At 65.2% G+C, this 56,766-nt stretch carries 54 protein-coding genes and 1 pseudogene (2 of these 55 cut by a window edge); 40 read left to right on the forward strand and 15 right to left on the reverse strand.

Translation table 11 applies throughout. The features are described from left to right. The 16 genes from U0S50_RS01995 to U0S50_RS02075 all read left to right on the forward strand — a co-directional run. Positions 1-210 carry the 3' portion of a glutathione S-transferase family protein gene (locus tag U0S50_RS01995; RefSeq protein WP_322307069.1) on the forward strand. The gene continues 459 nt to the left of window position 1, outside the view, so the window shows 210 of its 669 coding nt (coding positions 460-669); the start codon falls outside the window, past its left edge; it ends in the stop codon at positions 208-210. 48 nt (positions 211-258) lie between these two features. Next, the gene (locus tag U0S50_RS18515) at positions 259-978 is read left to right on the forward strand and encodes a DUF1428 domain-containing protein (RefSeq protein ID WP_416194940.1); all 720 of its coding nucleotides are present in this window, start codon (positions 259-261) and stop codon (positions 976-978) included. Positions 979-1,001: 23 nt separating this feature from the next. Then, entirely contained in the window at positions 1,002-1,301 is a 300-nt protein-coding gene (locus tag U0S50_RS02010; protein ID WP_322307070.1) for a DUF6958 family protein, read from the forward strand. A 40-nt stretch (positions 1,302-1,341) separates the two neighbouring features. Then, on the forward strand, positions 1,342-2,145 hold the full coding sequence (locus U0S50_RS02015) for a VOC family protein (RefSeq protein ID WP_322307071.1): 804 nt from the start codon (positions 1,342-1,344) through the stop codon (positions 2,143-2,145). A gap of 27 nt (positions 2,146-2,172) precedes the next feature. After that, on the forward strand, positions 2,173-2,661 hold the full coding sequence (locus U0S50_RS02020; protein WP_322307072.1) for a VOC family protein: 489 nt from the start codon (positions 2,173-2,175) through the stop codon (positions 2,659-2,661). A gap of 133 nt (positions 2,662-2,794) precedes the next feature. Beyond that, positions 2,795-3,256, forward strand: a complete 462-nt coding sequence (locus U0S50_RS02025) for an SRPBCC domain-containing protein (RefSeq protein ID WP_322307073.1) — start codon at positions 2,795-2,797, stop codon at positions 3,254-3,256. A 79-nt stretch (positions 3,257-3,335) separates the two neighbouring features. Beyond that, complete coding sequence (locus tag U0S50_RS02030; protein WP_322307074.1) at positions 3,336-4,130, forward strand: alpha/beta hydrolase; 795 nt, start codon at positions 3,336-3,338, stop codon at positions 4,128-4,130. A 201-nt stretch (positions 4,131-4,331) separates the two neighbouring features. Further along, positions 4,332-5,525, forward strand: coding sequence for a PQQ-binding-like beta-propeller repeat protein (locus tag U0S50_RS02035; protein ID WP_322307075.1), 1,194 nt, complete (start codon positions 4,332-4,334; stop codon positions 5,523-5,525). Between the two features lie 79 nt (positions 5,526-5,604). After that, on the forward strand, positions 5,605-5,916 hold the full coding sequence (locus U0S50_RS02040) for a PGPGW domain-containing protein (RefSeq protein WP_322307076.1): 312 nt from the start codon (positions 5,605-5,607) through the stop codon (positions 5,914-5,916). 101 nt (positions 5,917-6,017) lie between these two features. Continuing rightward, positions 6,018-6,152: a 50S ribosomal protein L34 gene (gene rpmH / locus U0S50_RS02045; RefSeq protein WP_003046693.1), complete on the forward strand. Its 135-nt coding sequence runs from the start codon at positions 6,018-6,020 to the stop codon at positions 6,150-6,152. 98 nt (positions 6,153-6,250) lie between these two features. Then, complete coding sequence (gene rnpA / locus U0S50_RS02050) at positions 6,251-6,529, forward strand: ribonuclease P protein component (protein WP_416194941.1); 279 nt, start codon at positions 6,251-6,253, stop codon at positions 6,527-6,529. 273 nt (positions 6,530-6,802) lie between these two features. Beyond that, positions 6,803-7,015, forward strand: coding sequence for a membrane protein insertion efficiency factor YidD (gene yidD / locus U0S50_RS02055; RefSeq protein ID WP_322307078.1), 213 nt, complete (start codon positions 6,803-6,805; stop codon positions 7,013-7,015). 44 nt (positions 7,016-7,059) lie between these two features. Continuing rightward, on the forward strand, positions 7,060-8,808 hold the full coding sequence (gene yidC / locus U0S50_RS02060; RefSeq protein ID WP_322307079.1) for a membrane protein insertase YidC: 1,749 nt from the start codon (positions 7,060-7,062) through the stop codon (positions 8,806-8,808). A 105-nt stretch (positions 8,809-8,913) separates the two neighbouring features. Further along, positions 8,914-9,561, forward strand: coding sequence for a ribosome biogenesis GTP-binding protein YihA/YsxC (gene yihA / locus U0S50_RS02065; protein ID WP_322307080.1), 648 nt, complete (start codon positions 8,914-8,916; stop codon positions 9,559-9,561). Positions 9,562-9,610: 49 nt separating this feature from the next. Beyond that, positions 9,611-10,282, forward strand: coding sequence for a glutathione S-transferase family protein (locus tag U0S50_RS02070; protein WP_322307081.1), 672 nt, complete (start codon positions 9,611-9,613; stop codon positions 10,280-10,282). Between the two features lie 48 nt (positions 10,283-10,330). Continuing rightward, a complete protein-coding gene (locus U0S50_RS02075; RefSeq protein ID WP_322307082.1) occupies positions 10,331-10,987 on the forward strand; it encodes a hypothetical protein in 657 nt (218 codons plus the stop codon). Between the two features lie 30 nt (positions 10,988-11,017). Here the strand turns inward: U0S50_RS02075 and U0S50_RS02080 are convergent, their stop codons facing one another. Both U0S50_RS02080 and U0S50_RS02085 read right to left on the reverse strand, forming a co-directional pair. Continuing rightward, on the reverse strand, positions 11,018-11,638 hold the full coding sequence (locus tag U0S50_RS02080) for a LysE family translocator (protein WP_322307083.1): 621 nt from the start codon (positions 11,636-11,638) through the stop codon (positions 11,018-11,020). Further along, positions 11,635-12,102 carry a cupin domain-containing protein gene (locus U0S50_RS02085; protein ID WP_322307084.1) on the reverse strand — a complete coding sequence of 156 codons (468 nt, stop codon included), beginning with the start codon at positions 12,100-12,102 and terminating at the stop codon, positions 11,635-11,637. Before U0S50_RS02085 ends, U0S50_RS02080 begins: the two co-directional genes overlap by 4 nt. 105 nt (positions 12,103-12,207) lie before the next feature. On the opposite strand from U0S50_RS02085, the gene dapE reads away from it, so the two are divergent. After that, entirely contained in the window at positions 12,208-13,341 is a 1,134-nt protein-coding gene (gene dapE, locus U0S50_RS02090) for a succinyl-diaminopimelate desuccinylase (protein ID WP_322307085.1), read from the forward strand. A 10-nt stretch (positions 13,342-13,351) separates the two neighbouring features. On the opposite strand, the gene U0S50_RS02095 is transcribed toward dapE, so the two are convergent. The 3 genes from U0S50_RS02095 to U0S50_RS02105 all read right to left on the reverse strand — a co-directional run bounded on the left by U0S50_RS02095 (position 13,352) and on the right by U0S50_RS02105 (position 15,957). Further along, a complete protein-coding gene (locus U0S50_RS02095) occupies positions 13,352-13,933 on the reverse strand; it encodes a Smr/MutS family protein (protein ID WP_322307086.1) in 582 nt (193 codons plus the stop codon). Positions 13,934-13,940: 7 nt separating this feature from the next. Then, a complete protein-coding gene (locus tag U0S50_RS02100) occupies positions 13,941-15,215 on the reverse strand; it encodes an MltA domain-containing protein (RefSeq protein ID WP_322307283.1) in 1,275 nt (424 codons plus the stop codon). Positions 15,216-15,291: 76 nt separating this feature from the next. After that, the gene (locus tag U0S50_RS02105; protein WP_322307087.1) at positions 15,292-15,957 is read right to left on the reverse strand and encodes a Tim44/TimA family putative adaptor protein; all 666 of its coding nucleotides are present in this window, start codon (positions 15,955-15,957) and stop codon (positions 15,292-15,294) included. 245 nt (positions 15,958-16,202) lie between these two features. On the opposite strand from U0S50_RS02105, the gene secB reads away from it, so the two are divergent. From secB to U0S50_RS02130, 5 genes are all read left to right on the forward strand, one after another. Then, positions 16,203-16,718 (forward strand): protein-export chaperone SecB, encoded by a 516-nt coding sequence (secB, locus tag U0S50_RS02110; RefSeq protein ID WP_322307284.1) that lies wholly within the window; start codon positions 16,203-16,205, stop codon positions 16,716-16,718. 27 nt (positions 16,719-16,745) lie between these two features. Further along, positions 16,746-18,323, forward strand: coding sequence for a murein biosynthesis integral membrane protein MurJ (gene murJ / locus U0S50_RS02115; RefSeq protein ID WP_322307088.1), 1,578 nt, complete (start codon positions 16,746-16,748; stop codon positions 18,321-18,323). A 30-nt stretch (positions 18,324-18,353) separates the two neighbouring features. Continuing rightward, positions 18,354-19,370 carry a tryptophan--tRNA ligase gene (gene trpS, locus U0S50_RS02120; RefSeq protein ID WP_322307089.1) on the forward strand — a complete coding sequence of 339 codons (1,017 nt, stop codon included), beginning with the start codon at positions 18,354-18,356 and terminating at the stop codon, positions 19,368-19,370. 123 nt (positions 19,371-19,493) lie between these two features. Further along, positions 19,494-20,192, forward strand: a complete 699-nt coding sequence (locus U0S50_RS02125) for a DUF4136 domain-containing protein (protein ID WP_322307090.1) — start codon at positions 19,494-19,496, stop codon at positions 20,190-20,192. A gap of 626 nt (positions 20,193-20,818) precedes the next feature. Then, positions 20,819-21,337 carry a hypothetical protein gene (locus tag U0S50_RS02130; protein ID WP_322307091.1) on the forward strand — a complete coding sequence of 173 codons (519 nt, stop codon included), beginning with the start codon at positions 20,819-20,821 and terminating at the stop codon, positions 21,335-21,337. Between the two features lie 135 nt (positions 21,338-21,472). On the opposite strand, the gene ubiB is transcribed toward U0S50_RS02130, so the two are convergent. Next, entirely contained in the window at positions 21,473-23,026 is a 1,554-nt protein-coding gene (ubiB, locus tag U0S50_RS02135; RefSeq protein WP_322307092.1) for a 2-polyprenylphenol 6-hydroxylase, read from the reverse strand. After that, entirely contained in the window at positions 23,023-23,760 is a 738-nt protein-coding gene (locus U0S50_RS02140) for a class I SAM-dependent methyltransferase (protein ID WP_322307093.1), read from the reverse strand. The genes ubiB and U0S50_RS02140 overlap by 4 nt, the downstream gene beginning before the upstream one ends. A gap of 95 nt (positions 23,761-23,855) precedes the next feature. Between U0S50_RS02140 and mutM the strand changes: the two genes are divergently transcribed. From mutM to U0S50_RS02200, 12 genes and pseudogenes are all read left to right on the forward strand, one after another. Further along, entirely contained in the window at positions 23,856-24,668 is an 813-nt protein-coding gene (mutM, locus tag U0S50_RS02145; RefSeq protein WP_322307285.1) for a bifunctional DNA-formamidopyrimidine glycosylase/DNA-(apurinic or apyrimidinic site) lyase, read from the forward strand. 188 nt (positions 24,669-24,856) lie between these two features. Next, positions 24,857-25,120, forward strand: a complete 264-nt coding sequence (gene rpsT / locus U0S50_RS02150) for a 30S ribosomal protein S20 (RefSeq protein ID WP_322307094.1) — start codon at positions 24,857-24,859, stop codon at positions 25,118-25,120. Positions 25,121-25,622: 502 nt separating this feature from the next. Next, positions 25,623-27,026 (forward strand): chromosomal replication initiator protein DnaA, encoded by a 1,404-nt coding sequence (gene dnaA / locus U0S50_RS02155; RefSeq protein ID WP_322307095.1) that lies wholly within the window; start codon positions 25,623-25,625, stop codon positions 27,024-27,026. Between the two features lie 306 nt (positions 27,027-27,332). Further along, the gene (locus U0S50_RS02160; protein WP_322307286.1) at positions 27,333-27,635 is read left to right on the forward strand and encodes a GIY-YIG nuclease family protein; all 303 of its coding nucleotides are present in this window, start codon (positions 27,333-27,335) and stop codon (positions 27,633-27,635) included. A gap of 189 nt (positions 27,636-27,824) precedes the next feature. Further along, positions 27,825-28,445: a hypothetical protein gene (locus tag U0S50_RS02165; RefSeq protein ID WP_322307096.1), complete on the forward strand. Its 621-nt coding sequence runs from the start codon at positions 27,825-27,827 to the stop codon at positions 28,443-28,445. Positions 28,446-29,088: 643 nt separating this feature from the next. Further along, a complete protein-coding gene (locus U0S50_RS02170; protein WP_322307097.1) occupies positions 29,089-30,576 on the forward strand; it encodes a SulP family inorganic anion transporter in 1,488 nt (495 codons plus the stop codon). Between the two features lie 44 nt (positions 30,577-30,620). Next, positions 30,621-30,866, forward strand: coding sequence for a type II toxin-antitoxin system CcdA family antitoxin (locus U0S50_RS02175; protein WP_322307098.1), 246 nt, complete (start codon positions 30,621-30,623; stop codon positions 30,864-30,866). After that, a complete protein-coding gene (locus tag U0S50_RS02180; RefSeq protein WP_322307099.1) occupies positions 30,866-31,162 on the forward strand; it encodes a CcdB family protein in 297 nt (98 codons plus the stop codon). Before U0S50_RS02175 ends, U0S50_RS02180 begins: the two co-directional genes overlap by 1 nt. A 2-nt stretch (positions 31,163-31,164) precedes the next feature. Continuing rightward, entirely contained in the window at positions 31,165-32,469 is a 1,305-nt protein-coding gene (locus U0S50_RS02185; RefSeq protein ID WP_322307100.1) for a bifunctional phosphopantothenoylcysteine decarboxylase/phosphopantothenate synthase, read from the forward strand. Then, a pseudogene (gene dut / locus U0S50_RS02190) lies at positions 32,456-32,893 on the forward strand (dUTP diphosphatase); the annotation flags it as partial. The gene U0S50_RS02185 and the pseudogene dut, both read left to right, overlap by 14 nt. A gap of 98 nt (positions 32,894-32,991) precedes the next feature. Continuing rightward, positions 32,992-33,741, forward strand: a complete 750-nt coding sequence (locus U0S50_RS02195) for a HesA/MoeB/ThiF family protein (protein ID WP_322307101.1) — start codon at positions 32,992-32,994, stop codon at positions 33,739-33,741. Then, positions 33,729-34,094 carry a DsrE family protein gene (locus U0S50_RS02200; protein WP_322307287.1) on the forward strand — a complete coding sequence of 122 codons (366 nt, stop codon included), beginning with the start codon at positions 33,729-33,731 and terminating at the stop codon, positions 34,092-34,094. Before U0S50_RS02195 ends, U0S50_RS02200 begins: the two co-directional genes overlap by 13 nt. An 89-nt stretch (positions 34,095-34,183) precedes the next feature. Here U0S50_RS02200 and U0S50_RS02205 read toward each other — a convergent pair whose 3' ends face one another. The 7 genes from U0S50_RS02205 to U0S50_RS02235 form a co-directional block, all read right to left on the reverse strand. Continuing rightward, positions 34,184-34,915, reverse strand: a complete 732-nt coding sequence (locus U0S50_RS02205) for a class I SAM-dependent methyltransferase (protein ID WP_322307102.1) — start codon at positions 34,913-34,915, stop codon at positions 34,184-34,186. After that, on the reverse strand, positions 34,915-36,042 hold the full coding sequence (prfB, locus tag U0S50_RS02210; protein ID WP_322307103.1) for a peptide chain release factor 2: 1,128 nt from the start codon (positions 36,040-36,042) through the stop codon (positions 34,915-34,917). The genes U0S50_RS02205 and prfB overlap by 1 nt, the downstream gene beginning before the upstream one ends. Positions 36,043-36,114: 72 nt before the next feature. After that, entirely contained in the window at positions 36,115-38,631 is a 2,517-nt protein-coding gene (locus tag U0S50_RS02215) for a penicillin-binding protein 1A (protein WP_322307104.1), read from the reverse strand. A gap of 58 nt (positions 38,632-38,689) precedes the next feature. Continuing rightward, positions 38,690-39,286 (reverse strand): TetR/AcrR family transcriptional regulator, encoded by a 597-nt coding sequence (locus U0S50_RS02220; protein ID WP_322307105.1) that lies wholly within the window; start codon positions 39,284-39,286, stop codon positions 38,690-38,692. Further along, positions 39,283-40,428: a DSD1 family PLP-dependent enzyme gene (locus tag U0S50_RS02225; RefSeq protein WP_322307106.1), complete on the reverse strand. Its 1,146-nt coding sequence runs from the start codon at positions 40,426-40,428 to the stop codon at positions 39,283-39,285. Before U0S50_RS02225 ends, U0S50_RS02220 begins: the two co-directional genes overlap by 4 nt. Continuing rightward, a complete protein-coding gene (locus U0S50_RS02230) occupies positions 40,425-41,678 on the reverse strand; it encodes a D-arabinono-1,4-lactone oxidase (RefSeq protein WP_322307107.1) in 1,254 nt (417 codons plus the stop codon). Before U0S50_RS02230 ends, U0S50_RS02225 begins: the two co-directional genes overlap by 4 nt. A gap of 193 nt (positions 41,679-41,871) precedes the next feature. Beyond that, positions 41,872-43,140 carry an N-acetylmuramoyl-L-alanine amidase gene (locus tag U0S50_RS02235; protein WP_322307108.1) on the reverse strand — a complete coding sequence of 423 codons (1,269 nt, stop codon included), beginning with the start codon at positions 43,138-43,140 and terminating at the stop codon, positions 41,872-41,874. Between the two features lie 611 nt (positions 43,141-43,751). Here U0S50_RS02235 and U0S50_RS02240 point away from each other — a divergent pair. The 6 genes from U0S50_RS02240 to U0S50_RS02265 all read left to right on the forward strand — a co-directional run bounded on the left by U0S50_RS02240 (position 43,752) and on the right by U0S50_RS02265 (position 55,405). Further along, positions 43,752-46,433 (forward strand): ribonuclease E/G, encoded by a 2,682-nt coding sequence (locus tag U0S50_RS02240; protein WP_322307109.1) that lies wholly within the window; start codon positions 43,752-43,754, stop codon positions 46,431-46,433. Between the two features lie 195 nt (positions 46,434-46,628). Then, positions 46,629-47,972: a M48 family metalloprotease gene (locus U0S50_RS02245; RefSeq protein WP_322307288.1), complete on the forward strand. Its 1,344-nt coding sequence runs from the start codon at positions 46,629-46,631 to the stop codon at positions 47,970-47,972. A 55-nt stretch (positions 47,973-48,027) separates the two neighbouring features. Further along, positions 48,028-49,686 carry a thioredoxin domain-containing protein gene (locus U0S50_RS02250; RefSeq protein ID WP_322307110.1) on the forward strand — a complete coding sequence of 553 codons (1,659 nt, stop codon included), beginning with the start codon at positions 48,028-48,030 and terminating at the stop codon, positions 49,684-49,686. A 14-nt stretch (positions 49,687-49,700) separates the two neighbouring features. Then, positions 49,701-51,515, forward strand: a complete 1,815-nt coding sequence (locus U0S50_RS02255) for a tetratricopeptide repeat-containing sulfotransferase family protein (protein ID WP_322307111.1) — start codon at positions 49,701-49,703, stop codon at positions 51,513-51,515. Positions 51,516-51,657: 142 nt separating this feature from the next. After that, positions 51,658-54,093, forward strand: coding sequence for a TonB-dependent receptor (locus U0S50_RS02260; protein ID WP_416194942.1), 2,436 nt, complete (start codon positions 51,658-51,660; stop codon positions 54,091-54,093). A 16-nt stretch (positions 54,094-54,109) separates the two neighbouring features. Further along, positions 54,110-55,405 carry an amino acid permease gene (locus U0S50_RS02265; protein WP_322307113.1) on the forward strand — a complete coding sequence of 432 codons (1,296 nt, stop codon included), beginning with the start codon at positions 54,110-54,112 and terminating at the stop codon, positions 55,403-55,405. Here U0S50_RS02265 and U0S50_RS02270 read toward each other — a convergent pair. Beyond that, a protein-coding gene (locus tag U0S50_RS02270; protein ID WP_322307114.1) for an NAD(P)/FAD-dependent oxidoreductase crosses the window boundary here: on the reverse strand, positions 55,382-56,766 show its 3' portion. The gene runs 220 nt beyond the window's last position; 1,385 of the gene's 1,605 nt are visible here — the last part of the coding sequence; the start codon falls outside the window, past its right edge; it ends in the stop codon at positions 55,382-55,384. The genes U0S50_RS02265 and U0S50_RS02270 overlap by 24 nt on opposite strands.

Raw genomic sequence — 56,766 nt, forward strand, 5'->3', positions numbered from 1 at the left:
GCTCTGGGCGACAAGCCATTCCTGCTCGGCGAGTTCAGCGTCGCCGATATTGCGATGGCCACCGTGCTGCGTGAAGCAGTCAAGGCGGGTATCGTCGCGGAGTTTCCAAATCTCGCCGCCTATCTCGACCGCTGCGTCGGGCGCCCGGCCTTTGACCGCGCGCTCGCCGCGCAGCTCGCGGCTTTCACCGAAGAACCGGTCGCAGCGTAGAAACACCTCCACCCGCCCTGCGGGATGGCGACAATCAGGAGAGAAACGATGACTTATATCGAAGGATTTGTGTGCGCGGTGCCGACCGCGAACAAGGAAGCCTACATCAAACAGGCCGCCGACGCTGCGCCGCTGTTCAAGGAGTTCGGGGTCTTGCGCCATGTGGAATGCTGGGGCGACGACGTGCCCGACGGCAAGCTCAACGACTTCAAGGGGGCGGTACAGGCAAAGGAAGACGAAACCGTCGTGTTCAGCTGGTTCGAATATCCGGACCGGTCGACGCGCGATGCCGCGAGCGAAAAGATCATGGCCGACCCGCGAATGAAGGCGCTCGGCACCGACATGCCCTTCGATGGCCAGCGGATGATCTACGCGGGTTTCGCCCCGATGCTCGACCAGCGCGGCGAAGGCGCGACCGGCTATGTCGACGGCTATATTCTTCCTGTCGCCCACGGCAACAAGGATGCCTATTCGGCGCTCGCTCAAACGGCTTCGACCGTTTTTCTGGATCATGGCGCCGTGCGCGTCGTCGAATGCTGGGGCGACGACGTACCCGACGGCAAAGTCACCGACTATCGGCGCGCCGCCCATGCCGTTGACGGAGAGAATGTCGTCTTCAGCTGGGTCGAATGGCCCAGCAAGGACGCCCGCACCGCCGGATGGGAAAAGGCGATGGCCGACGAACGCCTACACCCGAACGAGCGCGAAATGCCCTTTGACGGCAAGCGCATGATCTATGGCGGCTTTGCGCCGGTCTTTGATGCCTGACGCCCGACGAACGGAGAAAACGGATGTCCCGAACCGATGATCGCGTCGCGATGCGCAACATCAACAGCCCCGACCATATCGTGCGCGTGGAACGCGCCAAATATGAAGCGATGCGCGACGCGATGCTGGCGGTCGTCCCGGCAGACAAGCCCGGACTGACCGCGGCGGAGATCAAGGCGGGCTTGCTGCCGCTTTTGCCCGACGACCTCTTCCCCGGCGGCGCCAAGGCCGGCTGGTGGCAAAAGGGGGTGCAGCTCGACCTCGAAGCGCGGGGCGTTTTGGGACGCGCCGACACCAAGCCACTGCGCTTTCACCGTCTCTAGCCGATCGCACCGCACGGCGAATGATCATGCAAGGAGCAGGATGATGGATGACACCAAGGGCCAGTTCATTTGGTACGAACTGATGACCGGCGACCCCGATGGCGCCGCTGCCTTTTACGGCGCGGTGGTCGGCTGGACGATCGCCGCGCACGGCGACCCCGGCGCGCCGGGCGGCGCGGATTATCGCATGATCGTGCGCAGCGACGGCGGCCATGCAGGCGGCGTGCTGGCACTGAACGCCGACATGCTCGCCGGCGGCGCCCGGCCGGCATGGCTGGCGTATGTCCGGACGCCCGACGTCGATGCGGCGGTTGCCGCCATCACCGCCGATGGCGGCAGCGTCCATATGCCGGCCACCGACCTGCCCGTCGGGCGCATGGCGATGGTCGGCGATCCGCAAGGCGCGGTCTTCTACATCATGAATCCCATCCCGCCCGCGGGTATGGAGGATAGGCAAAGCGACGTCTTTTCGGTCGAGCGCGAACAGCATTTCCGCTGGAACGAACTGTCGACGAGCGACCCGGAGGCCGCGATTGCCTTTTACCGCAAGCATTTCGGCTGGGGACAGGAAGGCGCGATGGATATGGGGGCACTTGGCGCCTATCGCTTCCTCCAACAGGGGACCGTCGGGATCGGCGCGGTCATGCCGATGATGCCCGGCACCCCGACGCCTGGCTGGACCTTCTATATCGGTGTCGATGACATCGACCGCGCTGTCGCGGCCGTGATGGCGGGGGGCGGACAGATAATTCAGGGCCCGCATGAAATCCCCGGCGGTGAATTTTCGGTCAACGGCATCGACCCCCAGGGGGCTGGCTTTGGCCTCGTCGGCCCGCGCCCCTGATCCACCCCTATCGAAACAAGGAATATAATGATGACCAAGCCCCCCGTGACATTATGCCTTTGGTACGACAAGGATGCCGAGGCGGCCGCCAATTTCTATGCTCAGACCTTTGCCGACAGCCGTGTCGGCGCGCTCAACCGGGCGCCCAGCGACTTCCCGAACGGCAAGGAAGGCGACGTCCTGACGGTCGAATTCACCGTCCTTGGCCTGCCCTGCATCGGGTTGAACGGCGGCCCGACCTTCCCCCAAAGCGAGGCCTTTTCCTTTCAGGTCCATACCGACAGCCAGGAAGAAACCGACCGCTTGTGGAATGCTGTCGTCGAAAATGGCGGTCAGGAAAGTGCCTGTGGCTGGTGCAAGGACAAATGGGGACTGTCGTGGCAGATCACGCCCCGCGCCTTGACCGACGGGATGGCCGACCCCGATCCTGCGACCCGCAAGCGCGTGTTCGACGCCATGATGACGATGCAAAAGATCGACATCGCGGCGATCGAGGCGGCACGGCAGGGAAGCTGATCTGGCCGCCCCGCCTTACGGCGCGGCATAGAATCTGCGTGTCACCATCACCTAGACGGCGGTCGTCCGCTATCCCCTTATTTTCCCGGCGGCATCCCTGATCGCGGCCGTTTTTCCCAACCGGAGCAGAACCATGTCCGACCCTCACCAACTTTCAATCTCCATCCTGATCGACGCCACCCCCGAAAAAGTGTGGGAGGTCATGACCGGCCGCATGGCCGAATGGTGGTGCCCCGCCCCCTGGACCATGTCGCTGGACGACATCGACCTGCGCTCGGGCGGTCGCTGCGCGATGACGATGCACGGACCGCAAGGCGAAAAGGTCGTCAGCGACGGCCTGTTCCTCGAGGTCGTCCCGGGACGCCGTTTCGTGACGACCGACGCGGTACGCCGCGACCCCGACGGCCGCCTGGCACCCGCCGCCCCCTTCATGATCGGCGGCTGGGAAATCGAACCCGAAGGCGGCGGCACCCGCTATACCGGCTGGGCCCGCCACTGGAACGACGCCGCACGCCAGCAGCATCAGGAGATGGGTTTCACCCCCGGCTGGACCGCGGTCGGCGAACAGTTGAAGGCATTGTGCGAAGCGGACTGACTGTCCCGCAACGCGGTTAACGCCGCGATGACGCTGACGCTTTGCCATTTGGTAGCTGCGCGCGCGCGAAAGCAGCGGCATGGTTTCGCCTGCCGCCCTTTTCCGGATGCTGACCGTCGCGCTGCTCGCGGCGGTGCTGGCGTTCGCCCCGGCACGGGCCCAGCAATTCGTGACGATCACCACGACGACCACCGTGACCACGACCGTCTGGACCATCGAGGATGATGGGGCCGGCGCGGGGATCACCCCCCGGATCGACGATGACGGACAGGCGATCGAAATCGCGGATCCGGACGATGCCGACCGAACCGCGACCCGGCGCTATGCAGGAATGTCGGCACTGCCGGCTCCGGTTGCGGCGCTGGCGCGCTTCGGCCCCTTTTCGGTCGTCGACGCGCGCACCGCTCGCATGGAGGGCGATGTCGACAGCGCGACGCCGCGCCAGTTCGCCGCCATGCTGGCCGCCTTTCCCGCATTGAAGCGGCTCGAGATGATCGATTGCCCAGGCAGCCTCGACGAAGCCGCCAATCTGATCCTGGCCCGCGCGATCCGCCGCGCAGGCCTCGAAACCAGCGTTCCAAGCGGCGGGTCGGTGCGATCGGGCGCGGTGGAACTGTGGCTCGCGGGGACGCGCCGCAGTGCCGCGGCCGATGCCGAATTCGGCGTCCATAGCTGGGCCGACGAATATGGACGCGAGGCACAGGATTATCCGGCGAACGACCCGGTCCATGCCGAATATCTCAGCTATTATCGCGAAATGGGGATGGATGAGCCGACCGCCCGCGCCTTTTACGCGATGACCAACAGCACCCCCTTCGACCAGGTACGCTATCTGACCCGCGACGACATGGCGCGCTTCGTTGCGCTGAACTGACCGGACCGCACAGACGGCCGCGCCCGACACATACCCTGCGATTCCGGACGATCCGCCTGGACTGGCTTGGCCGGTCACGGATAAAATTGACACGCCCTATCAATCTTTTAGACACATTCCCTTGACGGCAGCGGCCGACGGGACGCCCCGCCTCTTTCCACGGTGACGGCCCGCGCTGCGCCTGCAAGGGAGAGAAAGACAATGCACCCGAAACGCCCCCGCCTCCCCATCGCAAGGCGGATCCGCACCCTGCGCGGCAAGGTGATCATGGCCTTGCTGCTGTTCTTCGGCCTTGGTGTCCCGGCGGCGGCGCATGCGGCGCCCGGCGAGCTGCTGTGGGATTTTCGCACCGACGGACAGATATGGAGCCCGCCCACCCATGATCGCGGGACGCTCTACTTCGGCAGTGACGACGGCCATATCTATGCGCTCGACACCCGGAGCCGCGCCCTGAAATGGAAGTTCGCGACCGGAGGCAAGGTACGGTCCAAGCCAGCGGTCGACGGCGACCTCGTCGTTGCGGCCAGCGACGACGGCTATCTCTATGCGCTTGACCGGTCGAGCGGAGCGCAGCGCTGGCGGTTCAGCCTCGAATCGCATGATCTGCACCGGCGCCTCCCGGCGCTGTCCAATCCCTATTACGACTTCCTCCATTCCTCTCCGCTGATCCATCAAGGCCAGATCTTCATCGGATCGCTGAGCGGCACCCTGTTCGTCATCGACGCGGCGCTGGGAAAGCTCGCCTGGCAATATGGAACCGGCGACGCCATCCGCAGCACGCCCGTCGTGGCCGATGGCCGTCTCTATTTCGGAAGCTGGGACGACCATGTCTATGCGATCGACCTGGCGACAAAGACGCTCGCCTGGCGCACCGACAGCGGCGGCATCGTCCAGTCCACCCCCGCAATCGGCGATGGCAAGCTCGTGGTCGGAAGCCGCAGCGCAAAGCTGATCGCGCTCGACACCCAAAGCGGCACCGAAGCATGGCATCGCAAGATCGCCGATGATTCATGGATCGAATCCTCCGCCACCTTTGCCGACGACCGCTTCTACGTCGGAAGCTCCGACTCGCTTGTCGTGTCCGCCCACGCCGCTTCGGACGGGCGCGAACTCTGGGCGTTCAAAACCGGCGGCTGGACCTGGGCGACCCCGCGGATCGCAAAAGGCACGCTCTATATCGGCGGCATGAGCGCTTTCCCTTATTATTTCGACGGCGTGACGCTGACGTCGGGTTTCTTCGCGGTGGATGCCGAAACCGGACGCGAGAAATGGCGCTTCGTGCCCGAAACGGTCGCCGGCTATGTCACCGGCGGCGTCGCCGTCGCACCCGAAATAGCCGATGGCGTGGTCTATGTCGCCGCCCTCGACGGCCGCCTCTATGCCCTACGCGAATGAACAGGCCGCAGCGCCCGACGAACGCCCCGTCGCTGCCTTAGCCTTGCAACACGCACCGCCGCGCCCCACATGGCCCGTCATGCGACGACCCAGCCTTTATCAGCGACTCCGGTCGAACGCGCAGGTTCGCTTTGCCCTGTTCGTCGCCGGGCTGCTGCTGATGGTTATCGCGGTGCTGATCGGCCCCCTGCCCGGTCCCGGTTTTCTGGTGCTGTTTCCGGTCGGGTTGATGCTAACGCTGCAGAACAGCCTGTGGGCAAAGCGGCGCTATGTCGGGTTCAAGCGGCGACATCCGCGCTATGGCGAATGGGCGGACCGGGTGATGCGCCGGGTCAGCGCTGCACGCCGCCGAGCGCGCCGACGGCTGGAACGCGCACTCGATGACGATTGACTTTCCTCCGACTCTCGCTTATCCGCGCCTCCACTGGCGGCCGCCCGCGTTTGGCGGCCATTTTTCGTTGCAACGATTGAAGAGATTTTGGGGATTACGCGATGAAGCGCACCTATCAACCCAGCCGCCTCGTGCGCAAGCGCCGTCACGGCTTCCGCGCCCGCAAGGCCACCGTTGGCGGCCGCAAGGTTCTTGCCGCCCGTCGTGCGCGCGGTCGCAAGAAGCTGTCGGCCTAAGCGTCGGCGCTGCACCGGCCCAACAAAGGTCCGGGCAGGTGCGAACCTTAAGCAAGCGTAGCGAATTTCTGGCCGCAAATCGCGGCCTTCGCTTTCCTATGCCCGGCTTCGTTTTGCTCGTCCGCCCGCGCGGCGACGGCGACGACGTGCGGGGCATCGGCTATACGGTCAGCAAAAAGGTCGGCAATGCCGTTGTCCGGAACCGGATGAAAAGGCGGCTTCGCGAGCTTGCCCGCGCCGCGATACCCGTCGCGGGAATCGCAGGCGCCGACCATGTGTTGATCGGACGCCCCGGCGGCAATGACATCGCCTTTGCCGAACTCGGCGATCATTTTGAAAGCGCGTTGAAACGCGCCGCAAAGAAGCTGGCGCAATGAAGTTCTGTCCTACATTGCGCAAAAGGCGCAACGTTCCGGCATGAGCTTCGACAACGCCCCATCGCTGCGAATCGCGCGTGAAGTTCGGCTGTTTTCTGCCGCTTCGCGCGTAGCGACGCCTTCGCCTTTTCGCTGTTCCGGTTTTGGTCAGCGGCTCCGCTTCTCGACTATGCGGCGCGTACGTCCGGATCATGGCCGCAGCAACGATGGAACGGCACGCCGCCTGAAGATGCGAATCGCGAGTAAAGTTGCGCAGTTTTCCGGGCTTTTCCGATGATAGCGAAATTGCTGATCCTGGTCGCCCGCGGATGGCAACTCGGCCCGTCGCGGATCCTGCCACCGACCTGCCGCTACGCGCCATCGTGCAGCGAATATGCCATCACCGCCCTGTCGCGCCACGGTGCGATCAAGGGTGGCTGGATGGCGACAAAGCGGCTATTGCGCTGCCATCCATGGGGTGGGCACGGATATGACCCGGTTCCGTAAACCCACATTCACCCGACAGTTTTGACGAAGAGAGACCGAAGAGCGTGGACGACAAGCGTAATCTGATCGCGGCAATCCTGTTGTCGGTGGCGATATTGATCGGCTGGAACTTCGTAGCCGAAAAATTCTTTCCGACCCCCGACAAGCCCGACGTGACCACCACGGTCGCCGGAAGCAACGGCGCTCCCGCTCCTGCGACGCCGGGCCAGCCAAGCGCGCTTCCCGCCCCCGGCACACCCGCCGCATCGGTCGCCGCCGCCACGCGCCCCGTCGAAGCCATCCTCGCCGAAGGCCAGCGCATCCCCATCGAAACACCGGCCCTGTCGGGATCGATCAACCTCGTCGGCGCCCGTGTCGACGACGTCACGCTCAACAAATATCGTCAGACGATCGAAAAGGATGCGCCGCCGGTGCGTCTGTTCGCTCCCGCCGGCACCAAGAGCGCCTATTTCGCCAGCCTTGGCTGGTCGGCGCAGGGCGTCGAAGTTCCGGGGCCGAACACTGTCTGGACCGCGAACGGCACCAAACTGACCCCGGCGACCCCGCTGACGCTGAGCTGGTCGAACGGCACCGGACAGAATTTCCGCATCGAATATAGCATCGACGACAATTATCTGATCACCGCGAAGCAGACGATCGCCAACACCGGCGCGGCGCCGATCACGGCAAGCAGCTTTGCTCTCATCGATCGCCTGGGCAAGCCCACCGATCCGCACGAACAGGACAGCTGGACGATCCATGTCGGACCGACCGGCTTCCTTGGCGGAAAATCGGTGTTCGACGTCAATTATGACGATGTCGAAGAAGCCGACGGCCGCAGCGTTCGCTATAATTCGGCGGCTTGGCTTGGCTTTACCGACAAATATTGGCTCGCCGCGATCGTTCCGGCCAAGGGCGAGCGCGTGACGGCCGCGATCAGCTCGCCGTCAGCCAACAATTACCAGACCCTCTTCGCGCGCGATTTCGCCGCTGTGGCTCCCGGCAAGCAGGTGACGGTGACAAGCCGCGTCTTTGCCGGGGCAAAGGAAGTGAACATATTGTCGGCCTATCAGGACGACCAGGGCATCACCCGCCTGTCGAACGCCATTGACTGGGGCTGGTTCGAATTTTTCGAGGTGCCGATCTTCAAGCTGCTCGATTGGCTGTTCAAACAGGTCGGAAATTTCGGCGTCGCGATCATGATCTTGACGCTGATCATCCGTGGCCTGATGTTCCCGATTGCACAGCGGCAGTTCGCATCGATGGCGCAAATGCGCGTCGTCCAGCCCAAGATGAAGGCGCTGCAGGAACGCTACAAGGAAGACAAGCCCAAGATGCAGCAGGAGCTGATGAAGCTCTACAAGGATGAAAAGATCAATCCGCTCGCGGGCTGCCTGCCGATCCTGATCCAGATTCCGATCTTCTATGCGCTGTACAAGGTGCTGATGCTGACGATCGAAATGCGCCACCAGCCCTTCGCGCTGTGGATCAGGGATTTGTCGGCGCAGGATCCGGCGATGATCCTGAACCTGTTCGGATTGCTGCCCTTCACCCCGCCCTCGCTGCTCAGCATAGGCATCCTCGCGGTAATCCTCGGCATCACCATGTGGCTGCAATTCCGCCTGAACCCGACACCGACCGATCCGGTGCAGGAACAGGTGTTCAAGATCATGCCGTGGCTGTTCATGTTCATCATGGCCCCCTTCGCGGCGGGTCTCCTGCTCTACTGGATCACCAACAACCTGCTGTCGATCGCGCAGCAGCAGTGGATGTACCGCAAGTTCCCGCAGCTCAAGGCGGCTCCGGCAAAGTGATCCGGCCCTCCCTCCCTTGCCTTTCCCACGAGAACGGGAATGTAGAACGCGAAAGCGCGAAGTCCGGTGTCTGTTCGCCGGGGCTTCGTGCACGCGGGGGTGGCAATGACGGATAATGCCGCCGCCGAAGACCGCGCCGAGCGCGCGCGCAAGCTGTTCTCCGGCCCGATCGCCTTTTTGAAATCGGCCCCGGCGCTTCAGCATCTGCCGACACCGACCGTGCCCGAAATCGCCTTTGCCGGGCGTTCGAACGTGGGCAAATCGTCGCTGCTCAACGCACTGACCAATCGGAACGGCCTCGCGCGGACGTCGGTGACGCCGGGACGGACACAGGAACTCAACTATTTCGACGTCGGCGAACCGCTGCAGTTCCGCCTTGTCGACATGCCGGGTTACGGCTTTGCCAAGGCACCGAAGGATGTCGTCAAAAAATGGCGCTTCCTCGTCAACGACTATCTGCGCGGGCGGCAGGTGCTGAAACGGACCCTGGTGCTGATCGACAGCCGCCACGGGATCAAGGACGTCGATCGCGAAGTGCTCAAGATGCTCGACGTCGCGGCCGTCAGCTATCGCCTTGTCCTGACCAAGACCGACAAGATCAAGGCCAGCGACCTTGTCGCGGTCCAGGCCGCAACCGAGGCGGAGGCCCGCAAGCATCCCGCCGCCCATCCCCAGATTATCGCGACCAGTAGCGAAAAGGGCATGGGAATCGCCGAACTGCGAGCCGCGGTGCTGGAGGCGGTGGAGAGTTGACGTGACCACGCCCCTCCTGCCTGCGGGAGGGAGAAAAAAGGGATGGCGCATGAAATTGTTCATAGGCAACAAGGCCTATTCCAGCTGGAGCCTGCGTGGCTGGCTCGCCGCGAAACACAGCGGCCTCCCCTTTGAAGAGATCACGGTTCCCCTCTATGACGAGGATTGGAGCAAGAGGCGCGAAGGCGACGAATTCGCGCCATCGGGCGGCAAGGTCCCGATCCTGTGGGATGGCGAGGACATTGTTGTCTGGGACAGCCTCGCCATCATCGACTATCTGAACGAAAAGACCGAAGGCGAAAGGGGCTATTGGCCCGCCGATCCCGCCGCGCGCGCCATGGCCCGTTCGATGGCCGCCGAAATGCATTCCAGCTTTGCGGCGCTGCGCCGAGAGCACAGCATGAACATCCGTCGCATCTTCCCCGCCGGATCGCTTACACCCGAGGTACAGGCCGACGTCGTGCGGATCATGCAGATATGGGCCGAGGCGCGGGCGCGTTTCGGCGGCGCGGGCGACTATCTGTTCGGCGATTGGTCCGCCGCCGACATGATGTTCGCGCCGGTTGTGACCCGTTTCATCACCTACTCTATTCCCATGCCGCGTTTTGCCCTGCCCTATTGCCAGGCGGTCGTCGCCCACCCGTATATGCAGGAATGGATCGGCGGAGCGCAGGCGGAGGATTGGGTCATCGAGAAATTCGAAGGCGCGACGGAGGGATAGGCCCGGGCCGTTCAGTCAGGGGAAGGCTTGGTTTGCTATGATCGGCCCATGCCCCGGCCAGTCCTGCTCTCCGTCGCCATCGCCGTCGCCGTGTCCGCGGTTGTCCTTGTCCCCACCGCGACGCAGGCGCAGCGCGCCGCCGATTGGGTCATCGGCCCGATCATCCGCGGCAAGAATTATTCGCAGGGCATGCCGCTGCAACCCCGGCCTGCCCGGCAAGGATGGCGCTTTGACTTTCCGGCGCCCGACCGCGACGCCGGGCACGTCCATTATGTCACCTTCCACCCCGGATCGCTTGCAGGCAAGTCACGGATCGTGGCCCGCTATCGAATCGACGCGCCCCCCGGAACCCGCTTCGTACCACAGGAAAGTCCCGACCTCCCCGCAACACTGTCGCTCTATTTCCAGCGGCGCGGCGACAATTGGGGCGCCAAGGGCCGCTACCAATATTATCGCTGGTACGCCCCCTCAGCCACGATGCAGAAGATCGCCCCCGGCGAATATCGGGTGGAAGTCCGTTTTGACGATCCGGACTGGATATCGGTGCTGGGCCGCAAGGCCGCAGACGCCCCCGATGCGTTTCGCGCCGCGATGACCGAAACCGATCAGGTCGGCCTGGTATTCGGCTCGGCCAGCGCGCGGGGCCATGGCGTATTCGCTACCCGTCCCGCTCGCTTCACCCTGCTCGATTTCGACATATTGTGAACGCACGGCAGACACCGCTTGCCCGGCCCTTCATCGGGCCGCCGTCACCGCAAACCAGAATGCGACGCCGACGATCGCCAGCGCAAGCGCCCGGCGGACCCGCCGGGTCCGCACCGGGTCCGCGATCCATCCGCCAACCCGACTGCCGGCAAACACGATCGACAGATGAACGACCGTCGCAATGGCAATGCTGGTCAGGGCCAGTGCGATGGCCAGACCGAACCCCGGAACCTGTCCGCCGTTAAAACGCGGGATGACTACGACATAGAACAGCATTGCCTTGGGATTGAGGAGATTGACGACCATGCCCGACAGGAAATGGCGGTGCGGGCTCGCCGTCGCCATGACACGCGCCGGCGAATTTTCGCCGGCGTCGCGCCAGCTTTCCCAAGCAAGCCACAAGAGGAACAACGCGCCGCCCCAACGCAATATCTGCCATAGCAGATCACTCTCGGACACGATGAAGGCGATACCGAGCGCGGCCGCCAGCGCATTGACGAAAAGACCGATGGCGATACCCGTCGTCGCCGCAAGACCGGCGCGCCGTCCATCGCCGATCGACAGCGCTGCCAGCCATGCCATGTTCGGCCCCGGCGTCAGTTCAATCAGCAGGACCGCGAGGGCAAAGCCTATCCAGTCGGCTTCACTCACGGCAATCGGCTGGTGGGATAGGCTGTTCCGTCCTTGTGAAAATAGCCGTCAGGCGTGAATTTCATGTCGATGTCGGAATATGCTCCGCCCGTATCATATCGCTTCCCGCCGCCGAGGGCGACAAAAATGCAGTCGGCGTCCGACTCGTTGATCAGGTGATGGCCGTTCGTGATGCCCTTGGGCCACACCGCAATATCGCCAGCACGCATGACATGTCGGCCGTCATCCTCGACCAAGACAGCCTCGCCCGATATCATCACAAGCATCTCATCCTCTCCATCGTGCCAGTGACGCTGCGACGACCAGGCGCCGGGTTTCAGCACGACATGGCTCGCGGCAAAATCGGCTAGGCCGGTCGCCGGGGCGAGGCGGCGGGACCAGCGCCCCTGAACCGGGGCATCGAATGGCGGCGGATAGCCCGTGGCATTGGTTTGCGGAATCGAATCGAGGTTCAGTTTGGGCATTGTCAGTCCTCCTGCATCTTCTTGGCGTTCGTCACGGGCGAAGTCGAGTTGTGCGCATATTATCCTGTCTCGACTAAGCCCGACGCGGCGGAGTAAAGGGCAGTCATGACCCGGACTTCCGACCCCATCGAACTCGCCAAGGCGCTGATCGCCGCGCCCAGCATCACTCCAGCGACCGGCACCGTGTTTGACGTGCTCGAAGCCGCGCTGGCGCCCCTTGGCTTCACCGTCGAACGCTTCATCGACGGGATAGAGCCCGACGGGCCGGTCGAAAATCTGCTCGCTGTCCGCAAAGGATCTGGGCCGCGTCACTTCGCCTTTGCTGGCCACCTCGATGTCGTGCCGCCGGGTATCGGATGGCACAGCGACGCCTTTACCCCCGAAGTGCGCGGCGACCTGCTCTATGGTCGCGGCGCGGTGGATATGAAGGGGTCGATCGCCGCCTTTGTCGCAGCAGCCGCAGCAACCCCCGTTGATGCCGGAACAATAAGCCTGATCATCACCGGCGACGAAGAAGGTCCGGCGGTGTTCGGCACGCGCGCGCTAATGGAGCATATGGATGCCCGCTGCATAAAGCCCGACATGATCCTCGTCGGCGAACCCACGTCGGTCAACCGCCTCGGCGACATGGTGAAGATCGGGCGGCGGGGATCGGTCAATATCTGGATCGACGTGCCGGGAACGCAGGGACATGTGGCCTATCCGCACCTGGCCGATAATCCGATCCCCAAACTGATCAAGATTCTGACCGCAATCGACGCCATAAGCCTTGATTCGGGGACCGACTGGTTCCAGCCGTCGAACATCGAGTTCACCGACATAGAGGTCGGAAACGGCGCCACCAATGTGATCCCGGCATCGGCGCGCGCACGGCTGTCGATCCGGTTCAATGACCGTCATCGGGGCGCCGATCTGGTCGCGATGATCGAACGGCTGGCACAGGATGTCGAACCCCTAGCTCGCGTGCTGGGCAAGATATCGGGCGAATCCTTTCTGACCCCCCCTGGGGAATTGTCGGAACTGGTCGCCGAGGCGATCCGCGCCGAAACCGGGCTGACCGCCGAAATGTCGACAAGCGGCGGAACATCGGACGCGCGCTTCCTGTCGGCCCTGTGCCCGGTGGTTGAATTCGGCCTGACCAACGCAACGATGCACAAGCTTGATGAGGCCGTTGCCATCGATGATCTGCGCGCCCTCGATCGCATCTATCGTGGCGTTCTGATGCGCGCTTTTCTCTGATGCTCTAGGGTCAGGCTTCACGCCCGCGGCGCAGGATGACATAGACTGCACCGGCGCCGCCGTGGCCGACGTGCGCAGGACGCAGCGCGACGACCTGGTCGGCGTGAGGAGACGCTGCCAGCCAGTCGGCAAGAGAAGCACGGATCGCGCCGCGTGGCCGCGGTTCACCATGCATCGGCGGCAGCCGATCGGCGCCCGGCCGCAGCCGCCCCGCAACCACGAGCAACACACGCGCGCCTCGGAGCAGCGCCCGCCCGATCGCTTCTTCGAGCAGTGCCTGCGCGGACAGCAAGCTGTGGCCGTGCAGATCGATACTGACATCGGGACGGACATGCCCCTTGCGCAGTCGCCGGTCCCAATGGCCGTCGAGCGTTGCCTGGCCGTGCGTTCGGCGCGGCGGAGGAAGCGAAACTGACGAGGGCTTGAGAGCCGACGAACTTGCGGACACCTTGCCCGCCGCAACAGGCTTTGGAGGGCGGATCGTGGGCGGCGTGACGGGTGGAAGGGAGATCGCAGCCTTGCGCAATGGCTTCACCGTCGCTGCGACCTTATTCCACAGCGCGGCTTCATCGGGAGCGAGGCGCCGCGGCATCGCGGGCTCAGCGCGCCGTCAGACGCGCGACGCTGACCCGGGGTAGCAACAACAATGCCGAACCGCGTGCCGCCATACCGCCCGCAATGGCCCGCGCGTCGGCTCCCGCTCCCCAGAAGCTGTCGAAACGGTTCGCTCCCTTGATCGCACCGCCGGTATCCTGCGCGATCCAAAGTCCGTTGGGCTCGGCTCGGTCGACCGAAAGAAAGACCGGCGCGCCGAGTGGCACATATTTGGGATCAGCGGCGAGGCTCGCACGACCAGTTACCGGCAGACCAAGTGCGCCCAAGGGACCCGGCCCGGTCAGCTCGCGAAAGAAAACCCAGCTGGGGTTCTCATTCATGACGGCAGCTCCGCGTACCGGGTCGGCACGCAGATAATCGAGAATGCCCTGCATCGAAGCCTGGCCGGGCTGAAGATCGCCGCGGTCGAGCAGCAGCTTGCCGATACCGACATAGTCACGGCCGTTCTGGCTGTCATAGCCGATCCGCATCACACGGCCATCGGGCAGACGAAGGCGCCCCGATCCCTGTATCTGCAAGAAGAAGAATTCAGCCGCATCCGCGGCCCAGGCGATCTCCAGCCCGCGCCCGGCAAGCGCCCCCCGCTCTATCGCTGCGCGATCATAATAGGGAACGAAATTGCTGCCATCGACGCGCCCGCGAATCTTGCGGCCTTTCAAGCCCTCAGAAAACTGACCGAGATCGACGTCGATAAGGTCGGCAGGGCGACGATAAACAGGAACATCATAGCCCGCCTGCGGCGTCCGCGAGCCCGCTATTTCCGGTTCATAGTACCCGGTAACAAACGACGTCCCGGCTCCGATCTGAACCGTACCGAAATACCGACTGAAGAAATTTGTCGCATCGCGATCGGACCAGGCGGCCGCTGCTCGGCAGCTTTCGGTCCATTCGCCAGGCTGCGTCAACCCGCTCACATCGGCGCGACGCTGGACGGCCGGACAGGAGATGCGAAAGGCCTTGAGCGCTGCTGTTGCCTGCTCCGCTGTCACCGCCAGTTCGGTAAATTCGGGTCCAACGACCACCCCGCTCGTCGCAGCGCTGGTCGCATCGGCAGGAACCGGCGAAGCCGCCAACGGCGGGCTTGGGATAGCAGGGATCGGCCGGGCCGCGGCAGTAGAGGGGACCGAGGGGCGGGGCTGATAGGGACGGGGCGTGCCAGATACGGGTTGCCCTGCCTCTGCGACAGGCGACGGGGCCGGAGTCGAGCTCGTCGGTCGTGAACCGGCGTCGGGAATGACCGACGCGCAGCCGCCAAGCATCGGCAGAAAAGCGAAAAAGGCGACTCTAAGGGCGCGCGAACGGCGCGGGCGACGTATCAGCACCGCCGTCACCGGGTCAGGCGGCCTCGGCTTCGTCGAGAAGCCAGTTGGGATCGCTACTCCCGATGACACGGCGGAAAGTCCACAAATCATTGGTCTGCGAAGCGTCACTCATCGATCCAGCAATCAGCTTGCCGTCGGCGTCGCGTGTCACGGCACTGATGTCGGCCTGATAATGAACCGTGATACGAGCCTCATGGCGCGTAACCTCGACCGCCGTAATCTTGGCGGCATCGATCCCCATCAGACGATTTTCAAGCCGTTCGCCACGCGCATCGCGTGCGGTGATCGCTTCGACAAAAGCATCATAGCTGTCGTCATCGCAAAGGTCGCGGAGTGTATCGCGGTCGCCTGACCAAAAAGCCTCCAGAATCATGCGATAAGCGGCTTTCGCTCCATCCATGAAGCGCCCGGCATCAAAGCTCGAATCACTGGCGAGCAACTGACGCAGCCCAGGTTCGGCCGCAGGCTCATAAATCAGCCCCGACGCATCTGCCGTGGCTTGCGACGCAGGGGCGTTCTCGCCATCGTCGAGCCGCAAGGGCGTCGGCGTCGGCCGTTCCTCGCGGCGCGGGAGCACGGGTTCCTGTTCATGCCCCGTGCGCTTTCCCAGCACCGAGTAAAGGCGCATGCCCAGAAATGCGGCAATCATGGCGAGCAGGACAATCGAAAAAGCAGTCACGGGCATCAGTCCAATTTGGGCGGAGAGAAAGAAATTTTCTGGATCGATATAGGCGATCCGCAAGCATGTTTCAAATCCACATGGCCGCGCAGCGGCGACAGGTCAACGATTTGCGGGCCACACGTGCGCCCCATTGTACTTGCCGCCCGCCGCTGCTAACGCCGCCGCGAACCGTTTGCCGCGGGCCGAGAACGGTTTGCGGCAAGACATCATGCACTCATGACCACGAACGAAAGCACGACATCATGGCCGAAGAGACCAGCAACGACATCAACCCGGCCATTCAGCCGAACGGTGAGGACACCAGCCCCGCCATCGGCCTGATTTCGCAGTATGTGAAAGATCTGTCGTTCGAAAATCCGAACGCTCCGGCAGCGTTTCAGTGGCAGTCGGCGCCGAATATTGACGTTCAGTTTAACATCGCGGCCGACAATGTAGTCGAGAACCTTTACGAAGTGTCGTTGAAGATCGATGTTTCGTCGAAGGCAAGCGAGGGAACGGCCTTTGTCATCGAGCTGAAATATGCCGGCCTGTTTGGCGTTCGCAACGTCCCCGACGATCAGCTCCAGCCCTTCTTCCTGGCCGAAGCCCCGCGCATCCTGTTCCCGTTTGCCCGCCGTGTCGTCGCCGACGCCGTGCGTGACGGCGGCTTCCCGCCGCTCCTCCTTGAACCCATCGACTTCCACGGTCTGTTCATGCAGCAGATGCAGGCGCAGACCGAAGACCAGGCCGATATCCCTGCGCCCGTCGGCCAGGCGTAAGCTCACCCTGGCAGGCCCGCTCGCGCGATGAGCAGCCTTGTCAAAAGCGTCGGAACAATCGGCGGTCTTACCTTGGTAAGCCGCCTGTTCGGCTTTGCTCGCGACATGCTGTTGTCGCGCATCCTGGGCGCGGGCGGGGTCGCCGACGCCTGGCAGCTCGCTTTTCAGCTGCCCAACATCTTTCGCCGCCTTTTCGCCGAGGGGGCCTTTGCCGCCGCCTTTGTCCCGCTGTTCAACCAGCGGATGACCAAGGAAGGCGAACATGGCGAGGCCCGCGCCTTTGCCGATGCCGTCATGGCGGTGCTGATCCCGATCCTGATCGTCTTTTCGGCGGTGCTGCTGATCGTCATGCCCTGGGTCATGGGATTGTTCGCCAGCGACGCGCTGGAAGCCGATGCGCCGGTGTTCGACCTGGCCGTGCTGATGGCGCGAATCGCCTTTCCCTACCTTGCTTTCATGAGCCTGGCGACGCTGTTCGCCGCGATCCTGAACAGCCTGTCGCGCTTTGCCGCCGCCGCCGCCGCCCCGATCTTTCTGAACATCTGCCTGATCGCCGCGCTGCTGCTGGGCATGGCCCATGGCGACGGCGGCATCGCCGCGCGCGAGGCCACCGGGCTTTATCTGGCGATCGCCGTCTCGGTCTCCGGCCTCGTCCAGCTTGTATGGCTTTATGTATGGCTTCGCCGCGCCGGTTTCACGCCTGCACTGCGTCGGCCGCGTTTTACACCCGATGTGCGCGAGATGGGAATTTTGATCCTGCCGGCGGTGTTCGGCGCCGGCGTCTATCAGATCAGCCGCTTCATCGACCTGTTCTTCATCGCCACCCTGCCGGACAAGAGCATCACCTATCTGGCGATGGCCGACCGGCTGAACCAGTTGCCGCTGGGGATCATCGGCATCGCGCTGGGCACCGCCATCCTGCCCGCCCTGTCGCGCTTCATCGCGCAGGAGAACAGGGACGGCGCCTTTCGCCTGCAAAGCAATGCGGTCGAGCTTGCGATGCTGCTGACCGTCCCCGCCGCCGCCGCGCTGTTCGTCGCGGGCCCCGCGATCACCAGCGCCTTTTACGTCGGAGGCCATTATACGCGCGCCGACGGCCTGGCGACCGGCGCGGTCGTCGGCGGGCTGGTCGTCGGCCTTCCCGCCTATGTGCTGGTCAAGGTGCTGGTGCCCAATTTCTTTGCGCGCAAGGACACGCGCACCCCCGTCATCACCGCCGCGATTTCGCTGATCATCAATGTCGCGCTCAACCTGGCGCTGATCCCGCGCTTCGGGATCGTCGGCCTGGCGCTCGCCGGATCGGTGGCCGCCTGGTGCAATGTCGCGATGCTTTATACCCTGCTCCACCGCAGCGGCGCCTTTCACCTGACCGCACAGGTCGCGGGCCGCATCGCGCGCATCGCGCTGGCCGCCGCGATCATGGCCGCGGGACTGGCGCTGGCCCTGCCGGTCGCCGGCGATGCCTTTACCGGCGGCGTTTTCGAACGCATCGCCGCGCTGCTGGCGCTGGTCGCGACCGGCGGCATCCTATTCTTTGGTTGCGCCATTCTGTTCGGCGTGGTCAATCGCGACACGATCGGCCAGTTGCGCCGACGCCAACTTTAAAACAGCCAAGCTCAAGACAGGAAGATCATCATGCGCGTCCTTTCGGGCATTCAGCCCACCGGAAACTTGCACCTCGGCAATTATCTGGGTGCGATCCGCAACTGGGTGCGCATGCAGGACGAGGTCGGCGCACAGGGCGGCGACTGCCTGTATTTCCTGGCCGATCTGCACGCGATATCGATGCCCCACGTCCCGGCCGAGCTGACCGCGAACACCCGCGCGATGGCCGCTGCCGTCGTCGCCTGCGGCATCGACACCGACCGGTCGATCCTGTTCAACCAGGCGCGCGTCCCCGCCCATGCCGAGCTGCAATGGCTGCTCAACGGCACCGCGCGCATCGGCTGGCTGAACCGGATGACCCAGTTCAAGGACAAGTCGGGCAAGAATCGCGAGGGTGCGTCCGCCGCGCTTTATACCTATCCCGTGCTGCAGGCCGCCGATGTCCTGATCTATCAGACCACGCACGTCCCGGTGGGCGAGGACCAGAAACAGCATCTGGAACTGGCGCGCGACATCGCGCAGAAATTCAACAATGATTTCGCCAGCGAGGATGCGCCGGTCTTTACCCTGCCCGAACCGATCATCCCGCCCGGCGCCGCCCGGATCATGAGCCTGCGCGACGGCAGCGCGAAAATGTCGAAATCGGACCCGTCGGACATGAGCCGGATCAACCTGACCGACGACGCCGACACGATGATGCAAAAGGTGAAGAAGGCGCGCACCGATCCCGAAGCGCTGCCGTCCGAGCCCGCCGGGCTGGAAGGCCGCGCCGAGGCGCGCAATCTGGTCGGCATCTATGCGACGCTGGCCGACATGACGGTGGCCGATGTGCTGCGCGATTTCGGCGGCCAGGGTTTCGGCAGCTTCAAACCCGCGCTCGGCGAATTGCTGGTCGACCGGCTCGCCCCGATCAACGCGCGCTATGTCGCGTTGAAGGACGATGCGGCCGCGCTCGACGCGATTCTGGAAAAAGGCGCGCAAAAGGCGCGCACGCTTGCAAAACCGACGCTCGACGCCACATATGATGCGCTGGGGCTATGCCGTTGAAATAAGAACGGGGGGCCCCGGACGCGACAAACGGAACTGCGACGAAACGGGTTCAACCAAGGTTAAGTCGCATCGGCGTAGTCATGCTGGTGAGTGTGGCTGACGCGCACCGAATGACGGAGCATGACGATGATCAAGACGAACCTTCGACGTCTGGGGCTGGCCGCGATGACCGGCGCGGCGCTGGCGCTGGCCGGTTGCGCCACGCCCTTTCGCGCCGATGTCGCGCGTTTCCAGACGCAGCTTCCCACCCCGCAGGGGCAGAGCTTCACGATCGAGGCGACCAATCCGGCGCTCGACGGCGGCATCGAGTTCAACCGCTATGCCAGCCTGGTGGCGGGCGAGCTGACCCGTTACGGCTATCGCCCGGCGGCGCCCGACGAAAAGCCCGACATGCTGGTCCGCATGGATTACGGCATCGACAAGGGCCGCGAGCGCGTCCGCTCGACCCCGGGGTTCAGCGACCCCTGGTACGGCGGCTTTTACGGCCCCCGCTATTACCGCCCGGTCGTCGTGCGCGGCCCGAACGGCCGCCGCTATATCTATGGCTGGCGCGACCCCTTCATGTGGGGCGGTTTCGGCCCCGGCTGGGGCGGCTATAACGACGTCGAAAGCTATACGGTCTATACCAGCGACCTCACCCTGCAGATCAGCCGCGCCGCGGACGGTTACCGCCTGTTCGAAGGCCGCGCCGAGGCGCAGTCGCGCGACAATGACCTGACCCAGATCGTTCCCAATCTGGTCGAGGCGATGTTCACCGACTTCCCCGGCAATTCGGGCGAAAAGGTACAGATCACCGTGGCCCCGCCCGAAAAACGGTAAAGGCACGAAAGACAAAGAAAAGGCCCGCCCTTCACGCGAAGGGTGGGCCTTTTTTGTTCGAGGTGGAGCGGGCGGCGGCTCGGCACCATCGGCTCCGCCTCTGCCCGTGACCGGTTGCGGCCGTTTGTGGACGTTCGCGCCTAGCAAATCCCGTTCGCATCGAGCGAAGTCGAGATGCCCCTCGGGCCAGGTGCGGTGTCGATGGGTGTCTCGACTTCGCTCGACACGAACGGAAAAGGAGGTTCGTCGGCTAGCGACCGGAAGTTGACCTATCCATCATCGTCACCCCGGACTTGATCCGGGGTCCCGCTTGAGATCGAAGGCGATCCGCGCCTCAAAAGAGCGGGATTCCGGATCAAGTCCGGGATGACGAAGGAGGGCAACGTCCGCTTGCCCCCCAAAGTCGCCGTTCACCACCGATTTGGATTGAATGGCAGGAAACGACCCCATTGCGGACATCTTTTCAGCTTTGACCCGAGGATCTATGGAAATGGATATCAGGCAAGGGTTTCAACATGGTTCGATGGCTTATTACGCTGGCGTTAGTTGCACAGATGACCCCGGCTCTCGCGCAGGAGAAATGCGGGAGCAGTCGCCTTACCCGCGGCCATCTAAGCGTATTCGTAATGTTGAAGCAGCAGGGCGAAGACCGGCCCCTCACGAATCATATTAGCTTTACGTCGCGAAACAGCGACGGGACGCTAGCGATTAGTGTGCCCTATACAATGGACGCGGGCGATTTGCTCAATCCCTACATGCTCTTTATCGAAGCTCTCCCAAATCTCCCGCCTGAACGAAAATCGCCCGAAATCATCAAATGGCAGTTTAACGGAGGGAGCTGGGCTACGTTTCCGTATCGCTACAACTATCCGGATCAGAGAGGCAATTTTAGCTACAAGATCGCTCAGTTGGGATCGCCAGCACTATCTTTCCAGACCGAATGGCTGGACAAGCTACGACAAGGCGGGCGTTTCACGGTCATAAGACTGCTCGAAGATGGGCAGGAAGTCGCAATGGGCTCGGTCGATTACCCTGACAGTGAGGTAATTGCCGACGTCTTTGGTGAAGCCCGAAATCAAGCTTTGGGACGGTTGGCGCCATGTAAGCCGTCGGTTACAATCGTCCCGGCTGCTCCTCGGAACTAAATATCCGCTTCCCACCCCATTTCGGCCGCTGCTGATATGGATCGAATGACGGCTAGGCGACCGGCTGGTTCGTCCGGATCCTCCCTGTCGCGCTCCATCCCGAAACGCCGTTTCGGCGGTCGCTGGCGCCGGGGTTTAGCCGGCGATACCGCTCCACAGCATCGCGGCGACGCCGGCCGCGGCGCCTGTAAGCGCGGTTAGCGCATAGCGCCACCAGACGCGCCGTTCGCCGCGTTCCCACATCAGCGCAATGTCGGGCAGCGGCGGCGCGGGCGGGGCAGCGCCCTTGCGCGGCAATTGTTCGTCGAGGCGGCGGATGATGTCGGGGATCAGCGCCAGCGTCTTGCCCTGTTCGCGAATGCCGTCGGCGAGCGCCGCTTCGGGGCCCAGTTCGTCGCGGATCCAGTTCTTCACAAACGGTCCCGACACGTCCCACATGTTGATCTTTGGATTCAGCATCGTCGCGACGCCCTCGACCATCACCATGGTCTTTTGCAGCAACAGCAGGTGCGGCTGGGTCTGCATGTCGAAATCGCGGGTGATCGCGAACAGCCCGTCGAGCATCTGGCCGACGCTGAGTTCGCTCACCGGCTTGCCGCGCATCGGTTCGCCCACCGCGCGCAGCGCCGTCGCGAATTCGTCGACATTGTGATAATCGGGCACATACTGCGCCTCGAAATGAATTTCGGCGACGCGGCGGTAATTGCCGGTGGTCAGCCCATAGAGGATTTCGGCGAGCCAATAGCGCGCCTGGCGGTTGATCCGCCCCATGATGCCGAAATCGACCGCGGCGATCGTCCCGTCGGCCTTCACGAACAAATTGCCCTGATGCATGTCGGCGTGAAAGAAACCTTCGGCAATTGCCTGGCGCAAAAAGGCGTGGACGAGGTTCGCCGACAATGCGTCCATGTCGTGCCCCGCGGCGATCAGCTGGTCGCGGTGCGAAATCTTGATCCCGTCGATCCAGCTCATCGTCATGACGCGGCTGGCGGTGCGGTCCCAGTCGATCGCCGGCACTTCATAGGTGGGAACCGCGGCCATCGCGTCGGACAGCTCCGACGCCGACGCCGCCTCGCGCCGAAGGTCGAGTTCGCGCAGCGTCCAGCGGCGGAAATTGGCGATCACCTGGCGCGGGCGCAGCCGTGCGGCCTCGCCGCCCAGCGCCTCGAGATGCGCGGCCGCCCATTCATAGGTTTCGATGTCGCGCGCGAACTGCTTGTCGACCCCCGGACGGCGGACCTTCACCGCGACCTGGCGGCCGTCGGTGGTCACGGCGCGGTGGACCTGCGCGATCGATGCCGACCCGACGGGTTCGGGATCGAATTCGGCATAGAGGCTTTCGAGCGGCGCTTCGAACACCTGCTCGACCTCCTGCCGGATGCGGTCGAAGGCGACGGGGGGCAGTGCGTCCTGCAGCGTCAGCAGGTTGCGCGCGGCTTCCTCGCCGACAAGGTCGGGGCGCGTCGCGAGCGTCTGGCCGAGCTTGACCGCGGCGGGGCCGATCGCCCGAAAGGCGGATGCATAGTCGGGGACGCGCGGCTGGATGGTGCCCAGCCGCGCGATCCGGCACAGCCGCTTGACCCCCGGCGGGGTTTGCGGCGCCGATTCGATCCCGCGCAGCGCCCCGTGGCGCGCCAGGATGCGCCCCCATTTCAGCAGGCGGGCGATATGGGTGATGGGACGGGTCAAGCTTTCCACCCGCTGTGGATCGCGACCAGCCCGCCCAGGATCGGCTCGACCTTGACCGCGGTGAAGCCCGCGGTGCGGATCATCCGGGCGAATTCGGGCATCGGCGGGAAACGGCGGATCGATTCGATCAGATAGCGATAGCTGTCGGCGTCGTTCGCGATCAGCTTGCCGAGCCGCGGCACCATATGGTGCGAATAGGCGTCATAGGCCTGCGCGAAGCCCGGCCATTCATTGGTCGAAAATTCGAGGCAGAAGAAACGCCCGCCATAGCGCAGGACGCGGTGCGCCTCGGCCAGGGCGGCGGGAATGTCGGTGACGTTGCGGATGCCGAAGGCGATGGTGTAGGCGTCGAAAAACTGGTCGGGAAAGCTCAGCTTTTCGGCGTTCTGCTCGCTCCACACCAGGCTGTCGATGCCGCGCCCGGCCGCGCGCTCCATCCCGACGCCCAGCATGTCGGGGTTGATGTCGGCGACGGTGATGCTGGCGCCCGAGGCTTCCATGCGAAAGGCGATGTCGCCGGTGCCGCCCGCCATGTCGAGGATCTGTTCGCCGGCGCGGGGTTTCACCCGGCGCACGAAACGGTCCTTCCACAGGCGGTGCATGCCGCCCGACATCGCATCGTTCATGATGTCATATTTGCGCGCGACGCGGCTGAACACCTCGCCGACCATCGCGGCTTTCGCGGTCGCCGGAACCTCTTCATACCCAAAGCTGACGGTGTCGGGGGTGGCCATGATCTGCGCCTTTGCGGGGGGAGGGTGAAACTGTTGTCCGGGCCTTTAGCCGGGCCTTGCCGCGCGCGCAAATGGCGCGTAGCCGCTATGGCGATATGCCCGAGCTACCCGAAGTCGAAACCACCGTCCGCGGCCTCGCCCCCTTTCTCGACGGACAGCGGCTCGTCGCCGTCACCACCTTTCGCCCCGACCTGCGGCGCCCCTTTCCCGCCGATCTTGCGCAGCGGCTGACCGGCGCGACGGTCACGGGCCTGTCGCGGCGCGCCAAATATGGCATCATATCGACCGACCGCGACGATCATATGATCTTTCACCTCGGCATGTCGGGGCGCTGGCGGACCGAGGGCGGCGCGGTGGGCAAGCATGACCATCTCCTCCTCGAAACCGCAGCCGGGCACCGGTTGTTCCTTCACGACCCGCGGCGATTCGGGTCGGTCGATCTGGTGAGCGGCGATCCGCTCGCCGCCTTTCCGGCCTTTGTGACGCTGGGCCCCGAGACCTTGTCCGACGCTTTCGACGCCATCGCCCTCGCCCGCGCGCTCGCCGGGCGCCGCGCGCCGATCAAGGCGATGCTGCTCGACCAGACGGTCGTTGCGGGGCTGGGCAACATCTATGTGTGCGAGGCGCTCAACATGGCGCGCATCTCGCCGCTGCGCGCCGCGGCCGACGTGCCGAAGGCGAAGCTCGACCGGCTGGTGCCCGCGATCAAGCAGGTGCTGGCGTCGGCGATCGCGGCGGGGGGATCGACCCTGCGCGACTTTCTGAGTCCCGAAGGCGACCTTGGCTATTTCGCAAAGGAATGGCGCGTCTATGGCCGCGAAAGCGAGCGCTGCGAATGCGGCGGCACGATCCGGCGCACCGTCCAGGCCGGGCGTTCGACCTTTCATTGCCCCAAATGCCAGCGATGACCGGGCATCTTTTTCCCGAAAACCGTTGACGTTCGGGGGCTCGCTGGCTATGGGCGCACCCTTCGAGCAGGGTCCGGTCATCCGGAACCGGCCGCATCCGGACATTGATTCGCCGCACATGCGCGATTCGGCTGCCCCGATATGGCTGTGCTCCGACCGTTGAACCGATTGGATATTTTGAGGAACTTATGGCCAACACGCCGCAGGCAAAGAAGCGCATCCGCCGGAACACCGCGCGCACGATCGTCAACAAGAACCGCGTGTCGCGCATCCGCACGCTGGTGAAGAAGGTCGAAGCCGCCGTTGCTGCCGGTGACAAGGCCGCCGCGACCGCCGCTCTCGCCGCCGCTCAGCCCGAAATGGCGCGCGGCGTTGCAAAGGGCGTTCTTCACAAGAACACCGTTGCGCGCAAATATTCGCGCCTGACCAAGAGCGTGAACGCCATCGCCTGATTCGGCGGCGTCCCGCTACGGAACAAAAAGGACCCGCCGGTACCGATCCGGCGGGTCCTTTTTTGCGTCCGCTATTGTTACCGCGTCATGGCAATAGTGTTGCATCGCGGTAAGCTACGGAATTATCGCGATTCGTTCCGGTGCGAGCACGGCCATGCAATTAAAGCACTGAAAATAAACAATAAAATCACCTGCTGGCGCTTTTTCTAGGGGGTGAACGAGTCAAGATTTTTATTTCAGTATTTTTACACCCGCGACCCTTGATCGACTCGCCGGGCCCTGACTAGACAGGGGGAGTCATCGGCCTTCGTCGACGGCCGCCACATCGACATGATTCGCTTTTTTTCGGACCCGTGAGTCCGGGACAGGATTTTTGCGTCCTGCGCCAGGCGAAGGCGATGCATGGCCGGCCGCGGCAAGGATGGAGGCACGGACAAACAGGGGGCGACACGGCGTGACATTCAGCGGGGACAGGCATGACGCAGACGCACGGGAAGGAGCAATGAGCGGGGATGACGCCGCGACGCTCTGGCCGCGCGTTGCCGAAGGGCTGCGCCGCGACCTGGGCGCCCGCACCTTCGACCATTGGCTGAAGCCGGTGCGCTTTGCCGATTACTGCACCCTGTCAGGGGTGGTGACGCTGGAAACCGCCAGCCGCTTTTCCGCCAACTGGATCAACGAACGATTCGGCGAGCGCCTGGCGCTTGCGTGGCGCCAGCACCTGCCCGGCGCGCGCAGCGTCAACGTGCGCGGCGGGGCCGCCGCCGCCGACCGGGCCGCCGCGCTGTCGCAGGCGCCGCTGCCCAACATGGGCGCCGCCGCCGCGCCGGCCGCGCCGGTGTCGCCGGGTCTGCCGCTCGCCGCGCCGATCGCCGCCAGCATCCCGTCGACCTTTGACCCGCGCCTGTCCTTCGACCGTTTCGTCGTCGCGCGCAGCAACATCCTGGCCGCCAATGCGGCGCGCCGCATGGCGATGGCCGAAGCACCGCAGTTCAATCCGCTCTACCTGTGTTCGGGGACCGGACAGGGCAAGACGCATCTGTTGCAGGCGATCGCCCAGGCCTATGCCGCCATTCGCCCGACCGCGAACATCATCCTGATGTCGGCCGAAAAATTCATGCTCGAATTCGTCGGCGCGATGCGCGGCGGCGACATGATGGCGTTCAAGGCGCGGCTGCGCGCCGCCGACCTGCTGTTGCTCGACGATCTGCAGTTCGTGATCGGCAAGAATTCGACCCAGGAAGAATTGCTGCACACGATCGACGATTTGCTGACCGCGGGCAAGCGGCTCGTCGTCACCGCCGATCGTCCGCCGGCGATGCTCGATGGCGTCGAGGCGCGGCTGTTGTCGCGCCTGTCGGGCGGCCTGGTCGCCGACATCGAGGCGCCCGAGGCGGACCTGCGCGAACGCATCATCCGCCAGCGGCTGGCCGCCATGCCGATGGTCGAGGTGCCCGACGAAGTCGTCGCCTATCTGGTCAAGCATTTCACCCGCAATATCCGCGAGCTCGAGGGGGCGCTGAACAAGCTGCTCGCTTATGCCGCGCTCACGGGCACCCCGGTCGATCTGACGCTGGCCGAAGACCGGCTGGCCGAAAATGTCCGCAGCGCGCGCCCGCGCATCACGATCGACGAGATTCAGCGCGCGGTCTGTGCGCATTACCGGCTCGACAAGTCGGAAATGGCGTCAAAGCGCCGCGTGCGGACCATCGCCCGGCCGCGCCAGGTCGCCATGTATCTGGCCAAGGAACTGACGCCGCGCTCCTACCCCGAAATCGGCCGCCGCTTTGGCGGGCGCGACCATTCGACGGTGATCCACGCGGTCCGCACGGTCGAGGCGCTGCGCGTCGCCGACAGCGAACTCGACGCCGAAATCGCCGCGATCCGCCGCAGCCTGAACGGCTGATCCACACCCCATCCCGGATTCATCCCCGGACTTGTCCACATGGCGCAGGTGCAGCCACCCGCGCGCTCCCGGCGGGGTGGCCATGAGATACCGAACGCGATAGCCTGTCCTTTTGGGGGACGGTGGTGGAGGGGCCGCGACGTGGCGCCATAGCTACCCCACAGGCAGGATCCGGACGAACCAGCCGGTCGCCTGGTCGTCATTCGAACCATATCAGCAGCGGCCGAAATGGGGTGGGAAGCGGATGTCCCTCATTTTCGTCACCCCGGGCTTGACCCGGGGTCCCGCTTGAACCACTTTTCCTCGATGGAAGGGGCAAGGAAAGGCGGCTGGGTCTATATCATGGCCGACCGCTACCGCGGGACAATCTATGTCGGCGTTACAGCAAATCTACCCGCCCGCATCCATCAGCACCGCACGGGTGATGGCTCCGATTTCTGTGCCAAATATGGCCTCTCTCGCCTTGTATGGGCTGAACCCGGCGACGACATTGTCGCCTGCATCGCGCACGAAAAGCGCATCAAGCGTTGGCGCCGGCAATGGAAGTTCGCGTTGATCGAACGCGGCAATCCCGATTGGCAGGATCTGTTCGATAGATGGGTCGGATGAAAAAGCGGGACCCCGGATCAAGTCCGGGGTGACGATGATGGATAGGTCAACTTCCGGTCGTTTCCGGCCGTTCCGCCGCGAACCACGCCGAACGGCGAAAACCGGGGTGGGAAGCGGACGTTGCGCAAGTGCCAGACTTTGCTAGCTAGGCAGAGAAGTTGCTAGACATCAGATTTGAGAGGGCGCCGGATGATCGTCGGTTTTTTGCTCATGGCGCAGGCTGCTACCCAATTGAAACCGCCAACGCCGCCAACGCCGCCAATGATGTCAATTGAAGCATTGACGGACAGCGCAGAGCGTCAAACGCTTCCGGCATACAAAGTAAATTGTAAGCTCCACGACAGTGGCGGCAATATCGGCCAGCTCAAACTCGAGCAAACGGGGGGGCGCGGCGTCCGAGGAACAAAAGGGGAGCTTTGGACCATGCCGGCTTGGCGGGGATTTGTGAGCACACCCGTAGCGCTAAAAGTCATACGAGATGACAGCGGGCTTTTCGAAAATCCGCTCCTTGAAGCCAGTACTGGTGATAAGCACTCTCGCCTCGAAACATATCGTTGGGATGCGCCCTCGCGCTCAAATTACGATTCTCTCATGCAATTTCGAGACGGTAAGACGTGGGTGATGATACAGCTTACCGACACGCCCGAGCAGTCGGGCAGTGCGTCTGGGCCGTTGGTGTATGGTGCTGTGATCACACACCGAAGAGACAATAGAAATCTGCCGGGCGCGCATCTCGGATTTTGCTCGATTGAAAGCAGCCCTCAAAAGCCATTGTCGCAGGCGGAAGAAGCCCAGTACCGAGACCAATAATATCGCTTCGTTAGCGTCCGCTTGCGAGTTTTCCGTCTTGCCGAATGAATGACCGGCTTCGGTCGTTTCCTGCCATTCAATCCAAATCGGTGGTGAACGGCGACTTTGGGGGGCAAGCGGACGTTGCCCTCCTTCGTCATCCCGGACTTGATCCGGGATCCCGCTCTTTGAGGCGCAGATCGCCTTCGATCTTAAGCGGGACCCCGGATCAAGTCCGGGGTGACGATGATGGATAGATCAACTTCCGGTCGCAACCGGTCGCTAGCCGATGGACCTGTTTTTCCGTTCGTGTCGCGCGAAGTCGAGGCACCCATCGATGCGGCGCCTGGCCCGAGGGGCATCTCGACTTCGCTCGATGCGAACGGGTTGAGGAGGCGGAGACGGCGGCTTCGGGGTCGATAGCGGTCATTTGACCCAGATCGGCACCAACGACCGCGGCGGCGTGCGGGCTTCCCGATGTGTAGGCGCCGATATCCCCGCTGGCAGGAGGAGGGGCGCATTGCCGCGATCCTGTGGGTGGGCCGGATGGTTGTGCCCGGCTCTGGATTTCGGGGCCGCCTGCCCCTAAGGAGCGCCTATTCCCGATCTTTGCACTTGTTCGAGGGCCGTGCCCCCCCCTGTGCGCATCCGTACCGGAGCGACGATGGCCCTGCACAATGATTTCCGCCGCGACTGGCTGACCAACCCGCGCGCCGAGTTTCTGTCGGGGCTTGCCGTCGCGCTGGCGCTGATCCCCGAGGCGATCGGTTTTTCGATCATCGCCGGCGTCGATCCGCGCGTCGGCCTGTATGCCAGTTTTTCGATCGCGGTGATCATCGCGATGGTCGGCGGGCGCCCCGGGATGATCAGCGCCGCGACCGCCGCGGTGGCGGTGCTGGTGGTGCCGCTGGTGCGCGATCATGGCGTCGAATATCTGTTCGCCGCGACGATATTGATGGGGATATTCCAGGGCGTGGCGGCGTTGCTGCGGCTCGACCTGCTCATGCGGTTCGTCTCGCGCTCGGTCATCACGGGTTTCGTCAACGCCCTCGCCATCCTGATCTTCGTGGCGCAATTGCCGCAGCTGACCGGCGAGGCGATGACGCTGACCACCTATGCGATGGTCGCGGCGGGACTGGTCATCATCTATGGCCTGCCGCGCCTGACCACCGCCGTCCCCTCGCCGCTGGTCGCAATCGTGCTGCTCGCCGCGGTTTCCATCGGCTTTCGCATCGACGTCTTTACCGTCGGCGACATGGGCAAGCTGCCCGACAGCGTGCCGTGGTTCCATTGGCCCGAGGTGCCGCTGACGTGGGAGACGCTGCGCATCATCGCGCCCTATTCGCTCGCGATGGCGGCGGTCGGCCTGCTCGAGAGCCTGCTCACCGCATCGATCGTCGACGACATGACCGAAACGCGCAGCGACAAGCGCCGCGAAACCTGGGGACAGGGGCTTGCCAATTTCGTCACCGGCTTCATCGGCGGCATGGGCGGGTGCGCCATGATCGGCCAGTCGGTGATCAACATCAAATCGGGCGGGCGGCGGCGGCTGTCGACCTTTGTCGCCGGCGTCATGCTGTTGGTGCTGATCGTCGCGCTGGGGCCATGGGTCGCGCAGATCCCGATGCCCGCACTGGTCGCGGTGATGATCTTCGTCTCGGTTTCGACCTTTCGCTGGAAAAGTTTTTCCGAGACGCTGCACCACCCCTGGCCGTCGAATGTCGTGATGATCGCGACGGTGGTGATGGTCGTCGCGACGCACGACCTGTCGATCGGGGTGCTGACCGGCGTGCTTTTGTCGGGCATCTTCTTTGCCTGGAAGGTGCGGGAGCTTTTGACGATAGAAACCCGGATCGAGGGCAGCACCCGCCGCTATGTCGTCGGCGGGCAGATATTCTTTGCCTCGGTCGACCGGCTCTATGAAGCGATGGAGTTTAACGAGGCGGCGGTCGATACCGTGATCATCGACGTCCATGCCGCGCATTTCTGGGACATTTCGGCGACGGGGATGCTCGACAAGATCGTGCTGCGCCTGCGCCGCGAGGGCAAGGCGGTCGAGGTCATCGGGCTCAACCAAGCGAGCGCCACGCTGGTCGACAAATATGGCGAGCATCAAAAGCCCTTCGCGAGCCTGGGCATGGTCGGGCATTGATCATCGCCCCCGATGCGCATACCTTATGCGCAAGGAGAATGGCGATGAACCGTCCGACGCGATTCGAGGGGCCCAAGAAGGCAACCAATGTGTCGCTGAACGCCGAGCTGGTCGAAGAGGCCAAGCGGCTGGAAATCAATGTCAGCGAAGCGTGCCAGAGCGGACTTGCGAGCGAGGTGAAGAAGGCGCGCTGGGCAAAGTGGAAGGAAGAAAATCGCGCGGCAATCGATGCGTCGAATGATTATGTCCGCAAACATGGCCTGCCGCTCGCCAAATATCGGCTGTTCTGATGGCGCAATTCGACGTGTGGCGCACGCCCGATGGCGATCTGGTCGTCGACTGCCAGTCGGACCTGCTCCACCATCTCGATACGCGATTCGTCGCGCCCTTGCTGCCCGCCGACCAGTTCGAGGTGGTCGCACGGCGACTTAATCCACTCTTCACGGTCGAAGGCGTCGAGCATGTCATGTACACGCAATTTGCAGCCGCCGTTCCGGCCCATCAGCTGGACGACTTCGTCGTGAGCCTTGGCGATCGCGGCTTTGTCATTATCGACGCGCTCGACGTGCTGTTCACAGGAGTCTGACGATGGCCGCCAAACGCATCCTGCTTATCATCGGCGGCGGCATCGCCGCGTACAAGAGTATCGAGCTCGTCCGGCTGCTGCGCAAGGCGGGGATGACCGTGCGCTGCGTGCTGACCCGCGCGGGCGAGCAGTTCGTCACCCCGCTGACGCTGGCGGCGCTTTCCGAAAACAAGGTTTACACCGACCTGTTCGACCTGAAGGACGAGGTCGAGATGGGGCATATCCAGTTGAGCCGCGAGGCCGATCTGGTCGTCGTCGCGCCCGCGACCGCCGACCTGCTCGCCAAGATGGCGGGCGGCCATGCCAGCGACCTTGCCACCACCCTGCTGCTCGCGACCGACAAGCCGGTGCTGGCGGCGCCCGCGATGAACGTCCGCATGTGGCTGCACGCGGCGACCCAGCGCAATGTCGCGACGCTGCGCGGCGACGGGGTGACGGTGATGGAGCCCGACGAGGGCGAGATGGCGTGCGGCGAATATGGCCCCGGCCGCCTGCCCGAGCCCGAGGCGATCAAGGCGGCGATCGATGAACAGCTCGCCGCGTCGCGCGCAGGATCGCGTGTCTCGACTTCGCTCGACACGAACGAAGTTTTGCAAAGCCAGCCGGATTTTGCGCCCGCCAATCACCGCCCGCTGCACGGCCGCCGCATCCTGATCACCGCCGGGCCGACGCACGAGCCGATCGACCCGGTGCGCTATATCGCCAACCGGTCGAGCGGAAAGCAAGGCTTTGCCATCGCCGCCGCCGCCGCCGAGGCGGGCGCCGAGGTGCTGTTGATCGCCGGGCCGGTGCCGCTGCCCACGCCGCCGGGCGTGATCCGCATCGATGTCGAGACCGCGCGCGAAATGGCGGCCGAGGTCGCCGCCGGCCTGCCCGTCGATGCCGCGATCATGGTCGCCGCGGTCGCCGACTGGCGCGCCGCCGAAACGCAGGGGCAAAAGATCAAGAAGGACGGCAGCGGCTTTGTTCCGCCGCTGGCCCTCGCCGAAAATCCGGACATATTGGCGAGCGTCGCACAAAGCCCCGACCGACCGCCGTTGCTGGTCGGGTTCGCCGCCGAGACGAACGACGTCATCGCCCACGCGCAGGCAAAGCTTGCCCGCAAGGGATGCGACTGGATCGTCGCCAACGATGTTTCCGCCGACCCGATGGGCGGCGCAAGCAACCGCGTGCATATCGTGACGCCCGCCGGCGTCGACAGTTGGGACCGACTGCCCAAGGACGCCGTCGCCCGCAAATTGATGGAAAAGATTGCCGATGAACTCGACGCCCGTGCCCCCCCAGAATCCACTCATGCCGCCGATTGAAATCGCCATCCAGCGCCTGCCCAACGGCGGCGGCCTGCCCCTGCCCGCCTATGCGTCGGACGGTGCGGCGGGGATGGATGTCGTCGCGGCGGAAACGCTGACCATCCGCCCCGGCACCCGCCACGCGGTCGCGACCGGTTTCGCCATGGCGATCCCCGCGGGCTTTGAAGTGCAGGTGCGCCCGCGATCGGGCCTGGCGCTCAAGCATGGCATCACCTGCCTCAACACGCCGGGAACGATCGACAGCGATTATCGCGGCGAGGTGAAGGTGATCCTGGCCAATCTGGGCGACGAGAATTTCGAGATCCGGCGCGGCGACCGCATCGCCCAGCTTGTCCCCGCACCGGTCCAGCGCGCGACCTTTGCCGAGGTTGCGGCGCTCGACGACACCGCGCGCGGCGCGGGCGGTTTCGGATCGACGGGCGTTGCGAGCGGCGCGGCCGACGAAGAGGACACCGCCGCCGAGCCTGCGGGCGTCGCCTCGCTTTCCGGCCTCAAACTGCGGCGGCCGGGCGAATAGGCTTGCTGTCGGACGCCGAACTCGACCGTTACGCCCGCCAGATCATCCTGCCGCAATTCGGCGGCGCGGGACAGGCGAAGCTGAATGCCGCGCATGTCGCGATCATCGGCGCGGGCGGCATCGGCTGTCCGGCGATCACCTATCTGGCCGCCGCGGGCGTCGGCCGGCTGACGATCATCGACCATGACCATGTCGAGCGGTCGAACCTTCACCGCCAGCCCCTGTTCACCGACGCCGACATCGGCGCGCCCAAGGCCGCGGTCGCGGCCGAGGCGGCGCGGCGGATCAACCCGCATGTCGCGGCCGAGGCGCGGATCGAACGGATCGACGCGGGCAATGCCGAAAGCCTGCTGGACGGCGCGACGCTGATCCTCGACGGATGCGACAATTTCGCGACCCGGCTGGCCGTCAATCGCGCGGCGGTGGCGCGGCGCATCCCCCTGTTGTCCGCCGCGATCGGCGCATTCGAAGGCCAGGTCGCACTGTACGAAGGATGGCGCGAGGACGCGCCCTGCTATGCCTGCCTGGTCGGCGACGATCCCGACCGGCCGGGGATCAACTGCGCCGAGGCCGGAGTGATGGGCGCGCTGGCGGGCATGATCGGGACGATGGCGGCGCTGGAGGCGGTTCGCGCGCTGACCGGATGGGGCCAGCCGCTGAACGGGCGCCTGGCGATCATCGACATGCTCGACCGCCGCTGGCGCGAGATCGGCATCGCGAAGGATCCGGAGTGCCCGATATGCCGGGGCTGAACATCATCGTCGCGGCGCCCGACGGCGCGCGATTCTATGCCGCGCTGGAATGCGCCATGGCATGGTCCGCGCTGGGCCGGACGGCGCGGCTGTTCCTGCAGGGCGAAGCCGCCGCGCTGTTGCAGGCGCCGGTGGGCTTTCCCGGCGACCGCGCGCGCACCGCCGCCGGCCAACCCGACCTTGCGGCGCTGGTCGCCGAGGCCGCGGCGATGGACGTCCGGATCATGGTTTGCCAGTCGGGGCTGGCGCTGGCGGGCGTGACGGCCGACCGGCTGGCCCCCGAGGCGGAGGTCGGCGGCCTGCTGAGCTTTCTGGCGGCGACGGCCCCCGACGACCATCTGCTGACCTATTGACGATCGCCGCGCGGCGAACAGGGAAATGAAGGGGCGGATAGCGAAAGACGCACCCTGCCCCCTGCCCACTGCCCTTCGGGGCTTCTGGCTCAGGGGTTCTTGCACACCTTGATCGCCGCCGGATCGGGCCGGGTGCCCGACGGCACGAAGCGGGCAAGATAGCCGCCCGCATGCTGTTTATCGTCGTAGGACAGCAATTTATATCCGACCGCCTGAAATTCGCAGACGAGCAGGCGGAAGGGCGTGCCATGCTGGGAGATCGGGCGGTCGCCATCGACGACGATCACCTGCCCGTCCTTGCGCAGCGCCGGACGCAGGCGCCAGAGGAAGGCATAGGGTTCGCCGATCTCGTGATACATATGGACCATGAAGACGCGGTCGAAGCTGGCGGCGGGCAGGCGCGGGTCGTCGATCGCCCCCAGTTTGAGCGACACATTGTCGAGCCGATCGCGCGCGACGCGATCCGCCAGCCGTTCGATTACATCGGGAATGATGTCCTGTGCCAGCACGCGCCCCGACGCGCCGACGCGCGTCGCGAGGCGGACGGTGTAATAGCCGTCCCCGGCCCCGATGTCGGCGACGGTCATGCCCTTGCGGACATCGGCCGAATCCATGACGTCGTCGGCCTCGTTGAGGCGATCGCGCGCCTCTTCGGTCGACCATTTGGTCGAGACCGTCTGGGCCACCGGCCGGTCGGCAGGCGGGAATTCCCGCGCGGTTTCGATCCGGCCACCGCCATCGTCCCACGGCATGTCGCAGCCGCCGAGCAGCGGCACGAGCGCCAGCGCGGCCATCGCCGACCGGGCGCCCGCACGGCGCATCAGTCGATGTCCTCCACCTCGACCTTTTCGCCCGTCACCTTCTGCGACAGGGCGGCGGCCATGAAGGGGTCGAGCGCGCCGTCGAGGACGTCGCCGGGCGCGGTCGAGGTCACACCGGTCCGCAGATCCTTCACCAGCTGATAGGGCTGGAGGACATAGGATCGAATCTGGTGGCCCCAGCCGATTTCGGTCTTGGCCTGATATTCACCCGATGCCTCTGCCTCGCGCTTTTGCAGTTCGGCTTCGTAGAGGCGCGCCTTCAGCATCCCCATCGCGGTCGCGCGGTTCTTGTGCTGCGACCGGTCGTTCTGGCTGGCAACCACGATGCCGGTCGGAATATGGGTGATGCGGACCGCCGAGTCGGTCGTGTTGACATGCTGTCCGCCCGCCCCCGATGCGCGATAGGTATCGATCTTGAGGTCGCCTTCATTGACCTCGATCTGGATATCATCGTCGATCACCGGATAGACCCAGACGCTGGAAAAGCTGGTGTGGCGGCGCGCCGAACTGTCATAGGGCGAGATGCGGACAAGGCGGTGAACGCCGCTTTCGGTCTTGGCATAGCCATAGGCGTTTTCGCCCTTTACCAGCATCGTCGCCGATTTGATCCCGGCCTGTTCGCCCGCCTGATATTCGACGAGTTCGACCTTCATGCCGCGCTTTTCGGCCCAGCGCATATACATGCGTTGCAGCATTTCGGCCCAGTCTTGGCTTTCGGTGCCGCCCGCGCCCGCATGAACCTCGATATAGCAGTCGTTGGCATCGGCTTCGCCCGCCAGCAGCGCCTTGACCTTGTCGCTTTCGGCGCGGTCGGCAAGCGCGGCAAGGCTGGCGACGGCATCGTCCACCAGCGCTTCGTCGCCTTCCATTTCAGCCAGTTCGATCAGTTCGGCGGTATCCGCCATCTCGGTCTCGATCGCGCGCGTCGCCCCGATCGCCTCGTCCAGACGGCGGCGTTCGCGCATTACGTCCTGTGCCGCCCGGGGATTGTCCCACAGGGTCGGATCCTCGACCTTCGCATTGAGTTCGTCGAGACGGCGCAGCGCGCGGTCCCAATCGAGAAAGCGGCGCACCAACGCCATGGCGGCGCCAATCCTGTCGATATGATCCTGCGCTTCGGCGCGCATAGTCTTGCTCCTGAGAAATATCGGTCATGCCCTTAGGCCCTGACGAGCCCAAGGGAAAGTGGGAGCGCGGCGTCAGATGATGCCGCCGCGATCCTCGAGAAATTCGCTGTCGCTTCGGCGGCCGCCGTCTTCGCGAACCGGGGCATCCTGTCGCTTGGCCGGGGCCGCGGGCTTGATTTCCTCTTCGCGAATCGTGCGCCGCGGCTCGCTTTCGGGCTTGAAGGCTTCCCAGATGATCGACGCCTTGGGATCGCTGCCCGGCCACGCGCCATAGACGCGGCGTCCGGTGCGCCGGTCGATACGCACCATGCGGATGCCCTTGGGCGCGGCAAAGGGGATCGGCTGGCGATCGGAGAGCGATTCCTGATAGAATTGCTTGAAGATGGGACCCGCGAGGCTGCCGCCCTGGGCATAGCCGCCCATGTTGCGCGGCTGGTCGAAACCCAGATAGACCCCCGCCACGACATCGGGCGTGCCGCCGACGAACCACACGTCCTTCGGACCCGAGGTCGTTCCCGTCTTGCCGAACATCGGCACGCCAAGGTCGCGCAGCCGCTGTGCGGTGCCGCGCTGTACCACGCCTTCGAGCATGTGGACGGTCTGATAGGCGGTCATCGGGTCCATGACCTGTTTGCCGGTCGGCGCGAAGCGCGGCATCGGCCGCCCGTCCCAGTCCGCCATGTTGCACCCGTCGCAGGGGCGCCAGTTTTTCGGGAAAATCACCTTGCCGCGGCGATCCTGGGCATAGTCGATCAGTCGCGGCTTCAGCTCGCGGCCATGGTTGGCGAGCATCGCATAGGCGTTCACCAGCTTTTCCACCGTGGTCGAACCGGCGCCCAGCGCGGTCGAAAGATAGGGTTCATGCTCGCCGATGCCCATGTCGCGGATCGTTTCGACGATCGGTTCCATGCCGACCTGGCTCGCCGTCTTGACCGTCATCAGGTTGCGCGACTGTTCGAGCCCCCAGCGCATCGTATGCTCGCCCGCGCCTGCCGATCCGCCGAAGTTGCGGAAGCATTTGTTGCCGAAACGGGCGCCCTGATAGACGCAGAAGGGGCCGTCGACGATCAGCGACGCGGGCGTCATCCCATTGTCGAGCGCGGTGGCATAGACGAAGGGCTTGATCGTCGAGCCCGGCTGGCGTTCCGCCTGGGTCGCGCGGTTGAAGGGCGACAGGCGGACGTCGAAACCGCCCTGCATCGCATAGACGCGGCCCGAGTGCGGACTTTCAGCCAGGAAGCCGCCCGATACCTCGGGAATATTGCGCAGCGCATAGTTGTCGCCGCCGGTCGATTTGACCGCGATCAGATCGCCCGCGCGCATCGCCGAAAAGGCGCTGCCGCCGGTCTTGCGATACCCAAGGGTCGCGGCCCCGGCGGGCAGGCGCCCGGTGCTTCCGTCCGCAAAGCCGATGCGCGCTTCGCCCGCCGATTTCGACAGCACCGCGGCGATCCGCCAATTGTCGTAATCGATACCGATGAAGCTGGAGGCAAGGCGGCTGGCCCATTGGTCGTCGGCCTCGATCGTGGCGACCGGTCCCGACCACCCCTTGCCCGCATCATAGCGAATCAGGCCCGCGCGCAGCGCGCGCGTCGCCGCGGTCTGCATCTTCACATCATAGGGCGTGCGGACCCACAGGCCGCCGGCATAGACGCTGTGCGGTCCGTCCTCGGCGGTTTCGCCGAATTCGGCGATCAACTGCCGCCGCACTTCTTCCATATAATAGCCGCCGGCCTGGGCGACCGCGTTGCTGCCGCCACTCGTCAGGCCAAGCGGCATGGCGCGCGCCGCGTCGCGCTGCGCCGCGTTGATCCAGCCGTTGCGCTCCATCGACCCGAGCACAAAGTTGCGGCGCGTCAGCGCCTCTTCGGTAAAGCGCGCGCGGCCGTATTTTTCGGGCGCCTTGGGCAGGATGGCGAGAAAGGCCATTTCGTGGAGCGCGAGCTGGTCGACATCCTTGTCGAAATAGGCGCGGCTCGCCGCCTGGACGCCGAAGCTGCGCCGCCCGAGCGGGATTTCGTTGAGATAGAGCTCCAGAATGCGCTCTTTCGACAGCGCGCTTTCGATCCGCATCGCGAGGATCGCCTCGCGAATCTTGCGCCGATAGCTGAGCTCGTTGGTCAGCAGCAGATTTTTGGCCACCTGCTGTGTGATCGTCGAGGCGCCGACCGGGCGCCCACTGCTGGTCAGATTGGTGATGACCGCGGTCGCGATCCCCGGATAGTCGATGCCGCCATGGTCGAAGAAGGTCTTGTCTTCCGCCGACAGAAAGGCGCGGACCAGAAGCTGGGGATATTCGCTGTAGTCGAGCTGAACGCGGCGTTCGCGGGCATAGGTGTGGACCGGCACCCCTTCGCCGTCGCGCACCATCGTCGGCAGCGGCGGCTGATAATCGCGAAGCTGGTCGACCGAAGGCAGATCGCGGGCGAAAACCGCCCAGATCAACGCCAGACCGGCAAGCCCGGCCGCCGCCATATAGCCGAGCCAGCGGAACCAGCGCCGCGCCCACATGTCGCGAAACCAGGCAATGACGGCATTGCCGTCGCGGCGAAGGCGAAGGCGGAAATCGGTCGGACTATCGGCGGCCATAGGGGCAAGCCTCTAAAGCCTGTGCGACCGAAAGGGAAGCATGGTTGCGGCAGGGCGGTCATCCGGGCAGCAAGGAACGCAAAATCGCGGCGACGTCGGCGAGCAGATCGTCGGGGGCGATCCCGTCTTCCTCGTACAGCATCTCGTCCGCCGCAAAGCCGATCTCGACCGCCAGACGCAGCCGGCGCCACAACAGGTCGCGGTCGACGCCGGGCAGATGCGCGGCGCAGGCGTCGGTCAGCCGGTCGGTCACGAAGCGGTGCGAGCCAAGCCGGACGTGGACGAGACGCGGCGAGGCATGGAGCGCGCGCAAGATCCACACCGCCCCCGGCTCTGCGCGCGTCACCGCGCCGTTTTCGGCCAGAAGATCGCCAAGCCCGGCGGCCATCGCCGCGATGCCCCCCGGCGCATGGCGGACCAGCCACGCATCGAGCACGGCATTCTGCCGCGTCATCAGCCGTTCCCCCAGCGCTTCGAGCAGCGCATATTTATCCGCGAAGTAGCGATAGAGGGCGGGTGGGGTCAGCCCAGCGCGCGCCGCGACGAGGTTCGTCGAGATGCGCTCCATCCCCTCTTCGGCCAGCAATTCACCCGCGACATCGAGCAAGCGTTCGCGGGTCGCGGCGGCGCGGGCCTGGCGGGGCGGCGGCTTCATCGTGCGCGGCCGCGCGCGCCGACCGGCCAGATCGCGACCAGCATGTCGTCGGCAACGACATGATAATGATCATAGAGATTGACGGTCGGATCGCAGTGCGGAACGGTCAATGTCACCGGATCTCCGGGCCCGAGCGCATCGCCGATGCCGGGCGACACCAGCGCAGCATGTTCGTCGCCCATGAAGGCAAAATGGGCCTGTTCGGGCGCGCCGCTGCGCACGAGGGCGACACCGCCGTCGGTGGACAGCGATTTGAACCCGGCATCGATGGTGACGAGCGCGGAATGATTGGCGCTGACCACCCGCGCATCGACGCCGAGCGCGGTTTCGAAGGGCCGGGTGCCGTCGCCGGTGAGGTCGCAGGCAAGATATTGCTGGTCCATGAAAATATAGGAGCCCGCCTGCAGTTCGGTAAAAACCCCGAGGTCGAGGTCGATGCGGTGGGTGCCGGTGCCCGACCCGGTCACGATCGCGGGGGGATGCCCCGCCCCGGAAAGCGCGGCGATGACGCCGCTCAGATAGACGGTCCGTTCGGCGATGGCAGAGCGGCGTTCGGCATAATCCTCGATATGCTGCTGCGTCCCGCAATAGAATTGCACGCCGCAATAACGCAGATTGGGCAGCCCCGTGACGACCCGCGCCAGGTCGACCGCCGCGTCCGCCGACGCGACCCCGGTGCGCGCAATGCCGGGATCGATGTCGACGACGATGTCGAGCCGCGCTCCGACGGCCGCCAGCGCCGCATCGATCCGCGCCGCGACGTCCGGATGATCGATCACCGCCATCAACCGGTCGGCGCGGCCCGCCAGCGCGGCCAGTCGCTCGATCGCGCGCGGCGCCGCCACCGGCGAGGTGATCAGGACCCCCGCAATGCCGCCATCGACGAGCACCTCCGCCTCGCCGATCTTGGCACAGCAAAGGCCGACCGCCCCGGCCGCCACCTGCCGCTTCGCGATATCGACGCTCTTGTGGGTCTTGGCATGCGGGCGCAGCGCCACGCCGCGCGCCGCGACGAACGCCGCCATGGCGGCAATATTGCGGTCGAGCGCGGCAAGGTCGAGCACCAGCACGGGCGTATTGAGATCGGCGCGGCCGCCCTGGCGCCCGATCAGGTGAGAGTGCAGCAGCAGATCGTCGCTCATGAAAACAGGGCCTCCATATGGGGGTTCAGAAACTTGCCCGCCGGATCGGCGGCACGGCGCACCGCGCGATAGCGATCACAGAGCGGATAGAGCGCATCGACGTCGGCGCGCGTCAACGTGTGGCGCTTGGCCCAATGCGGGCGCCCGCCCCCCGACCGGAAAATCGGCTCGGCATCGGCGAACAGGCGCTGCCACGGCATCCGGGCATATTGATGCATCGAAATCGCGGCGACCGGCCCGGCATTCATCGGGCTCATCCAGATGTCGTCGGCCGCGACGGTTCGATATTCGAAGGGAAAGGTGACGGGCAGCCGCCGCCGCCGAATCCAGCCGACCACTTCGGCCAGCGCGTCGAGCCCCACGGCGCGCGGCATTTCATATTCCATCTCCTCGAACCGGATCGTGCGATCCGACGGGTAAATGCAATGGGCCGGTCCGCGGCGGCGGCCGTTCAGATCGGTCCGCATGATCGCGCGCTGAAGCCAGGGGGTCAGAAAGGGCAGCCGCGCCGAGACGTCGAGGACACGGCGAAAGGCGGTTTCGTCCATATCGGTCGTCGAGGCGGGCGGGTCGCACGGATCGCAAGGGTCGAGCGTCTTGACGATCACATCGTCGGAATAGGGAAAAAGCCAGAATTCGACGTGCCGATGCCGCGCGGCCAGATCGTCATAGCTTTCGCGGATATCCGCCCACGATCGTTTTTCGATCCGTTCGGCAAGATGAAAGGCGGGAACGACCGCGACCTCGATCGCGGTCGCGATACCGAAGAGGCCGAGCGACAGGCGCTGCGCCTCGAACAGGTCGGCGTCAGTCGCGGCGTCGCACCAGCGCACCTCTCCATCCGCGCCGATCAGCCGAAAGCCGCGCGCGAAGGTCGAAAGCGATCCCAGCTCCGCCCCCGTCCCGTGCGTCCCCGTGGCCATCGCCCCCGCCAGCGACTGCGGATTGACGTCGCCCTGATTGGCAAGCGCCAACCCCTCGTCCCACAGCGCGGCGGTCAGGCGGCGGATGCTCCATCCTGCCGGGATGCGCGCGCTGCGCCGATCGGCGGCGATCGAGAGCGTGCCGTCCAGGGCATCGAGACTGACGATCAGCTCGCCCGAATCGCAAAGCGGCATGAAACTGTGACCGGCGCCCGTGGCCCGCACCATGCGCGCGGCGCGGATCATCTGCGCCAGTTCATCCTCGCTTTGCGGCCGTGCCACGCTTGCCGTAGCGGCGACGCTGCCCGACCAGTTTTTCCAGGCCATGCCCCCTCCTTCCGCCCCTGCGCTGCATTCGGAGGGCAGACTGACCGACCAAGAAAGTTAGTCAAGACTATATTTTCGAAGAGAGGCGAATGGACCGCGCGCCAATATCGGGCGCGCAGCGACCGGGACCGCACGCCGATCAGCCGCGGAGCGTGGTTCCGGCCGGCCGCGACACCCGCGACATCGAAGGAAATCAGTTGCCGAGCGCGGCGATGCGGCGTGCGAAATGAATCTGCACCGCGTCACGCACCCCGCGCGCGACCTTTTTCTGGCCGTCCGCAGAGGCCAGAAATTCGGCATCATCCTTGTTCGAGATAAAGCCGGTTTCGAACAGCACCGACGGCGTATCGGGCGCCTTCAGGACGACGAAGGAGGCAAAGCGGTGCGCGCTGGTGCGGAATTTCACATTGTCCGCCGCCTCGCGCTGGAGAAGGCGCGCGAAATCGGAGGCGACATTCATCGTTTCGCGCTGCGCGAGGTCGAGCAGGATCGAAGACACGTCGCCGCTGTGCGCGCCCAGATCGACGCCGTTGATGATGTTCGCCTTGTTCTCGCGCGCCGCAAGCCGGGCCGCCTCGCGGTCGGAAGCGACCTCCGACAGCGTATAGATGGACGCGCCGCTGGCGTCCTGATTCTCGGCCGCGTCGGCGTGAACCGAAATGAACAGATCGGCCTTTAGCCGCCGCGCGATGCCATAGCGTTCCTCGAGCACCAGATAGCGGTCGTCCGACCGCGTCAGCGCGACGCGCACACGGCCGCTGGCCAGCAGGTCGTCGCGAATCGCGCGCGCCAGCGCCAGCGTGATATCCTTTTCCCGCCGCCCGCTGTGCGGCGAGATCGCCCCCGGATCATGCCCGCCATGCCCGGCGTCGATCACCACCAGCGGCAGGCGGTCATTCGCCGGCCCCTGAATGCGGGGCAAGGGCAGCGCCGGCTTGGCCGTGCCGATCGGCACGCTGACGCTGTACCGTTTTTCGGGTGGCTTGGCGCGAAACTGGGCCGGGGGTTGAAGTTCGACCCGCGGCGCGCGCGCGGCGCGTTGAAATTCGTCGGCCGATACCGGCCGCAGGCGCAGCGACAGGCTGCGTCCGTCGGCCGCGAAACGCGCGCTGGAAACGAGCGCGGGCTGCGCCAGATCGAGCACGACGCGCGCGGTTTCGCCGTCCTGACGCCCCTGGCGCACGGCGCGCACGATGCCGCCGCCGGCGGGCGAGCGCCCGGGCTGCGCGCCCGCGATATCGAGCGCGATCCGATCGGGCCCGGCCAGCAGGAAGGCCGAGGCCCCGGCGACAAGCCCGTCGAAGCGTAGCGTAATATCCGAATCGCCGATTTCGACCGCGCCGATCTGGCCCGCAAGGACCGGCAGCGGATTCAGCATCGCGGCAAGCAATATGGCAGTCAGACCCATGGAGCGTTTATGCCGCCCGGCGCGCGCGATGGTCCAGCGCTTATTCGATTTCATGACGCCCCCGGCCACCGATCAAGATGAAGGGGTTGTTAGCCATCGGAGGTCAAACCCCCGTCAACCGGCGCGGTTAACAGGCGATTCAGTATGATCGCACGCCCCCGCCCGATTGCAACGGCGTGGCGGCTTCCTATCTTTCTGTGGTGGTTGAGGTTGCCGTCGGTCAAAGCCGATGCTAGCACGACCATCACCGACGGTGCCCTTTCCGGTCCCGTCCGGCCTTTTGAGGGGAAAGGCGCCGATCTCGCGACACTGCGGGAACGCGGCCGCCCCGGTGCCGGACGCGCGGGGAATGGCGCCCTGCCGTCGGTCCACCCGGTTGACCGGAAGGTCGGGGCGATCGCCAGACGCCCGCCCTGCCCGCCCGATCACCCCAACAGGTTGATGCCGCATGAGGCTTGCCATGCCCTCTTCATTCCGTCGCGATGCGGGCGCTTTCGCCCCGGTCGTCGCCCGGAACGAAGACTGCATGCGCGTCCAACACCGGACGCAGGCCCTTTGCGGCAATAACGTCTTTTTTTCTTTCACCCTTATCCGCCGCGGCCGCCGATCGGGCGCATCCGCGGGATTTTTGATTGGCGCGCCACGGCGCGCTTGGAGTGTTTATAATGACCACGCGCATGTTGATCGACGCGCGGCACCGGGAAGAAACCCGGGTCGCCGTCACCAAGGGAAACCGCATCGAGGAGTTTGATTTCGAGTCCGCCGAGCACAAGCAGCTCAAGGGCAATATCTATCTGGCAAAAGTGACCCGCGTTGAACCGTCGCTGCAGGCGGCATTCATCGAATATGGCGGCAACCGCCACGGGTTTCTGGCGTTCAGCGAAATCCACCCCGATTATTACCAGATTCCGAAGGAAGACCGCGAAGCGCTGCTGCGCGAAGAGGCCGAACATGCCGCCGAAGCCGCGATGCGCGCCGAGGAGGATCTGGACGAACTGGAAGGCGATGTCGCCGACGTCGAAGGCCATGACGAAGACGACAATGGCGACGGCCCAGCCGCGCCCGAAACCGTCGGCGAAGACAGTGACAGCGATGCCGATGCGGACGCCGAGGACGATCATGGCGAGGCCGGCGAAGGCGAAGGCGACGACGCGGCCGAGGAAGGCAAGGACGACCGGGGCGGTCGCCGCCGCCGCGGGCGCAATAACGGCCGCAAGGGTCGCGGTCGCAGCCGTCGCAGCGACGACGAGGACGGTGAAAACCGCATGTCGCTGCGCCGCCGCTACAAGATCCAGGACGTCATCCGTCGCCGCCAGGTGATGCTGGTCCAAGTCGTCAAGGAAGAGCGCGGCAACAAGGGCGCGGCGCTGACCACCTATTTGTCGCTCGCCGGGCGTTACTGCGTGCTGATGCCGAACACGATGCACGGCGGCGGGATCAGCCGGAAAATTTCGAACGGCGCCGATCGCCGCAAGCTGAAGGCGATGATCGACGAGATGAATCTGCCGCCGACGATGGGCTGCATCGTCCGCACCGCAGGCATGAGCCGCACCAAGACCGAGATCAAGCGCGACTTCGACTATCTCGCCCGCCTGTGGGACGAGATTCGCGAAAAGACGCTGGCGTCGAGCGCCCCGGCGCTGGTCCATTCGGACAGCGACCTGATCAAGCGCGCGATCCGCGACATTTATCATCGCGACATCGAGGAAGTGCTGGTCGAGGGCGACGAGGGATATAAGGCCGCCAAGCAGTTCATGAAGCTGTTGATGCCGAGCCACGCGCGGCGCGTGAAGCAATATGCCGATCCCGTCTCGCTCTATCAGCGCTATGGCGTCGAGGATCAGCTTGCCGGAATGTTAAACCCGGTCGTCCAGCTGAAATCGGGCGGCTATCTGGTGATCAACCCGACCGAGGCTTTGGTGTCGATCGACATCAACTCGGGCCGCTCGACGCGCGAGCATAATATCGAGCAGACCGCGCTCAGCACCAATTTGGAAGCCGCGCACGAAATCGCCCGCCAGCTGCGCCTGCGCGACATGGCCGGGCTGGTCGTCATCGACTTCATCGACATGGATCATGGCTCGAACGTCCGCAAGGTCGAGCGCGCGATGAAGGAAGCGCTGAAGAACGACCGCGCGCGCATCCAGATCGGCCGCATTTCGGGCTTTGGCCTGATGGAAATGAGCCGCCAGCGGCTGCGCACCGGCGTCCTCGAAGCCTCGACCCGCCCCTGCCCGCATTGCGAGGGCACCGGGCTGGTCCGCACCGCATCGTCGGCGGGCCTGAGCGCGCTGCGCCTGATCGAGGAAGAGGCCGCCCGCGGCAAGGGCAGCAAGATCACCCTGCGCGCCAGCCAGGAAGCGACCTTCTACCTCCTCAACGAAAAGCGCCGCGAACTGCGCGAGATCGAAGAATTGTACGGCGTGACCGTCGAAATCCTGCCCGACGGCGAGACCGAGGGCGCGCGCATGGCGATCGAGGTCGGCGGCCCGCCCCCGACCCAGCGCCGCAACTTCGCCCCGATCGCGCCGATCGAGGAAGAAGAGGACGAAGATATCGTCGACATCGACGAAGAGGATGAGGAAGAGGAAGCCGCCGAACGCGCCCCGCGTCACGAACGCGACGACGCCGATGGCGAGGGCCGCAAGCGCCGCCGCCGCCGCCGCCGTGGCCGCCGCGGCCGCCGCGACGATGAAGCCGGCGAAGGTGCCGAGGGCGAAACCGAAGGCGCGTCCGACGATGCCGCCGAGGCCGTAGCCGAAACGGAAGAAGGTCTGGCCGAAGAGGCCGCGGCAGAGGCGAACGAAACGGCCGAAGAGGCCGTCGAAGCCGAAGCCAAGCCCAAGCGCCGCCGCGGCGGACGCGGCCGCAAGGCGAAACCCGCCGAAGCCGAGGCCGCGCCCGAAGCCGAAGCCGCAGCCGAAGCGCCCGTCGACGCCGCCCCCGAGGTAGCCGCCGAAACGGTAGCCGAGGCGGCCCCGGCCGAAGACGCGCCGGCCGAAGCGAAGCCGAAACGCAAGCGCGCGCCGCGCAAGACCAAGGCGGCACTCGCCGCCGAGGCCGAAGCGGCAGCGGCAGCCGCCACGGACGAGGCCCCCGCAACCGAAACGGTGGCGACCGAAACCGAAACCGCACCGGCCGCCGAAGAAGCCCCGGCCAAGCCCGCGCCGAAGAAGCGCGCGAGCCGCAGCAAGAAGGCCGCCGCAGCCGCCGCGCCGGAAGCCGAAGCCGCAGCAGCCGAGGCCCCCGTTGCGGCCGAGGGCGATGCGGTCGCCGCCGAAGCCGGAGACGACGCCCCCGCAGGCGAACCCCGCCGCGGCTGGTGGCAGCGCACCTTCGGCAACTGATCGCAGATGGTGGCCGCCTGATGGCGGCCACCATTGCGAAATCCCATGCCGGGCCTTGCGCCCGCGCCCATCGCCCCCCACAAAGCCCCTATGGCTTCAGTTGAGGTTCAGACGCGCGGAGCAAGGCAGGGGGCAATGACCCCTTCGCTGTTCCTTGGCCCCCGCCCGGCGCACGCATTCCGGGCCCTGTCCCGCATGTTCCTGTTTTTCCTGACGGTTCTGGCGCTGTCGGCGCGGCCCGTCCTGGCGCAATCGATCCTGCGCGACGCCGAAACCGAAGTGTTGCTGCAGGACATGATGGACCCGCTGACCGTCGCGGCGGGGCTGCAGCGCGGCCAGGTCCGCGTTCACCTGCTCGGCGACCGCAGCATCAACGCCTTCGTCGCGGGCAGCCAGGACGTTTATGTCTTCAGCGGCCTGATCGAAGCCGCCGACAGCGCCGAAGAGGTTCAGGGCGTGCTGGCGCACGAACTGGGCCACATCATGGGCGGCCACGCGATCCGCGTGAATGACGGCGCCAAGACCGCGACGAGCATCTCGTTGCTGAGCCTGTTGCTGGGTGCCGCGGCCATCGCGGCGGGCGGCGGCGAGGCCGGAATGGGCATCATGATGGCGGGCCAGCAGGCCGCGCTGGGCAAGTTCCTGGCCTTTACCCGGGTCCAGGAATCGACCGCCGACGCCGCCGGCGCGCAATATCTGTCGACCGCAGGCATCAGCGGGCGCGGAAGCCTGGCCTTTTTCAAGAAGCTTCAGAATCTGGAGTTTCGTTATGGCATCAAACAGGATGACGATCAGGCCTATGGGCGGACCCACCCGATGTCGGGCGACCGCATTCAGGCGCTGCGCGAAGTCTATGTGATCGACCCCGCCTGGGAAAAGCCCGCCGATCCCGAAATCGAGCGCCGGTTCCAGCGGGTGAAAGCGAAATTGTCGGGTTTCGTATCCGAACCCGAACGCACGCTGCGCAAATATCCCGAAAGCAACAACGGCATTCCGGCGCGCTATGCCCGCGCCTATGCTTGGCACAAGAGCGCCTATCCGCAAAAGGCGCTGGCGGAGGTCGAAGGGCTGTTGGCGACCAATCCGGAAGACCCCTATTTCCTGGAGCTGGAAGGCCAGATACTGCTCGAATCGGGGCGCCCCGGCGAAGCGATCGCGCCGCTGCGCAAGGCGGTCGCCAATTCGCGTTCGCAGCCGCTGATCAGCGCGCTGCTCGGCCATGCGCTGATCGCAACCGAAAATTCCGCCAATTACCCCGAAGCCGAAAAGGTCCTGAAAACCGCGGTCGCGCTCGACAACCAGAACCCCTTTGCCTGGTACCAGCTCGGCATCGTCTATGCGAACAAGGGCGACCAGCCGCGCGCGGCGCTCGCCTCGGCCGAGCGCTATCAGTTGATGGGTGGACAGGCGCCACTCGCGCTGCGTAATGCCGAAGTCGCGATGCAGGGCCTGCCCCAGGGATCGCCCGACTGGATTCGTGCACAGGATATTTCGCTGGTCGCTCGCGCCGAGGTGGAACGCGAGCGCAAACGGCGTTAGATTCACGGCCAATCATTCGGGCGCATCGCAAATCCGTGATGCACAAGGGTAAGAAGTGACCGACAAGAAAGACGATTATTATCAGCCGTGGCTGCGCGACCCCACGCCGCCCGCGCCCCCGCGGGCGCCGGGGCCGGGTGGCGGGCATCATGCGGGCGCGGACCAAGGGTTCGGCGCGGGATTCGACGGAGGATCGGAAGGAGGCCTTGCAAAGCCGAAGGATTCGCCCCCGGTGGGCATGGACCTGTCCCGATATCCGGCGCGCGACGAGCGCCCGCGCGAACCGCTGGTGAAAGCCGAACAGGTCAAAGCCGGTGCGACGCGCGTCGCGCAGGCGCTGCGCGACGGCGCCGAGGCCTTTGCCGACTGGACGATCCGCGTCGGCGAGCGCGCCGATATTCCCGCCCGCGTCGAGGCGATGGAAATTCCCCGTCGGTCGCGCATCGCCGCCGAACGCAGCGCGATGATGGCGGGTGCCGCCGCCCGGGCGATGGCCAGCGGCGCGGCGCGCGCCAGCCGCACCGCCGCCGACGCCGGCGGCCGTGCCTGGCAGAAAATGGCGCTGGGCGACCGCGTCACCCGCCTGTCGAACGAAGCCGGTCGCGGCCTGGGCCACGCCGCCGACAAGACCCGCGCCGGACTGGAACAGGCCGCGCGCGACGCCCGCGACGGGCTGGGCGAGGCCGCGACCCGGCTGCGCCCGGCGCCGCGCGAAGAAGCGCCCCCGCCGCCGTCGGGACTGGAACAATTGCTGGCGCGCGAAGCGGCCGAAGCCCGCGAGGCCGAAATCGCCTCCGCCCCCGATTTGCCGCTGTTCGCAAGCGAGCCGCCCGCCACCATATCGGCAGCCGCGCCGCAGCACCCATCGGCCGAGGGGGCGGTCCCCCCAACGGCGGGCGCGACATCGAAGCCGGCGGGCGGTAAGGGGGGCAGCGCGAAAGCCATGACAGCGCAGCGTTTGCCGCGAATCGAGGGGGCACGAATGGATTCGGTTTCACCGCGTATGTGGATGTGGGGCGGCGGCGCCTTGCTTGCGCTGGCGCTCGTCTTTTGGCTCGGTGGCCGCCTTGGCGGCGGGCTCAGCAAGAGCGAGGTCGAAACCGTCGTCGCCGATTATATCAAGGCGAACCCCGAAATCATCCCGGCGGCGCTGGAAGCCCAGCGCGACCGCGAAATGGCGCGCGCGATCGATTCGATCCGCCCGGCGCTCGAAAAACCCTATGCCGGCGCCTGGGCGGGCAATGCCGACGGCGACGTAACGCTGGTCGTCTTTACCGACTATGCCTGCGGCTTTTGCCGCGCCAGCGTTCCCGACGTCGACCGGCTGATCCGCGAGGACAAAAGGTTGAAGGTCGTGTTCCGCGAGTTGCCGATCATCGCGCCGCAAAGCCGCGATGCCGCGCTGATGGCGCTCGCCGCCGCGCGGCAGGGCAAATATGACGCCTTCCACCACGCGATGTTCCAGGCCGGATCGCTCGACAAGAGCGCGATTGCGGCGGCAGCCGAACGCGCAGGCGTCGTCACCGACGGCACCGCCGATGCGACCGCGAACGAAGCAATCTTCCAGCGCGAACTCGACAGCAACCTTGCCATCGCGACCCAGTTGCAGCTCAATGCCACCCCCACCTGGGTCATCGGCAACCAGTTGCTGCAGGGACAGGTCGGATATGACACGCTGCGCCAGGCGGTGGCCAAGGCGCGGGCCAAGAGCTGAAAGGCGCGCGGGTGATGGCGACCGTCTCGCACGATCAAGCGATTGCCAACGCCCGCCACCTGCTTCGCGATCAGCCCGGCGCGGCGCTGGCCCAGGCCCATGCCATTTTGGAGGCAGTGCCGACATCGGCCGCCGCACACCGGATCGCGGCGCACGCGCTGCGCGCGATGGGACGCGAAAGCGAGGCGCAGGCGGCATCGCTCGCCGCCGTATCGGCGACAGTCCACGACCCCGCCATGGTCGATGCGGCGCTGGCGCTCGCCGAAAACCGCCTGCCCGATGCCGAGGCCGCGCTGCGCGCGCGGTTGAAGGAGGATGCCACCGACGTCGCGGCGATCCGCATGCTCGCCGAACTGGCGGGGCGCATCGGCCGCTATCCCGACGCCGAAAAGCTGCTGACCCGCGCGCTCGAGCTGGCGCCGGGCTTTGGCGCGGCGCGCGCCAACCTCGCCACCGTCTATTACAAGCAGAACCGTTTCGCCGACGCCGCCGAGACGCTCGACGCGGTGCGTGCCGAGGATCCGGGCAATCCGGCGCACGCCAATCTTCATGCCGCCGCGCTCGGCCGCATCGGTGGCTATGACGAGGCGACGGCGCTGTACGAGGAATTGACGCAGCGCTTTCCCGACCATGCCAAGCTGTGGATGAGCTATGGCCACATCTTGAAGACGGTCGGTCGCCAGGATGACAGCATCGCGGCCTATCGCCATGCCCTGCGCTGTGACCCCGGTCTTGGCGAATTGTGGTGGAGCCTTGCCAACTTAAAGACGATCCGGTTCGATGCCGACGACCGCGCGGCGATGGAGGCGGCGCTGGGCGCCTCCGACGCAGAGGCCGAGGCACGCGCCGACGACCGGCTGCACCTGCATTTCGCGCTGGGCAAGGCCTATGCCGACGCCGACGCACCCGACGCCGCCTTTCGCCACTATGCCGCGGGCAATGCCATCCGCGCCGAACAGCTCGGCTATGACCCCGCCGAAACACGGGCGATGGTCGACGCGACGATCGCGACCTCGACCGCCGAATTTTTCGCGGCGCGCGCGGGCATGGGCGACCCCGCGCCCGACCCGATCTTCATCCTGGGCATGCCGCGCGCAGGATCGACGCTGATCGAACAGATTCTCGCCAGCCATTCGGCGATCGAGGGGACGATGGAACTGCCCGACATTCCGGCGATCGCGCTCGGCCTTGGCCGCGCCGCCAAGGCCGACGGGCGGCGCTGGATCGAGGCGCTGGCCGAAGCGCCCCCCGAAAAGCTTGCCGAACTGGGTGCGACCTTCCTTCGCGCGACCGCCGTGCAGCGCAAGACCGCCAAGCCCTTTTACATCGACAAGCTGCCCAACAACTGGCTCTATGTCCCGCTGATCCGCCTGATCCTGCCGCGGGCAAAGATCATCGACGCGCGGCGCCATCCCCTCGATTGCTGCTTTTCCAATTTCCGCCAGCATTTCGCGAAGGGACAGGCGTTCAGCTATGACCTCGCGGCGATGGGCGCCTATTACAGCGACTATGTGCGGTTGATGGCGCATATCGACGCGGTGCAGCCGGGCGCGGTTCACCGGGTAATCCACGAAGCCCTGCTGGACGATCCCGAAACCGAGGTGCGCGCCATGCTTGCCTATCTCGGCCAGCCGTTCGAGGCGGCGTGCATGGCCTTTCACGCCAATGACCGCGCGGTGCGTACCGCATCGAGCGAGCAGGTCCGCCGCCCGATCAACCGCGACGGGGTCGACCAGTGGCGCCCCTATGACGCCTGGATCGGACCGCTTCGCGACGCGCTGGGTCCCGTTCTCGACGCCTATCCGGAGGTTCCCGCGCGTTTCGCCTGACGCAACCGGGGTAAATTCGTTGCCTTTGGGCAACAGGTGCCGAAATTTTCGACCAACGAACGTCCCACAGCGACGTCGATACTTGCGCTCGGCGAACGGGCCGTCATTCTTTGCTCCATAGCCGTCATGGAGGGGGAAACTCATGCGGAATGGGACGACAGCGTTTGCAAGGGGCGGCGCGTTGCTGCTCGCCACGACCATCTTGTGCACATCGGGAACCGCGCTCGCGCAGCAACAGGCGCAGCGCAGCAGCAATGACGACAATGACATCGTCGTCACCGCGTCGAAACGCGAAGAAAATCTGCAGGACGTCGCATTGGCGATCACCGCCATCGGCAATGAGCGGCTCGACGAGCTTCAGGTCAAGGAATTCCAGGACGTCGTCAAATTCCTGCCGTCGGTAACGATCCAGTCGGCGGGCCCCGGTTTTGCCCAGGTGTATTTCCGCGGCGTATCGTCGGGCGAAAACGCCAACCATTCGGCATCGCTGCCGACCGTCGGAACCTATCTCGACGAAATGCCGGTGACGACGATTCAGGGCGCGCTCGACATCCATGCCTATGACCTCGCGCGGGTCGAGGCGCTCGCCGGGCCGCAAGGCACGCTCTATGGCGCGAGTTCGATGGCGGGCACGATCAAGCTCGTCACCAACCGCCCCGACACCAGCGGCACCTATGGTTCGGTGGGGCTGGAGGTCAACAGCGTGGCGCATGGCGATTTCGGCGGCGTCGCCGAAGGCTTCGTCAATGCCGCGCTCAGCGAGCGCGCGGCGCTGCGCCTCGTCGGCTGGTATCGCCACGATGCGGGATATATCGACAATATCCCAGGGACGCGGGTTTATCCGATCAAGCAAAACATCAATGGTGACCTGGTCGACTTGCCGGGCGACGACATTACTCAAACCAATGCGGGGTTGGCAAAGAAGGACTATAACGACGCCGACACCTATGGCGCGCGGCTGGCGCTCGGGATCGAGCTTGACGACGACTGGACGCTGCGCCCGACGATCATGGGCCAGGTCCAGGAAAGCAACGGCAGCTTTGCACAGGAACGATCGAGCGCCGTCACCCGCAAGCTGCAGACCGTGCAATATAATCCCGAGCATTCGAAGGACAAATGGCTGCAGGCCGCGCTGACGATCGAGGGCAAGATCGGCAGCTGGGACCTGACCGTCACCGGCGGCCATCTGCGCCGTAAGACCAAGGTCGAAAGCGACTATTCGGACTATGCCTATTTCTATGATTCACTCTACGGATACGCCGTCTATTTCTATGACAATGACGGCGATCAGGTGAACCCGAACCAATATATTCAGGGCATCGACCGTTATAAGAAAAGCTTTTTCGAGGCGCGCGTCGCCTCGCCCGCCGATGCCCGCATCCGCTTTATCGGCGGTGTGTTCTGGCAACGCCAGGCGCATAATATCGAGCAGCATTACATCATCGACGACATCGCCGATTCGATCACCGTCACCGGGACCGACAGCAATATCTGGCTGACCAAGCAGAAGCGCGTCGACCGTGACTATGCCGCCTTCGGCGAACTGAGCTTCGATATCACCGACAAGCTGACGCTGACCGGTGGCGGGCGCGTTTACAAGTTCGACAACAGCCTGGTCGGCTTTTTCGGCTATTCGGCCGGATATAGCAGCCGCACCGGCGAGGCCGCCTGTTTCGGCCCGGCGCAGGTATCGGGATCGCCCTGTACCAACCTCGACAAAAGGACGAAGGACACCGATTTCATCCACAAGTTGAACCTGACCTACAAGTTCAACGACGATGCGATGGTCTATGCGACCTGGTCGCGCGGGTTCCGTCCCGGCGGGATCAACCGGCGCGGCACCCTGCCGCCCTATGGCCCCGATACGCTCGACAATTATGAGCTGGGGTGGAAGACGAACTGGGGCCCGGTGCGGTTCAACGGCGCCGTCTATCAGGAAGATTGGAAGGATATTCAGCTGTCCTTCCTAGGGCTTAACGGGCTGACCGAAATCCGCAACGCCGGCATCGCACGCATTCGGGGGATCGAGCTGGATCTCGGCTATCGCCAGAACGGCTTTTCGATCAACGCGGGCATGAGCTATAATGACGCCGAAATCCGCCGCGATTTCTGCCGCATCGCCAACCCGGCCTTTGATTGCAGCCTGCCGGGGGGTGATGGCCGCGCCAACGCCCTGCTCGCGCCCAAGGGCACCAGCCTGCCGGTGACGCCGAAGTTCAAGGCCAATCTGGTAACGCGATATGAATTCCCGATCAGCGGGCTGGACGGCCATGTCCAGTTCGCGGTCAACCATATCGGCAAGCGCCGCAGCGACCTGCGCACCACGGAAAACGGCATCAAGGGCATGTTCGACGCCTATACCACCGCCGACATCAGTGTCGGGGTGAAGGGCGAAAGCTGGAAAGCCGAGCTGTTCGCGACCAATTTGTTCGACAGCAACGGCGTGGTCAATGCAGGTGTCCAGTGCGTGGAGACGACGTGCGGCGACCCCGACGGGGTCAGCAATACCGGCGGCGTTTTTTACGATACGGTCATCCGGCCGCGCCTGATCGGGATCAAGGTCAGCAAGGACTTCTGACCGGGTGTCCGATGCGATGACCGACACCAAGAGGCCGGGCGGCAAGCTCGGCCTCTCGATGTGCGTTGCGCTGGTGATGGGCAATATGATCGGATCGGGGGTATTTCTGCTCCCCGCCAGCCTTGCCCCCTTCGGATGGAATGCGGTTGCGGGCTGGGCGCTGACGATCGGCGGCGCGCTCGCGCTGGCCTTTGTGCTGGCCCGGCTGACCGTCACCCATCCCGAGGCGAGCGGCCCGACCGGTTTCGTCGAACGCGCCTTTGGCCGCATCCCCAGCTTCATGATCGGCTGGGCCTATTGGGTGTCGGTGTGGACCGCCAATGTCACGCTGGCGGTGGCGAGCGTCAGCTTTCTCAGCATCTTCTTTCCCATGCTGCACGGCCATATGGCGATCGCCACGATCGCGCTGATCTGGATCGTCACGGCGGTCAACTGGCGCGGCGCGCGCGCCGCCGGTCGTTTTCAGGTCGCGACGCTGGCGATCAAGCTGGTGCCGCTGCTCACCATCGTCATCCTGATCCCGCTCGCTTTCGGGCGCGCCGAACCCGTTCCCGTCATGCCCTTTCCCGCCGAGGGATTGTCGGCGGCGGCGGTCGGCGGATCGGCGATCCTGACGCTGTGGGCGCTGCTGGGCTTTGAATCGGCAAGCGTCGCCGCCGACAAGGTTCACAATCCCACCGTGACGATCCCGCGCGCGACGATGATCGGTACCGCGGCGACCGGCATCCTGTACCTGATCGTCTGTTCGGCGATCGCGCTGATGCTGCCCGCCGCCGATGTCGCGAAATCCGACGCGCCCTTCTCGCTGTTCGTCGAGCGCTATTGGGCGCACGAACCCGCGCTGTTCATCGCCGCCTTTGCCGCGATCAGCGCGCTCGGCACCCTCAACGGCTGGACGCTGATCCAGGCCGAACTGCCCGCCACGCTCGCCCGCCAGGGGCTGCTTCCCGCCTGGGTCGCGCGCGAAAACCGCCACGGCACCCCGGCGGCGGCGCTGCTGCTGTCCAGCGTCATCGCCACCGGCTGCGTCATCCTCAACAACAACAAGTCGACGAGCGAGATGTTCACCTTCATGGCGGTGCTGTCGACGTCGGTGACCTTGTGGCTCTACCTCGCCTGCGCCGCGGCCGCGCTGCGGCTGCGGGTCGCGGTTCCGGTCGCGCTGATCGGTCTATCCTATGCGCTGTGGACCTTGTGGGGCGCCGGGCTGGGGGTCAGCGCGCTCAGCCTGGTACTGATGGCCGCGGGGCTTCCCCTTTATGTCTGGACGCGGATGGCCGCGCCCCGCTCAGCGCCAGCGGGGGGCGAATAGGCCGCGGTCACGCAGGATGACCGCCGCCGCATTGTGCCCCGGCGCCCCGGTGACGCCGCCGCCGGGATGGGTTCCGGCACCGCACATGTAAAGCCCCTTCACCGGCCCGCGATAGCCGCCGTTCCCGAGCACCGGGCGCGCCGCCCACAGCTGGTCGACGCTCATATTGCCGTGCATGATGTCGCCGCCGACAAGGCCGAACTTGCGCTCGAGCCCCTTGGGGCTGAGGCGCGTGCTGCCGACGATGCTGGCGCGAAAGCCGGGAGCATATTTTTCCACCGTATCGATGATCGTGTCGGCCGCCGCTTCCTCCTCATCGTCCCAGTCCCGGCCATCGGGCAGTTCGGGCGCGAACTGCTGGCAGAAAAGGCTGGCGACATGACAGCCCGCGGGCGCGAGGCTGTCATCGACGGTCGAGGGGATGAGCATTTCGACGATCGGCTCCTTTGACCAGCCGTCACGTTTCGCGTCGAGGAAGGCACGGTCCATATAGTCGAGCGTCGGGGCGATGATGATCCCCGACTGATGATGCTCGCCGGGTTCGGGAAGGCAGGTGAAGCGGGGAAGCTCGCTCAGCGCGACATTCATCCGGAAGGTGCCGCTGCCGGCCTTGAACCCCTTGATCCGGCGCTCGAAATCACCCGGCAGATCGCTCGCGTCCATCATCCGCTCGTAAAGCAGCTTGGGCCCGACATTGGCGATCACGCGCGCGGCGGCGATTTCCTCTCCGCCCACCAGCTTCACCCCGACCGCCTTGCCGCCATCGACCAGCACCCTGGCGACCGGGCTTTCGAGGCTGATCTCGACCCCGGCGTCGCGGCACACCTTGGCCATGATCTCGGTGATCCGGCCCATGCCGCCGACGCTGTGCCCCCAGGCGCCCTTTTTTCCATTCACCTCGCCGAACACATGGTGGAGGAGGACATAGGCGCTGCCCGGCGTGTCGGGCGAGGCATAGTTGCCGACCACCGCGTCGAAACCGAACGCCGCCTTGACCGCCTCGCTTTCGAACCAGCCATCGAGCATGGTGCGCGCCGATTTGGTGAAGAGGTCGAGCACGTCACGCTGTTGTTCGAGGCTGAGCCCCGCAAAACGCCGCCCCTGCCGCGCGCCGTCGAGCAGGGTGCGCAGCCCGTCGCCGACATTGGGCGGCGCCTTCAGCGCGAGGTCGCGGAGCAGTTCGGCAACATTTTCGAGCGCGTCATAATAGGCGGGCAGCACGTCGGCGTCGTGGGCGCTGAACCGCCGGAATTCGGCCTGGGTCCGTTCCAGCCCGCCACCAAGCTTGAGATAGCCGCCATCCGTCTGCGGCAGGAAATTGCTGATCGGCCGTTCGATCACGCGATAGCCATGGTCGGCAA

This window comes from Sphingopyxis sp. (assembly GCF_034380315.1).
Lineage (GTDB): Bacteria > Pseudomonadota > Alphaproteobacteria > Sphingomonadales > Sphingomonadaceae > Sphingopyxis.

What these genes read in the sequence shown, in the direction of transcription:
- U0S50_RS02040 (WP_322307076.1), top strand. Translation starts at nt 5,605, where the DNA reads ATGCGACGACCCAGCCTTTATCAGCGACTCCGGTCGAACGCGCAGGTT.
- U0S50_RS02095 (WP_322307086.1), bottom strand. Translation starts at nt 13,933, where the DNA reads ATGCCGCGGCGCCTCGCTCCCGATGAAGCCGCGCTGTGGAATAAGGTC.
- U0S50_RS02185 (WP_322307100.1), top strand. Translation starts at nt 31,165, where the DNA reads ATGGCCGCCAAACGCATCCTGCTTATCATCGGCGGCGGCATCGCCGCG.
- U0S50_RS02230 (WP_322307107.1), bottom strand. Translation starts at nt 41,678, where the DNA reads ATGGCCTGGAAAAACTGGTCGGGCAGCGTCGCCGCTACGGCAAGCGTG.
- U0S50_RS02025 (WP_322307073.1), top strand. Translation starts at nt 2,795, where the DNA reads ATGTCCGACCCTCACCAACTTTCAATCTCCATCCTGATCGACGCCACC.
- U0S50_RS02240 (WP_322307109.1), top strand. Translation starts at nt 43,752, where the DNA reads ATGACCACGCGCATGTTGATCGACGCGCGGCACCGGGAAGAAACCCGG.
- U0S50_RS02015 (WP_322307071.1), top strand. Translation starts at nt 1,342, where the DNA reads ATGATGGATGACACCAAGGGCCAGTTCATTTGGTACGAACTGATGACC.
- U0S50_RS02200 (WP_322307287.1), top strand. Translation starts at nt 33,729, where the DNA reads ATGCCGGGGCTGAACATCATCGTCGCGGCGCCCGACGGCGCGCGATTC.
- U0S50_RS02070 (WP_322307081.1), top strand. Translation starts at nt 9,611, where the DNA reads ATGAAATTGTTCATAGGCAACAAGGCCTATTCCAGCTGGAGCCTGCGT.
- U0S50_RS02205 (WP_322307102.1), bottom strand. Translation starts at nt 34,915, where the DNA reads ATGCGCCGTGCGGGCGCCCGGTCGGCGATGGCCGCGCTGGCGCTCGTG.
- U0S50_RS02255 (WP_322307111.1), top strand. Translation starts at nt 49,701, where the DNA reads ATGGCGACCGTCTCGCACGATCAAGCGATTGCCAACGCCCGCCACCTG.
- mutM (WP_322307285.1), top strand. Translation starts at nt 23,856, where the DNA reads ATGCCCGAGCTACCCGAAGTCGAAACCACCGTCCGCGGCCTCGCCCCC.
- secB (WP_322307284.1), top strand. Translation starts at nt 16,203, where the DNA reads ATGGCCGAAGAGACCAGCAACGACATCAACCCGGCCATTCAGCCGAAC.
- dapE (WP_322307085.1), top strand. Translation starts at nt 12,208, where the DNA reads ATGACCCGGACTTCCGACCCCATCGAACTCGCCAAGGCGCTGATCGCC.
- U0S50_RS02010 (WP_322307070.1), top strand. Translation starts at nt 1,002, where the DNA reads ATGTCCCGAACCGATGATCGCGTCGCGATGCGCAACATCAACAGCCCC.
- U0S50_RS02085 (WP_322307084.1), bottom strand. Translation starts at nt 12,102, where the DNA reads ATGCCCAAACTGAACCTCGATTCGATTCCGCAAACCAATGCCACGGGC.
- U0S50_RS02245 (WP_322307288.1), top strand. Translation starts at nt 46,629, where the DNA reads ATGTTCCTGTTTTTCCTGACGGTTCTGGCGCTGTCGGCGCGGCCCGTC.
- yihA (WP_322307080.1), top strand. Translation starts at nt 8,914, where the DNA reads ATGACGGATAATGCCGCCGCCGAAGACCGCGCCGAGCGCGCGCGCAAG.
- U0S50_RS02160 (WP_322307286.1), top strand. Translation starts at nt 27,333, where the DNA reads ATGGAAGGGGCAAGGAAAGGCGGCTGGGTCTATATCATGGCCGACCGC.
- U0S50_RS02100 (WP_322307283.1), bottom strand. Translation starts at nt 15,215, where the DNA reads ATGCTTGGCGGCTGCGCGTCGGTCATTCCCGACGCCGGTTCACGACCG.
- dnaA (WP_322307095.1), top strand. Translation starts at nt 25,623, where the DNA reads ATGAGCGGGGATGACGCCGCGACGCTCTGGCCGCGCGTTGCCGAAGGG.
- yidD (WP_322307078.1), top strand. Translation starts at nt 6,803, where the DNA reads ATGATAGCGAAATTGCTGATCCTGGTCGCCCGCGGATGGCAACTCGGC.
- U0S50_RS02225 (WP_322307106.1), bottom strand. Translation starts at nt 40,428, where the DNA reads ATGAGCGACGATCTGCTGCTGCACTCTCACCTGATCGGGCGCCAGGGC.
- U0S50_RS02220 (WP_322307105.1), bottom strand. Translation starts at nt 39,286, where the DNA reads ATGAAGCCGCCGCCCCGCCAGGCCCGCGCCGCCGCGACCCGCGAACGC.
- murJ (WP_322307088.1), top strand. Translation starts at nt 16,746, where the DNA reads ATGAGCAGCCTTGTCAAAAGCGTCGGAACAATCGGCGGTCTTACCTTG.
- U0S50_RS02020 (WP_322307072.1), top strand. Translation starts at nt 2,173, where the DNA reads ATGATGACCAAGCCCCCCGTGACATTATGCCTTTGGTACGACAAGGAT.
- U0S50_RS02030 (WP_322307074.1), top strand. Translation starts at nt 3,336, where the DNA reads ATGGTTTCGCCTGCCGCCCTTTTCCGGATGCTGACCGTCGCGCTGCTC.
- U0S50_RS02075 (WP_322307082.1), top strand. Translation starts at nt 10,331, where the DNA reads ATGCCCCGGCCAGTCCTGCTCTCCGTCGCCATCGCCGTCGCCGTGTCC.
- rpmH (WP_003046693.1), top strand. Translation starts at nt 6,018, where the DNA reads ATGAAGCGCACCTATCAACCCAGCCGCCTCGTGCGCAAGCGCCGTCAC.
- U0S50_RS02235 (WP_322307108.1), bottom strand. Translation starts at nt 43,140, where the DNA reads ATGAAATCGAATAAGCGCTGGACCATCGCGCGCGCCGGGCGGCATAAA.
- U0S50_RS02180 (WP_322307099.1), top strand. Translation starts at nt 30,866, where the DNA reads ATGGCGCAATTCGACGTGTGGCGCACGCCCGATGGCGATCTGGTCGTC.
- U0S50_RS02175 (WP_322307098.1), top strand. Translation starts at nt 30,621, where the DNA reads ATGAACCGTCCGACGCGATTCGAGGGGCCCAAGAAGGCAACCAATGTG.
- rnpA (WP_416194941.1), top strand. Translation starts at nt 6,251, where the DNA reads ATGCCCGGCTTCGTTTTGCTCGTCCGCCCGCGCGGCGACGGCGACGAC.
- U0S50_RS02165 (WP_322307096.1), top strand. Translation starts at nt 27,825, where the DNA reads ATGATCGTCGGTTTTTTGCTCATGGCGCAGGCTGCTACCCAATTGAAA.
- U0S50_RS18515 (WP_416194940.1), top strand. Translation starts at nt 259, where the DNA reads ATGACTTATATCGAAGGATTTGTGTGCGCGGTGCCGACCGCGAACAAG.
- U0S50_RS02170 (WP_322307097.1), top strand. Translation starts at nt 29,089, where the DNA reads ATGGCCCTGCACAATGATTTCCGCCGCGACTGGCTGACCAACCCGCGC.
- U0S50_RS02035 (WP_322307075.1), top strand. Translation starts at nt 4,332, where the DNA reads ATGCACCCGAAACGCCCCCGCCTCCCCATCGCAAGGCGGATCCGCACC.
- U0S50_RS02130 (WP_322307091.1), top strand. Translation starts at nt 20,819, where the DNA reads ATGTTGAAGCAGCAGGGCGAAGACCGGCCCCTCACGAATCATATTAGC.
- U0S50_RS02140 (WP_322307093.1), bottom strand. Translation starts at nt 23,760, where the DNA reads ATGGCCACCCCCGACACCGTCAGCTTTGGGTATGAAGAGGTTCCGGCG.
- trpS (WP_322307089.1), top strand. Translation starts at nt 18,354, where the DNA reads ATGCGCGTCCTTTCGGGCATTCAGCCCACCGGAAACTTGCACCTCGGC.
- U0S50_RS02125 (WP_322307090.1), top strand. Translation starts at nt 19,494, where the DNA reads ATGACGATGATCAAGACGAACCTTCGACGTCTGGGGCTGGCCGCGATG.
- U0S50_RS02265 (WP_322307113.1), top strand. Translation starts at nt 54,110, where the DNA reads ATGACCGACACCAAGAGGCCGGGCGGCAAGCTCGGCCTCTCGATGTGC.
- U0S50_RS02215 (WP_322307104.1), bottom strand. Translation starts at nt 38,631, where the DNA reads ATGGCCGCCGATAGTCCGACCGATTTCCGCCTTCGCCTTCGCCGCGAC.
- U0S50_RS02260 (WP_416194942.1), top strand. Translation starts at nt 51,658, where the DNA reads ATGCGGAATGGGACGACAGCGTTTGCAAGGGGCGGCGCGTTGCTGCTC.
- prfB (WP_322307103.1), bottom strand. Translation starts at nt 36,042, where the DNA reads ATGCGCGCCGAAGCGCAGGATCATATCGACAGGATTGGCGCCGCCATG.
- rpsT (WP_322307094.1), top strand. Translation starts at nt 24,857, where the DNA reads ATGGCCAACACGCCGCAGGCAAAGAAGCGCATCCGCCGGAACACCGCG.